The 56,721-nt window shown below is 62.0% G+C and carries 48 protein-coding genes, 1 tRNA gene and 3 pseudogenes (2 of these 52 only partly in view); 27 read left to right on the top strand and 25 right to left on the bottom strand.

Translation table 11 applies throughout. The features are described from left to right. From ACYAS9_RS14650 to ACYAS9_RS14625, 6 genes and pseudogenes are all read left to right on the top strand, one after another. A protein-coding gene (locus tag ACYAS9_RS14650; RefSeq protein ID WP_463569025.1) for an SDR family NAD(P)-dependent oxidoreductase crosses the window boundary here: on the top strand, positions 1-626 show its 3' portion. Its footprint begins 115 nt before the window's first position; 626 of the gene's 741 nt are visible here — the last part of the coding sequence; its start codon lies off the left edge, out of view; its stop codon occupies positions 624-626. Positions 627-658: 32 nt separating this feature from the next. Beyond that, positions 659-1,618, top strand: coding sequence for a PDR/VanB family oxidoreductase (locus ACYAS9_RS14645; RefSeq protein WP_463569024.1), 960 nt, complete (start codon positions 659-661; stop codon positions 1,616-1,618). An 11-nt stretch (positions 1,619-1,629) separates the two neighbouring features. Then, on the top strand, positions 1,630-2,115 hold the full coding sequence (locus ACYAS9_RS14640) for a flavin reductase (RefSeq protein ID WP_463569023.1): 486 nt from the start codon (positions 1,630-1,632) through the stop codon (positions 2,113-2,115). Between the two features lie 241 nt (positions 2,116-2,356). Further along, positions 2,357-3,601, top strand: coding sequence for an OprD family outer membrane porin (locus tag ACYAS9_RS14635; RefSeq protein ID WP_463569022.1), 1,245 nt, complete (start codon positions 2,357-2,359; stop codon positions 3,599-3,601). 133 nt (positions 3,602-3,734) lie between these two features. Further along, positions 3,735-5,030 carry an MFS transporter gene (locus ACYAS9_RS14630; protein ID WP_463569021.1) on the top strand — a complete coding sequence of 432 codons (1,296 nt, stop codon included), beginning with the start codon at positions 3,735-3,737 and terminating at the stop codon, positions 5,028-5,030. Further along, positions 5,017-5,639, top strand: a pseudogene (locus tag ACYAS9_RS14625) (NIPSNAP family protein). Before ACYAS9_RS14630 ends, ACYAS9_RS14625 begins: the two are co-directional and overlap by 14 nt. A gap of 607 nt (positions 5,640-6,246) precedes the next feature. On the opposite strand, the gene ACYAS9_RS14620 reads toward ACYAS9_RS14625, so the two are convergent. The 4 genes from ACYAS9_RS14620 to mdlC form a co-directional block, all read right to left on the bottom strand. After that, positions 6,247-7,137: a LysR family transcriptional regulator gene (locus ACYAS9_RS14620; RefSeq protein WP_463569020.1), complete on the bottom strand. Its 891-nt coding sequence runs from the start codon at positions 7,135-7,137 to the stop codon at positions 6,247-6,249. 69 nt (positions 7,138-7,206) lie between these two features. Further along, positions 7,207-8,286 (bottom strand): enolase C-terminal domain-like protein, encoded by a 1,080-nt coding sequence (locus tag ACYAS9_RS14615; RefSeq protein ID WP_463569019.1) that lies wholly within the window; start codon positions 8,284-8,286, stop codon positions 7,207-7,209. Further along, on the bottom strand, positions 8,283-9,467 hold the full coding sequence (locus ACYAS9_RS14610) for an alpha-hydroxy-acid oxidizing protein (protein ID WP_463569018.1): 1,185 nt from the start codon (positions 9,465-9,467) through the stop codon (positions 8,283-8,285). The genes ACYAS9_RS14615 and ACYAS9_RS14610 overlap by 4 nt, the downstream gene beginning before the upstream one ends. Positions 9,468-9,476: 9 nt before the next feature. Next, the gene (gene mdlC / locus ACYAS9_RS14605) at positions 9,477-11,063 is read right to left on the bottom strand and encodes a benzoylformate decarboxylase (RefSeq protein ID WP_463569017.1); all 1,587 of its coding nucleotides are present in this window, start codon (positions 11,061-11,063) and stop codon (positions 9,477-9,479) included. Positions 11,064-11,344: 281 nt separating this feature from the next. On the opposite strand from mdlC, the gene ACYAS9_RS14600 reads away from it, so the two are divergent. From ACYAS9_RS14600 to ACYAS9_RS14560, 9 genes are all read left to right on the top strand, one after another. Continuing rightward, positions 11,345-12,673 carry an MFS transporter gene (locus ACYAS9_RS14600; protein ID WP_463569016.1) on the top strand — a complete coding sequence of 443 codons (1,329 nt, stop codon included), beginning with the start codon at positions 11,345-11,347 and terminating at the stop codon, positions 12,671-12,673. Then, positions 12,670-13,917: an OprD family porin gene (locus ACYAS9_RS14595; protein ID WP_463569015.1), complete on the top strand. Its 1,248-nt coding sequence runs from the start codon at positions 12,670-12,672 to the stop codon at positions 13,915-13,917. The genes ACYAS9_RS14600 and ACYAS9_RS14595 overlap by 4 nt, the downstream gene beginning before the upstream one ends. 290 nt (positions 13,918-14,207) lie before the next feature. After that, entirely contained in the window at positions 14,208-15,566 is a 1,359-nt protein-coding gene (gene benA / locus ACYAS9_RS14590; RefSeq protein ID WP_463569014.1) for a benzoate 1,2-dioxygenase large subunit, read from the top strand. After that, positions 15,563-16,051, top strand: a complete 489-nt coding sequence (gene benB / locus ACYAS9_RS14585; RefSeq protein ID WP_463569013.1) for a benzoate 1,2-dioxygenase small subunit — start codon at positions 15,563-15,565, stop codon at positions 16,049-16,051. The genes benA and benB overlap by 4 nt, the downstream gene beginning before the upstream one ends. 9 nt (positions 16,052-16,060) lie before the next feature. Continuing rightward, a complete protein-coding gene (benC, locus tag ACYAS9_RS14580) occupies positions 16,061-17,089 on the top strand; it encodes a benzoate 1,2-dioxygenase electron transfer component BenC (protein ID WP_463569012.1) in 1,029 nt (342 codons plus the stop codon). A gap of 16 nt (positions 17,090-17,105) precedes the next feature. Next, positions 17,106-17,867 (top strand): 1,6-dihydroxycyclohexa-2,4-diene-1-carboxylate dehydrogenase, encoded by a 762-nt coding sequence (locus tag ACYAS9_RS14575; RefSeq protein WP_463569011.1) that lies wholly within the window; start codon positions 17,106-17,108, stop codon positions 17,865-17,867. Between the two features lie 203 nt (positions 17,868-18,070). Beyond that, positions 18,071-18,997 (top strand): catechol 1,2-dioxygenase, encoded by a 927-nt coding sequence (gene catA, locus ACYAS9_RS14570; protein ID WP_463569010.1) that lies wholly within the window; start codon positions 18,071-18,073, stop codon positions 18,995-18,997. 89 nt (positions 18,998-19,086) lie between these two features. After that, the gene (locus ACYAS9_RS14565) at positions 19,087-20,004 is read left to right on the top strand and encodes a methyl-accepting chemotaxis protein (protein WP_463569009.1); all 918 of its coding nucleotides are present in this window, start codon (positions 19,087-19,089) and stop codon (positions 20,002-20,004) included. Between the two features lie 269 nt (positions 20,005-20,273). Continuing rightward, a complete protein-coding gene (locus ACYAS9_RS14560) occupies positions 20,274-24,395 on the top strand; it encodes a molybdopterin-dependent oxidoreductase (RefSeq protein ID WP_463569008.1) in 4,122 nt (1,373 codons plus the stop codon). 10 nt (positions 24,396-24,405) lie between these two features. Here the strand turns inward: ACYAS9_RS14560 and ACYAS9_RS14555 are convergent, their stop codons facing one another. From ACYAS9_RS14555 to ACYAS9_RS14525, 7 genes are all read right to left on the bottom strand, one after another. Further along, the gene (locus ACYAS9_RS14555; RefSeq protein ID WP_463569007.1) at positions 24,406-25,020 is read right to left on the bottom strand and encodes an RraA family protein; all 615 of its coding nucleotides are present in this window, start codon (positions 25,018-25,020) and stop codon (positions 24,406-24,408) included. Then, a complete protein-coding gene (locus ACYAS9_RS14550) occupies positions 25,017-25,409 on the bottom strand; it encodes a RidA family protein (protein ID WP_463569006.1) in 393 nt (130 codons plus the stop codon). The genes ACYAS9_RS14555 and ACYAS9_RS14550 overlap by 4 nt, the downstream gene beginning before the upstream one ends. A 17-nt stretch (positions 25,410-25,426) precedes the next feature. Next, positions 25,427-26,755: an MFS transporter gene (locus ACYAS9_RS14545; protein ID WP_463569005.1), complete on the bottom strand. Its 1,329-nt coding sequence runs from the start codon at positions 26,753-26,755 to the stop codon at positions 25,427-25,429. 171 nt (positions 26,756-26,926) lie between these two features. Further along, entirely contained in the window at positions 26,927-28,150 is a 1,224-nt protein-coding gene (locus ACYAS9_RS14540; protein ID WP_463569034.1) for a Zn-dependent hydrolase, read from the bottom strand. A gap of 237 nt (positions 28,151-28,387) precedes the next feature. Further along, on the bottom strand, positions 28,388-29,317 hold the full coding sequence (locus tag ACYAS9_RS14535; protein WP_463569004.1) for a 2-hydroxyacid dehydrogenase: 930 nt from the start codon (positions 29,315-29,317) through the stop codon (positions 28,388-28,390). After that, entirely contained in the window at positions 29,314-30,069 is a 756-nt protein-coding gene (locus ACYAS9_RS14530) for a class II aldolase/adducin family protein (RefSeq protein WP_463569003.1), read from the bottom strand. The genes ACYAS9_RS14535 and ACYAS9_RS14530 overlap by 4 nt, the downstream gene beginning before the upstream one ends. A gap of 12 nt (positions 30,070-30,081) precedes the next feature. After that, positions 30,082-31,377, bottom strand: coding sequence for an MFS transporter (locus ACYAS9_RS14525; RefSeq protein ID WP_463569002.1), 1,296 nt, complete (start codon positions 31,375-31,377; stop codon positions 30,082-30,084). A 150-nt stretch (positions 31,378-31,527) separates the two neighbouring features. On the opposite strand from ACYAS9_RS14525, the gene ACYAS9_RS14520 reads away from it, so the two are divergent. After that, the gene (locus ACYAS9_RS14520; protein ID WP_463569001.1) at positions 31,528-32,499 is read left to right on the top strand and encodes a LysR family transcriptional regulator; all 972 of its coding nucleotides are present in this window, start codon (positions 31,528-31,530) and stop codon (positions 32,497-32,499) included. Between the two features lie 19 nt (positions 32,500-32,518). Here ACYAS9_RS14520 and ACYAS9_RS14515 read toward each other — a convergent pair whose 3' ends face one another. From ACYAS9_RS14515 to ACYAS9_RS14500, 4 genes are all read right to left on the bottom strand, one after another. Beyond that, positions 32,519-33,271 (bottom strand): amino acid ABC transporter ATP-binding protein, encoded by a 753-nt coding sequence (locus ACYAS9_RS14515; protein WP_463569000.1) that lies wholly within the window; start codon positions 33,269-33,271, stop codon positions 32,519-32,521. Next, positions 33,268-34,056: an amino acid ABC transporter permease gene (locus tag ACYAS9_RS14510; RefSeq protein WP_463568999.1), complete on the bottom strand. Its 789-nt coding sequence runs from the start codon at positions 34,054-34,056 to the stop codon at positions 33,268-33,270. Before ACYAS9_RS14510 ends, ACYAS9_RS14515 begins: the two co-directional genes overlap by 4 nt. A gap of 50 nt (positions 34,057-34,106) precedes the next feature. Continuing rightward, a complete protein-coding gene (locus ACYAS9_RS14505) occupies positions 34,107-34,829 on the bottom strand; it encodes an ABC transporter substrate-binding protein (RefSeq protein ID WP_463568998.1) in 723 nt (240 codons plus the stop codon). A gap of 269 nt (positions 34,830-35,098) precedes the next feature. Then, a complete protein-coding gene (locus ACYAS9_RS14500; RefSeq protein WP_463568997.1) occupies positions 35,099-35,521 on the bottom strand; it encodes an Lrp/AsnC family transcriptional regulator in 423 nt (140 codons plus the stop codon). Between the two features lie 180 nt (positions 35,522-35,701). Between ACYAS9_RS14500 and ACYAS9_RS14495 the strand changes: the two genes are divergently transcribed. From ACYAS9_RS14495 to ACYAS9_RS14485, 3 genes are all read left to right on the top strand, one after another. Then, entirely contained in the window at positions 35,702-36,754 is a 1,053-nt protein-coding gene (locus ACYAS9_RS14495; RefSeq protein WP_463568996.1) for an ornithine cyclodeaminase, read from the top strand. Positions 36,755-36,787: 33 nt separating this feature from the next. After that, positions 36,788-37,726, top strand: coding sequence for a citrulline utilization hydrolase CtlX (gene ctlX, locus ACYAS9_RS14490; RefSeq protein ID WP_463568995.1), 939 nt, complete (start codon positions 36,788-36,790; stop codon positions 37,724-37,726). A 278-nt stretch (positions 37,727-38,004) separates the two neighbouring features. After that, positions 38,005-38,988, top strand: coding sequence for a LysR family transcriptional regulator (locus ACYAS9_RS14485; protein WP_463568994.1), 984 nt, complete (start codon positions 38,005-38,007; stop codon positions 38,986-38,988). Between the two features lie 42 nt (positions 38,989-39,030). Here ACYAS9_RS14485 and ACYAS9_RS14480 read toward each other — a convergent pair whose 3' ends face one another. The 7 genes from ACYAS9_RS14480 to ACYAS9_RS14450 all read right to left on the bottom strand — a co-directional run bounded on the left by ACYAS9_RS14480 (position 39,031) and on the right by ACYAS9_RS14450 (position 44,864). Next, a complete protein-coding gene (locus ACYAS9_RS14480; RefSeq protein WP_463568993.1) occupies positions 39,031-40,263 on the bottom strand; it encodes an MSMEG_0569 family flavin-dependent oxidoreductase in 1,233 nt (410 codons plus the stop codon). A 29-nt stretch (positions 40,264-40,292) separates the two neighbouring features. Then, a complete protein-coding gene (locus tag ACYAS9_RS14475) occupies positions 40,293-40,619 on the bottom strand; it encodes an MSMEG_0570 family nitrogen starvation response protein (RefSeq protein ID WP_463568992.1) in 327 nt (108 codons plus the stop codon). 1 nt (position 40,620) lies between these two features. Then, positions 40,621-41,640, bottom strand: coding sequence for a sll0787 family AIR synthase-like protein (locus ACYAS9_RS14470; protein ID WP_463568991.1), 1,020 nt, complete (start codon positions 41,638-41,640; stop codon positions 40,621-40,623). Beyond that, positions 41,637-42,194: an MSMEG_0567/Sll0786 family nitrogen starvation N-acetyltransferase gene (locus ACYAS9_RS14465; RefSeq protein WP_463568990.1), complete on the bottom strand. Its 558-nt coding sequence runs from the start codon at positions 42,192-42,194 to the stop codon at positions 41,637-41,639. Before ACYAS9_RS14465 ends, ACYAS9_RS14470 begins: the two co-directional genes overlap by 4 nt. Before the next feature lie 15 nt (positions 42,195-42,209). After that, entirely contained in the window at positions 42,210-43,346 is a 1,137-nt protein-coding gene (locus tag ACYAS9_RS14460; RefSeq protein WP_463568989.1) for an MSMEG_0568 family radical SAM protein, read from the bottom strand. Next, complete coding sequence (locus tag ACYAS9_RS14455) at positions 43,339-44,292, bottom strand: Nit6803 family nitrilase (protein ID WP_463568988.1); 954 nt, start codon at positions 44,290-44,292, stop codon at positions 43,339-43,341. Before ACYAS9_RS14455 ends, ACYAS9_RS14460 begins: the two co-directional genes overlap by 8 nt. 89 nt (positions 44,293-44,381) lie before the next feature. Then, positions 44,382-44,864, bottom strand: a complete 483-nt coding sequence (locus ACYAS9_RS14450; protein ID WP_459747492.1) for an MSMEG_0572/Sll0783 family nitrogen starvation response protein — start codon at positions 44,862-44,864, stop codon at positions 44,382-44,384. A gap of 239 nt (positions 44,865-45,103) precedes the next feature. On the opposite strand from ACYAS9_RS14450, the gene ACYAS9_RS14445 reads away from it, so the two are divergent. Next, positions 45,104-47,008 (top strand): sigma 54-interacting transcriptional regulator, encoded by a 1,905-nt coding sequence (locus ACYAS9_RS14445; protein WP_463568987.1) that lies wholly within the window; start codon positions 45,104-45,106, stop codon positions 47,006-47,008. 24 nt (positions 47,009-47,032) lie between these two features. Here the strand turns inward: ACYAS9_RS14445 and ACYAS9_RS14440 are convergent, their stop codons facing one another. Beyond that, the gene (locus ACYAS9_RS14440; RefSeq protein ID WP_463569033.1) at positions 47,033-47,761 is read right to left on the bottom strand and encodes a methyl-accepting chemotaxis protein; all 729 of its coding nucleotides are present in this window, start codon (positions 47,759-47,761) and stop codon (positions 47,033-47,035) included. 135 nt (positions 47,762-47,896) lie between these two features. After that, positions 47,897-48,658 (bottom strand): annotated as a pseudogene (locus ACYAS9_RS14435) (MCP four helix bundle domain-containing protein); the annotation flags it as partial. A gap of 584 nt (positions 48,659-49,242) precedes the next feature. On the opposite strand from ACYAS9_RS14435, the gene ACYAS9_RS14430 reads away from it, so the two are divergent. The 3 genes from ACYAS9_RS14430 (at position 49,243) to ACYAS9_RS14420 (ending at position 53,127) form a co-directional block, all read left to right on the top strand. Beyond that, positions 49,243-50,133, top strand: coding sequence for an amidohydrolase family protein (locus ACYAS9_RS14430; protein WP_463568986.1), 891 nt, complete (start codon positions 49,243-49,245; stop codon positions 50,131-50,133). Positions 50,134-50,181: 48 nt separating this feature from the next. Further along, a complete protein-coding gene (locus ACYAS9_RS14425) occupies positions 50,182-51,411 on the top strand; it encodes an MFS transporter (protein ID WP_463568985.1) in 1,230 nt (409 codons plus the stop codon). Between the two features lie 105 nt (positions 51,412-51,516). Next, a complete protein-coding gene (locus ACYAS9_RS14420; protein ID WP_463568984.1) occupies positions 51,517-53,127 on the top strand; it encodes an amidohydrolase family protein in 1,611 nt (536 codons plus the stop codon). Positions 53,128-53,184: 57 nt separating this feature from the next. Here ACYAS9_RS14420 and ACYAS9_RS14415 read toward each other — a convergent pair whose 3' ends face one another. Beyond that, positions 53,185-54,810: an NADP-dependent glyceraldehyde-3-phosphate dehydrogenase gene (locus tag ACYAS9_RS14415; RefSeq protein WP_463568983.1), complete on the bottom strand. Its 1,626-nt coding sequence runs from the start codon at positions 54,808-54,810 to the stop codon at positions 53,185-53,187. Between the two features lie 161 nt (positions 54,811-54,971). Between ACYAS9_RS14415 and ACYAS9_RS14410 the strand changes: the two genes are divergently transcribed. The 4 genes and pseudogenes from ACYAS9_RS14410 to tssA all read left to right on the top strand — a co-directional run. Then, a tRNA-Asn gene (locus ACYAS9_RS14410) sits at positions 54,972-55,047 on the top strand. Positions 55,048-55,102: 55 nt separating this feature from the next. Further along, the gene (locus ACYAS9_RS14405) at positions 55,103-55,615 is read left to right on the top strand and encodes a ParA family protein (protein ID WP_463568982.1); all 513 of its coding nucleotides are present in this window, start codon (positions 55,103-55,105) and stop codon (positions 55,613-55,615) included. After that, a pseudogene (locus tag ACYAS9_RS14400) lies at positions 55,534-55,730 on the top strand (transposase); the annotation flags it as partial. The gene ACYAS9_RS14405 and the pseudogene ACYAS9_RS14400, both read left to right, overlap by 82 nt. Positions 55,731-56,138: 408 nt before the next feature. After that, positions 56,139-56,721, top strand: the beginning of a protein-coding gene (gene tssA / locus ACYAS9_RS14395) for a type VI secretion system protein TssA (RefSeq protein WP_463568981.1). Its footprint extends 977 nt past the window's final position; 583 of the gene's 1,560 nt are visible here — the first part of the coding sequence; it begins with the start codon at positions 56,139-56,141; the stop codon falls past the right edge of the window.

Genomic DNA, 56,721 nt, shown 5'->3' with positions numbered 1-56,721 from the left:
CCATCGCTGCGGCCGGCAAGCTCGACAGCACCGGCGAGCGGGTGTTGGCCGTCCGCCTGGATGTGTCGAGCAAGACCGACTTCGAACAGGCGCTGGCCCAGGTGCTGGCGCGCTTCGGCGCCCTGCACGTGGTGGTCAACAACGCGGCGGTGACCAAGACCACGCCGCTGATGCAGATCAGCCCCGAAGAGTTCGACGCGGTGGTCAGCGTCAACCTGCGCAGCGTGTTTCTCGGCTGCCAGGTGTTCGGCGCCTACCTGGCTGAAACCGGCTACGGACGCATCGTCAATATGGCCTCACTGGCCGGCCAGAACGGCGGCACCGCCACCGGCGCGCACTACGCGGCGAGCAAGGGCGCGATCGTGACCCTGACCAAGGTCTTCGCCAAGGAATTCGCCGCCCGTGGCGTCACGGTCAATGCCATCGCGCCTGGGCCCATCGAGTCGCCGGCGGTGCATGCCGCGGTGCCGGCCGAACGCCTGGCCGGGCTGATCGGCAATATTCCGGTGCAGCGCCTGGGCGATGCGGACTTTCTCGGCGACCTGATCGTGCAACTGGCGCGGCCTGAGGCCTGGTTCACCACCGGGGCGACCTGGGACGTGAACGGCGGCCTGTTCATGCGCTGATCCCGGCGCATAAATCCCAAGGAATTTCAGCCATGAATGAACAACTGTTGAATGTCATCGTCAGCAAGCGCCAGGTCCAGGGCGACGGTGTCGTGGTCCTTGACCTGACCCGCGCCGATGGCGCCGCCTTGCCGCTGTTCGAAGCCGGCGCGCATGTCGATATCCATATCGGTCCGGGCCTGGTGCGCCAGTATTCGCTGTGCAGCGACCCGGCCGATGTCAGCCTGTACCGCCTCGGCGTCCTGCGGGACCCGGCCTCGCGCGGCGGCTCGGTGGGCGTGCACGACACCCTGCTCGAAGGCCAGCCGGTGCAGATCAGCACCCCGCGCAATCTGTTTCCGCTGGTGGCCGGTGCGCGGCGCTCGATCCTGCTCGGTGGCGGCATCGGCATCACGCCGATGATCGCCATGGCCTACGCGCTGCAACAACGCGGCGAGGATTTCGAGCTGCACTATTGCGGCCGCTCCCGCAGCCGCAGCGCGTTTCTGGAGCAGCTTGAAGCGGCGCCGTTCGCCGACAAGGTCATCACCCATTTCGATGACGAAGGCAGCGAGCAGAACCTCGATCTGGTCAAGGTGCTGGGGCAGGGCGAGGGCGGCGTACACATGTACACCTGCGGCCCGTCGGGCTTCATGGACTGGGTCATCAACGGCGCCCGCCAGCAAGGCTACGCCGAGGACCACATTCACAAGGAATACTTCCAGGTCGAAGTCGACGCCAGTGGCGAAAGCTTTGAAGTGGTCGCTGCGCGCAGCGGCAAGACCGTACAGGTCGCCGAGGGCCAGAGCATTCTCGAGGCGCTGGCCGGTGTCGGCATCAAGATCGAAATCTCCTGCGAGCAAGGCGTGTGCGGCACCTGCCTGTGCGATGTGCTCGAAGGCGAACCGGACCATCGCGACGTGTACCTGACCGACGAGGAAAAAGCCGGCAACGACCAGATCCTGGTGTGCTGTTCGCGGGCCAAATCCAAAAAACTCGTGCTGGACATTTGAGGAGAACGACCATGGTCGACGTAACCGATTTTCGCAATGCCATGGCCCTGCTCGGCGGCGCCGTGTCGGTGATCACCACCGACGGCCCTGCCGGACGCTGCGGCTTCACCGCCTCGGCGGTGTGCAGCGTCACCGACTCGCCACCGACGCTGCTGGTGTGCATGAACCGCACCTCCAACTCCAACGCGCAGTTCAAGGCCAACGGCACCGTGTGCGTCAACGTGTTGGCCGGCACCCATCAGGAACTGTCCGGCGCATTCGCCAACAAGGCGCTGAGCATGGAGCAACGTTTCGCCAGCACCGCCTGGACCACGCTGGAAAGCGGCGCGCCGGTGATGCTGGAGGCGCTGGTCAACTTCGATTGCCGCATCGCCCAGGTGCACGAAGTGGGTTCGCACAACATTTTCTACTGCGAGATCCAGAGCATCCGCCAGGGCGGCGCCGATGAAGGCCTGGTGTACTTCAACCGCGCGTATCACCGCCTTGGGACACCGTAAGGACTGCACAGGACCGACGTAGGACCGACTTTAGTCGGGAAGCAGACGACCCCCAATCTGCGTGATGACCTTCGCGGCTAAAGCCGCTCCTACGAGCCGCTCAATTCAATAAGCACAACAGCTTTTTCGCGAGCCTTTGCCATAGAAGCAAGCCGCGAATTTTCCTGCCGAGTTCCGTTTCGTTGATCTGCTCATATCACATAAAAAAACAGCCCTTCGGGGCTATAAGAGGAGCCGTCACATGTTGCACTCGACCATCACCCGTCGTATCGGCATCACCAGTCTTTTGAGTTTAAGCATGGGAGGCATGGGCGTGGCGCACGCCGATGTCTGGCAAGACAGCCACCTGAAAGTGGACATGAAAAACCTCTGGCTGGACCGCAATTACACCGAGAGCGGTGCGGCCACCAGTAAGGTCGGCAACTGGTCGCAGGGTTTCGACCTGCAGTTCGCCTCCGGCTACACCGACACGCCGCTGGCCTTCGGCCTGGACCTGGATGCGCAGTACGCTTATGTGCTGGATTCTGAAGGCAACGACGGCACGCTGCCGTACGACCGCATCAACGGCATCCCGGACGACTACAGCCGTGCCGGCGCGACGCTGAAAATGAAGTACTCGCAGACCGAACTGAAAATCGGCGACATGCGCCCGGAACTGCCGATCGCCTGGCACGACCCGAGCCGCCAGCTCGACACGATTTACCAGGGCGCGGTGATCGAGAGCAAAGAGATTCCCAACCTGACCTTGACCGGCGGGCGCTTCTGGTCGGCCGTGACGCGCGAGTCTTCCGATCACGAGAAATTCTACAAATACGGCTCGACCGACAACCTCGACAGCAAGGGCATCGACTTTGGCGGCGCGACCTACAACCTGTTGCCCAACCTGCAAGCCAGCTACTTCTACGGTGTGATGCACGACATCTACCGCCAGCACTACTACGGCCTGATGCACATGGCTGATCTGGGCAACGGCTACAAGCTGCGCACCGATGTGCGCTGGTTCGATAACCGCGAAGACGGCCAGGCGCTCAATGGCGAAGTCGACAACCGTGCGCTGTCCACAGGGCTGGCGCTGACCAAGGGCGGGCACCGCTTCAGCGTGGTGTACCAGCGCATGTACGGCGACAGCATTTTCCCGACGCCCAACGGCTATATCCCGCAGTTCTACCTGCTCAACTGGGCCAACCAGCCATTCATGCGCCCGCAGGAGCGTTCGGTGGGCGTGGGCTACAGCTACGACTTCGCAGGCCTCGGCATCCCGGGCCTGACCTTCAGCACCCGCTACATCAAGGGCTCCGACATCCTGCGTGCAGGCCTGTCCGACGGTCACGAAAACGAGCGCGATCTGGCGGTGCGCTACGTGGTGCAGAACGGCCCGCTCAAAGGGCTGGGCGTGGAGTGGAAGAACTACCTGGTGCAACAGAACTTCGGCGACGACTTCCAGGAGAACCGCCTCTACACAACCTACACCTGGAAACTTTGGTAACTGAGTGTGGGAGGGAGCTCTGCTCGCGATGGCTGCATTCAAGGCACTGCAAATGTGCCAGCTTTACTGGCCCTTTCGCCAGCAGAGCTGCCTCCCACAAGGTACGCGTCAGATTTGTAATGGAGCAGCTTCCATGACTACACACAGCAATCCCCCGATGCGTCGCATTGTGGTCGCTTCGGTGATCGGCAATGCGCTGGAATGGTATGACTTCTTCCTGTACGGCACCGCCGCCGCGCTGGTGTTCGGACCGTTGTTTTTCCCCGCCGGCACGGACCCGGTGCTCGGTACGCTGGGGGCCTTTGCAGGTTTTGCCGTCGGCTTTGTCGCGCGTCCCGTCGGCGGGATCATTTTCGGCCATGTGGGCGATCGGCACGGACGCAAGCTGGCGCTGGTCATCACCCTGGCGATGATGGGCCTGGCCACCTTTCTCATGGGCTTGTTGCCCACCTATGAACAGGCCGGTTTTCTCGCGCCCTTGTCGCTGGTGCTGTTGCGCCTGGTGCAGGGCGTGGCGGCCGGCGGCGAGTGGGGCGGCGGGGTGCTGATGCTCAGCGAGAACGCGCCGCCGGGCAAGGCCGGTTTCTATGCCTCGTTCAGCCAGTTGGGCGTCAGCGGCGGTTTCGTGCTCTCGGCCGGAGCGTTCTATCTAGTGCAGCTGTTGCCCGCAGACAGCTTCATGAACTGGGGCTGGCGCCTGCCGTTTCTGGCCAGCGTGCTGATCTTCGGCGTCGGCCTGTACATTCGCCGCCGGTTGCCGGAAAGCCGGGCCTTCGAGGAGCAAAAGCAGGCCGCGGCGCATCATCTGCCGGTCATGCAGGTCTTGCGTGAACACCCCAAGGCGGTGCTGCAAGCCATGGGCTTGCGCCTGGCGGAAAACGGCGGGGCGTATATCTTCCTGTCGTTCTCGATGGCCTACGCCAAGTTCACCGGGCTGTCGACGCAGACCGTGCTGATGGGCGTGATGCTGGCGATGGTGCTCGAAGCCTTCAGCATCCTGTTCTGGGGCTGGCTGTCAGACCGTATCGGCCGCCGCGCGGTGTATGCCTTTGGCTCAATCAGCCTGGTGGCGCTGGCCTTTCCGTTTTTCTGGCTGTTCGACACCCACGATCCCGCGCTGGTGTACCTGGCGCTGGTGCTCGGTTTGCCGGTCAGCCATGCGGCCATGATCGGCACCCAGCCGGCGTTGATGGCCGAGCTGTTTCCCACCCATGTGCGTTACACCGGCCTGGCGCTGGGGCATGAAATCGCCTCGATCTTTGCCGGCGGTTTCGCCCCGCTGATCGCCACCGCCTTGTTCGCCACAACGCATTCGGCGTGGCCGGTGTCGGTGATGCTGCTGCTGTTCGGTGCCGTGACCAGCCTGACCGTGTTGACCCTGCCGCGCAGCACGCCGGCCTTGATTGAGAGCAAGCATGCACCTGTATGAATTGATCCGCTTCACCCTGCGCGTGCGCACACCCGCCCAAGCCCTGCCACGTCTCGAAAAAGCCCTGAGCGAGGCGGGCGAGGGCGTCAGCCTGGCCGGTTGCTGGGTCTCGGAAATCGGCCCGCAAAACACAATTGCCGTATTGCGCGGCTTCACCAGCAACGACGCCCGTCAGGCCGAACGCGAACGGGTACTGCTGGCACCCGATGCCTTCGGCATTGGCGAGTTCGTGCTCGATCAGCAGATCGACGATTACCGGTTGTTCCCGTTTCTCGAACCGCTGGCGCCGGGCAAGCACGGGCCGTCTATGAACTGCGTGAGTACAACCTGGTGACCTCGGGCCTGGCGCCGACCCTGGCCGGCTGGCGCAAGGCGGTGACGCCTCGCACCAGGGATGCTTATTCGCAGGTGTATGCCGCGTTCTATGCCACCAGCGGCCGGGTGCCGCGCTATTTGCACATCTGGCCGTACGCCAGCCTGGAACAACGCCTGGACGTGCGCACCCGCGCGGTCCAGGACGGCGTCTGGCCGCCGGAAAACTCAGGCCCGCAGCTCAAGGAAATGAACTCGGTGGTGTACCTGCCGGCAGGGTTTTCGCCGTTGGGGTGATAGCGCGAGATATGCATCGAACAAACGTCACACATCTCGTAGGAGCGAGCGAAGAGCTCGCGAATGCCGGCTATCAGTCACCAGCGATGTTGAAGGTGCCTGGCCCTTTCGCGAGCTCTGCGCTCGCTCCCACGGGATCGGTGGTGGTGCTTAAAGACACGAAATCGTCTCGCGCAGAAACGCGCAAAACCACAGTTGCGCCGAGCTGTCGCCGCTGTGTTCGTGCCAGTGCAGGCTGACATGCGTCGAACAAACGTCACACATCTCGTAGGAGCGAGCGGAGAGCTCGCGAATGCTGGCTATAAGTCACCAACGATGTTGAAGGTGCTGGCCCTTTCGCGAGCTCTGCGCTCGCTCCCACGGGATCGGTGGTGGTGCTTAAAGACACGAAATCGTCTCGCGCAGAAACGCGCAAAACCACAGCTGCGCCGAGCTGTCGCCGCTGTGTTCGTGCCAGTGCAGGCTGACATGCGTCGAACAAACGTCACACATCTCGTAGGAGCGAGCGAAGAGCTCGCGAATGCTGGCTATCAGTCATCAATGATGTTGAAGGTGCCTGGCCCTTTCGCGAGCTCTGCGCTCGCTCCCACGGAATCGGTGGTGGTGCTTAAAGACACGAAATCGTCTCGCGCAGAAACGCGCAAAACCACAGCTGCGCCGAGCTGTCGCCGCTGTGTTCGTGCCAGTGCAGGCTGACTTCGAATTCCGGCACGGTGAAGGGCAGCTCCACGCTCTTCAGGCCGTTCTTTTCGGCGTACACCGTGGCGACCCGTTCGGGCAGGGTGACCAGCAGGTCGCTGGTCGAGATGATTTGCGGCAGCACGCTGAAGTGCGGCACGCGCAGGCTGACCGGGCGTTGTATGCCGGCTTCGCGCAGGCGGTCTTCGACAAAGTGGTGGCCGGTGCCGGCCGAGACCACCACGTGCCGTTCGTTGATGAATTGCTCCATCGACAGCGTGGTGTCGATGCGCGGGTGGTCGGCGCGCAGCATGCACACGTAACGTTCGATGAACATCCGCTCGCATTGGGCCTGCACCGGCAGATAGCTGCGGTTACACACCGCTGCGTCGATCTTGCCGGTCCTCAGCCATTCGTCGAGGCGGTCGATCTCGATCTGGATGATTTCCAGCTCCACCAACGGCGCCTGGGCTTGCAGGCCGCGCAGCACGTGCGGCAGGAAGAACACTTCACCCAAATCCGACAGTGCCAGGCGAAAGCGCCGGGTGGACTGTTGCGGGTCGAACTTGCGGGTCAGCGCCAGCGCACGTTCGATGTCGGTCAGCGATGAGCGAAACGAGCCGTACAACTGCGAAGCCAGCACCGTGGGTTGCATGCCGTCACGGGTGCGCTTGAACAGCGGGTCGCCCCATTGATCGCGCAGCCGCGACAGCGCGTAGCTGACCGACGGCTGGGTCACATGCAGGCGGTCGGCAGCGCCGGTGACGCTGCCGGTTTCGTAGAGGGTGACAAACACCCGGACGAGGTTGAGATCGATCATCGGGAAATAGACCTTATTGGTGCCTGCCTGGAAGCTATATCCATTCGATCTGTTTAACAAACGTGCGCGTTAAACCAGGTACTGCTCGATAGCCTTCTCGCGCCAGATGATGCCGATGCCCGGCAGGTCTGGAATCACCGCGTTGCCATCGACGAATTCCAGGGTCGGCTCGATCACGCTGCCGGCCAGGTCCAGGCGTTCCAGCCAGTGCGCCGTCGGCGTCGCGGCCAGCAGGTGGGCGCTGATTTCCTGGAACAGGTGGCTCGACATCGGTATCCCGAACTGTTGCGCCAGGGCGCTGGCGCGCAGCCAGCCGGTGACGCCGCCGATTTTCATCGCATCCGGCATGGCCAGCCGGCAGGCACCGGCTTGCAAGGCCTTGAACATGTCTTCCGGCCCCAGCCAGTTTTCGCCCATCTGCACCGGCACATCGAGCGCCGCCTGAATGCGCTGGTGGCCGGCATAGTCATGTTGCAGGGTCGGCTCTTCGATCCAGGCCACACCCAGATCCTGCAAGGCCTGGCCACGCTTGATCGCGGCCGCTATATCAAGGCTCTGGTTGTAGTCGACCATGATGCCGAAGTCATCGCCGACCGCGCGGCGAATGCTGCCGACCACTTCAAGGTCCTGGCGCAACGTGGCATAGCCGATCTTGGTCTTGATCGCACGAAAGCCGCATTCGGCAGCGGTGGCGGCGCGTTCGGTGGCCAGTTTTACGCCGTCCAGGCTGTGGCTGTCGTAGCTGGGAATGGGCCGGGCGCTGGCGCCGAGCAAGCGCACCAGCGGCAGGTTGTGCGCCTTGGCCAGCGCATCCCAGGCCGCCATGTCGAGGCCGGCGGCGGCCATGCGCACCAGACCGGTGAAGCCGGCCAGGCAAAAACGCTTGGCCAGCATGGCCTCAAGATCGACCGGCGCCAGCGGCTGGTTGATGATCAACGGCGCCATATCGTCCAGAAGCTGCTTGAGCGATTTCAGCGCCACCGGCGTATAGGCAAACAGGTACGCATGGCCGGTGACGCCGGCGTCGGTATCGAGGTCGATCAGCACCAGCGGCGCGGTGCCCACGGTGCCGACCGCCGTGTGCACCGGGTACGACAGCGCGACGTTGATGGCGCGGGTGCGCAGGCCGGTAATCAGAATATCGCTCATGCCAAGGATCCTTTGACGCGCATCAGCGGCGCGCTTGAATGTGAGGGACGGCCTTCGTCGTGCAGAAAGTCCGCTGACAACGAGGCAATGTCGGGGCAGCCGATCTGCGCCAGGGTTCGGTCGATATCGGCCTTGAGCAGCGTCAGCACTTCATCGACACCGGCCTGGCCACGTGCTGCCAGGCCATACAGCGTGGCGCGGCCGAGCAGCACCGCCTGCGCGCCCAGGGCCAACGCCTTGACGATGTCCGAGCCACGGCGAAAACCGCTGTCGATCAGCACCGGTTTGTCTGTACGCGCCACGGTGTCGGCGAGCACTTCCATGGGCGAGATCGCGCCATCGAGTTGCCGGCCGCCGTGGTTGGAGAGGATCACGCCATCGGCGCCTTCCTGAATGCAACGCTGCGCGTCTTCGCTGCTCAGCAGGCCTTTGACCAGCAGCTTGTGCGGCCATAAATCGCGCAGCCAGCGCAGCGCCCGCCAGTCGAAACTGGCGTCCATCTGCCGGCTCATCAGCGCCGCCTGCATCTCCAGGCTGGACGTTTCGCTGCTGACAAAGTTGGCCAGTTGCGGCATGCCATGGCGCAGCAGGTCCAGCGACCAGCGCGGGTGCAGGCAACCGTCGAGCATGACCTTGGGCGTGTAGCTCATCGGCATCTTGAAGCGGTTGCGCAGGTCGCGCTCGCGATAGCCATTGACCGCCACGTCGGTGGTCAGCACCAGCGTGGTGTAGCCGGCGTTCAAGGCCTTGAGCACCATGCCCTGGGCGATTTCACGGTGGATGACATACAGCTGAAACCACAGCTCGCCATCGCACTGGCGCGCCAGCTCGTCGATGGACAGGTTCGAGGCGGTCGACAGCACGAACGGAATGCCCGCCTTGCCGGCCGCTTTGGCCAGGGCCAGATCGCCGTTGGGCCACAGCGCGCCATTGAGGCCGGTAGGGCCGATCAGCAGCGGCAGGCTTTGCGGCTTGCCCAGTATCTGGGTGTTCAGGCTGCGCTGGCTGACATCGACCAGACGTCTGGGCTTGAAGCGCCAGTTCTGAAACACCGAACGGTTATGGCGCAGGCCGTGTTCATCCTCGGCGGCGCCTTCGAGATAGTCGAAGACCATGCGCGGCAGGCGCTTGCGCGCCAGCTGGCGATAGTCCTCGACGTTCAACAGGGTTTGATCAGTCATGACCCGGCCTTAATCCAGAGGACCCAAAGTGCTGACCTCGATCAGCACCGGCGCCTTGAGCGCCAGCGCCTCGGACAGGGCCGCGGTCAATTGCGCCTGGTCGCCGGCCTTGATCGCGTGCATGCCGTAACCCTTGGCCAAGGCGCAGAAATCGATGCCCGGCACATCCAGCCCCGGCACGTTCTCGGCCTTGAGCACGCCGGCAAACCAGCGCAGGGCGCCGTAGGTGCCGTTATTCATGATCACGAAGATGGCCGGAATCCTGTACTGCACGGCGGTCCACAAGGCGCTGATGCTGTAGTTGGCCGAGCCGTCGCCGATCACCGCAATCACCTGCCGTCCGGGTTCGGCCAGTTGCACACCGACCGCGGCCGGCATCGAAAAACCCAGCCCGCCGGCCGCGCAGAAGTAGTAGCTGCCAGAGTGACGCATGTTCAGGCGTTGCCACATCAGGGCGGTGGTCGAGGTCGACTCATTAAGGTAAATGGCGTTTTCCGGGGCCATCGCATTCAGGGTGTCGAACACCGTTTCCGGGTGCAGTGCGCCGGGGCCTTGCTCGATGGCTTGCGACAGCGGCAGCGCGTTGGGCAGCGGTTGCGCGCGCTCTGTTACCCGTGCGGCCAGGCCTGCAGCCATCAGGCCGATATCGGCGACGATGGCATCGCCCATCGGTGCGCGGGCCGCTTCCAGCGGGTCGCAGGTCACCGCGATCAGGTGCGTGCCGGGCTTGAGGTACTGGCCCGGATCGTACTGGTGATAACGAAACACCGGCGCGCCGAGCACCAGCACCAGATCATGGCCTTCGAGCAATTGCGCAATGGTTGCGATGCCGGCCGGCAACAGCCCGCGAAAGCACGGATGGCGGGTCGGGAACGGACTGCGCGGCGCAGAAGGCGCGACCCACACCGGCGCCTTGAGGCGTTCGGCCAGGGTCACGCAATCGGCGTTGGCATTGGCGGCATCGACATCGGGACCGAGCACGATCACCGGGTTGCCGGCCTCGCTGAGCGCCTTGGCCAGTTGATCGAGCGCGCTGTCATCCAGGCGCACGGCGGTGCTGACCTGACGATCAAACAGATGGTGCGACTGCGGGTCGGCGTCCTGATCCCAGTCGTCATAGGGCACCGACAGATACACCGGCCCGCGCGGCGCCATGCTCGCCATATGAATCGCCCGGCTCATGGCATGCGGCACCTCGCTGGCGCTGGCCGGCTCGTAGCTCCATTTCACTAACGGCCTGGGCAAGCTGGTGGCGTCGACATTGGTCAGCAAGGCCTCGACGCCGATCATCGCCCGGGTCTGCTGGCCGGCGGTGACGATCAGCGGCGAGTGCGAATTCCAGGCATTGCTCAGGGCGCCCATCGCGTTGCCGGTGCCGGCCGCCGAGTGCAGGTTGATGAACGCAGGCTTGCGGCTGGCCTGGGCATAGCCATCGGCAATGCCGACCACCACGGCCTCTTGCAGGGCCAGGATGTAGCGAAAGTCCTCGGGGAAGTCCTTGAGAAAAGGCAGTTCGTTGGAGCCGGGATTGCCGAAGACCGTGTCGATGCCTTGGCGGCGCAACAGCTCGTAGGTGGTCGAATGTACCGAAGCCATGGTGGATTGCTCTCATTATTTGAGGATGAGAGCACCATAGAAGTGGCTTATAAATAGATCAAATAGATAGATTTTGGTGTTATTTATAATCTGTGTTTATAAAGGTGCAGGGTATGAAAATAGAGGGGTCTTATTTTTAATCCAAAAAACTATCTATTTGATCTATTTCTGCCTGCTGCATACCGTGACGTTCACTGCTCCCCACCTGTAATCCGCCCCTCGATTACCTGAGCCGCGCCCATGCGGTTCTTAAAACAACTACAACAACAAGAGTAACTGCCATGCAACGTATCAATGCAGTGGACGTCGTCGACTCCGCGAAACTGAACGGCTTTCATTATCTACTGGTGTTCTGGTGCTCCTTCATCATGATGTTCGATGGCTATGACCTGGTCATCTACGGCTCGGTGTTGCCGCACCTGATGACCGAGTGGAGCCTGAGCGCAGGCCAGGCCGGGATGCTCGGCTCCAGTTCCATGCTCGGCATGATGGTTGGTGCCTTGACCCTCGGCACGGTCGCCGACCGCTTCGGCAGGCGCCCGATCATTCTGTTCTGCGTGGCGCTGTTCAGCCTCGCGGCATTCGCCAATGCCTTCGCCCACGATGCCACCACCTTCGGCCTGTGCCGCTTTCTGACCGGCGTCGGCCTGGGCGGCGTGGTGCCCAACCTGGTGACGATCCTCAAGGAAATGTCGCCGGGCGCGTACCGCAACCGGCTGATCAACCTGATGCTGAGCTTTTTTGCGGTCGGCGGCCTGCTGTCGGCGCTGGCGGGCATGTACCTGATTCCGGCGTTCGGCTGGCACTCGCCGTTCTACATCGCCGGCCTGTCGATCGTGGCCTTGCCGCTGCTGTACAAGACCCTGCCTGAATCGGTGGCGTACCTGGTGCATCGCGATCGCCAGGCCGAAGTTGCCCGCGTGCTGGGCAAGATCAACCACGCGCACACGCCGGTCGGTGAGGTGCACTACCAGCTCGATGCGCAAAACGCCGGCGCCGGCACCTCGCTGGTGGCGCTGTTTCAGGGTGGACGCTCGCTGGCCACGCTCATGCTGTGGCTGTCGTTCGGCATGTGCATGCTGATGGTGTACGGGCTCAACACCTGGCTGCCCAAGTTGATGAGCAGCGGCGGTTATCCGCTGGGCTCCAGCGTGATGTTCCTGTTTGTCATGAACGTGGGCGCCTTGATCGGCCAGTTGGCCAGTGGCGTGATTGCCGATCGCTGGGGCTGCAAACCGACGTTGCTGGTGCTGTTCGCGGTCTCGGCCATTTCCATTTCGTTGCTGGGCATCAAGCCTGACGCGGTCACCCTTTACGCGCTGTTGCTGCTGGCCGGTGGCGCCACGGTGGGTTGCCTGTCGCTGGTGCACACCCTGGCCGCCGACCTGTACCCGGCGAATGCCCGCTCCACCGGCGTCAGCATGGCCGCCGCCGTCGGCCGTTGCGGTGCGGTGGCCGGTCCTCTGCTGGGCGGTTATCTGCTCAGCCTGAGCCTGCCGTTCGCGCAGAACTTCCTGTTGTTCGGCCTGCCCGGCGTGCTGGCGGTCGTTTCGGTGCTGTTGATCACCCAGCGGCATGCTGCCGCCAGCATTGAAGCGGTGAAAGTATGAAGACCGTCAGCCCGATTAAAGTGGCCGGGGCATTGGCAACATTGTCGTTCGCGTACCCGGCATACGCCGATGTGGTGCAGGACAGTCACTTGTCGCTGGGGCTGCGCAACTTTTATGTCGACCGCGATTTCAAGCAGGACAATGCGCCCAGGTCGCGGGTCGGCAGCTGGAGCCAGGGGTTCGATCTGCAGTTCAAGTCCGGCTACACCGAGGGCCCGATCCAGTTCGGCCTCGATGCGGCGGGGCAGTACGCTTACCGGCTCGATGGCGGCGGCGGGCGTGGTCCCGACACCGTGCTGCCGTATGACCTGAGCAAGGGCGAGCAAGCGCGTGATTACGGGCGGGCAGGGCTGACGGCGAAGATCCGGGTATCGAAAACCGAGCTGCGCATCGGCGAGCACCGGCCCACGCTGCCGGTCGCGTTCATGGATGACTCACGGCAACTGGTGACCACCTACGAAGGCGCGACGGTCGAGTCCAGAGAATGGTCGAACCTGACTCTCAACGCCGGGCGCTTCTGGAAAATCGCCAGCCGCGAGTCCAGTAACCGCGAAGATATTTATCTGTTCGGCGACACCCGTGCGCAGAGCAGCGACGGGCTCAACTTTGCCGGTGGTCGCTACGACTTCACCCCGGCCCTGAATGTCTCGTACTACTTTGCGCAGCTGCAAGACATCTACCGGCAACACTACCTGGGCGCCGCCTACACGTTCGATCTGGGCAATGGCTACAGCCTGAAAAACGACGTGCGCTTCTACGACACCCAGGACGAAGGCGCCAGGCGCTCCGGTGATTTCGACAACCGCGCGCTGGGCCTGATGACCGCGCTGAAGAAAAACGGCCACACCTTCACGCTCGCCTGGCAGCGCATGAGTGGCGACGACGCCTTCCCGTTGTTCAACGGCTATGCGCCGCAACCGACGCTGGTGAACTGGTCGACCATCGCCTTCTACAAACCCGGCGAGCGTTCCTGGCAGGCCCGCTATGACTACGACTTTGCCGGAATGGGCGTGCCGGGCCTGAAGTTCATGACCCGCTATATGCGCGGCACCGACATCGACCGCGGCGCCAGCCTGCAAGACAACGTCGAGAGCGAGAGCAACCTGGTTGTCTCATATGTGCTGCAAAGCGGACCGCTCAAGGGCGTGGCCTTCGAGGGACGCAACATCAAGGTCAAGACCCGCTTCGGCGCGGATTTCGACGAGAACCGCCTGATCACGACCTACACCTGGAAGTTCTGGTAAATGGAAAATGTATTGCCCGCACTGGCCCGGTAGGAGCGCGCTCTGCCGGAATGCCGGACCACCGCGACCGGCTGCGTTAGCAGTCGTACATTGTGGCGTCTGATCAATTTTTGCGAGCGCTAGCGCACTCGATCGCGGGCAAGCGCGCTCCTACACACGTCCGGTGAAACCTGGATTGGTGAGTCAACTTTGCGAGATATGGATAGAGGTCTGCACAAACTGGATATTTCCGGCTTTGCACAGACCCCTACCATGGTCTCGCCTGAACAATAACAACGGAGACCCTGGCCATGTCCTTGGGAATTGAGTACCTGAACAGTCTGCTTGAGGAAGATGAAGCGCAGGGCGTCTACCGCTGCAAGCGTGAAATGTTCACCGACCCGCGCCTGTTCGACCTGGAGATGAAGCACATCTTCGAAGGCAACTGGATCTATCTGGCGCACGAAAGCCAGATCCCCAACAAGAACGATTTCCTGACCACGCAAATCGGCCGTCAGCCGATCTTTATCGCGCGCAATAAAGACGGGGTTCTCAACGCCTTTCTCAACGCCTGCAGCCACCGCGGCGCGATGCTGTGCCGGCACAAGACTGGCAACAAGTCATCCTACACCTGCCCATTCCATGGCTGGACCTTCAACAACAGCGGCAAGATGCTCAAGGTCAAAGACCCGAGCGAAGCCGGCTACCCGTCGAGTTTCAACTGCGAAGGCTCGCATGACCTGACCAAAGTCGCGCGGTTCGAGTCCTATCGCGGTTTCCTGTTTGGCAGCCTGAACGCTGACGTATTGCCGCTGGTCGAGCACCTCGGCGAGTCGGCAAAGATCATCGACATGATCGTCGACCAGTCGCCCGAAGGCCTGGAAGTGCTGCGCGGTTCCAGCTCGTACATCTACGAAGGCAACTGGAAGCTGACCGCCGAGAACGGCGCCGACGGCTACCACGTCAGTGCCGTGCACTGGAACTACGCCGCGACCCAGAACCAGCGCAAACTGCGCGAGGCTGGTGAAGAGATCAAGACCATGAGCGCCGGCAGCTGGGGCAAGACCGGCGGCGGTTTCTACTCGTTCGACAAGGGTCACTTGTTGCTGTGGACCCGCTGGGCCAACCCCGAAGACCGTCCGGCCTACGAGCGCCGTGACGAACTCGCCCGTGATTTTGGCCAGGCCCGCGCCGACTGGATGATCCAGAACTCGCGCAACCTGTGCCTGTACCCCAACGTTTATCTGATGGACCAGTTCAGCTCGCAGATTCGCATCGCGCGGCCGATCTCGGTGAACAAGACCGAAATCACCATCTACTGCATCGCGCCCAAAGGTGAAAGTGCCGACGCACGCGCCAAGCGCATTCGTCAGTACGAAGACTTCTTCAACGTCAGCGGCATGGCCACGCCGGATGACCTGGAAGAATTCCGCTCGTGCCAGACCGGCTACGGCGGCGGCACCGGCTGGAATGACATGTCGCGTGGTGCGGCGCACTGGATCGAAGGCGCGGATGCCGCCGCGCAGGAAATCGAACTCAAGCCGCTGCTGTCCGGTGTGCGCACCGAAGACGAAGGCTTGTTCGTGCTGCAACACAAGTACTGGCAGCAGACCATGATCAAGGCGGTAGAAGCCGAGCAGTCGTTGATTCCTGTGGAGGCCGTGCAATGAGCTGCACTTACGAGATCGTCCGCGACTTTCTGTTTCGCGAAGCGCGCTACCTGGATGACGCGCAGTGGGATCAATGGCTGGAGCTGTACGCCAGCGACGCCACCTTCTGGATGCCGGCCTGGGACGACAACGACACCCTGACCGAAGACCCGCAAAGTGAAATTTCGCTGATCTGGTACGGCAACCGTGGCGGCCTGGAAGACCGCGTGTTCCGGATCAAGACCGAGCGCTCCAGCGCGACGATTCCCGACACCCGCACCTCGCACAACCTCAGCAACATCGAGGTGATCGAAGAGGGCGATGGCGTGGCAAAGGTGCGCTTCAACTGGCACACCCTGAGCTTTCGCTACAAGACCGTCGACAGCTACTTCGGCACCAGTTTCTACACCCTCGACATGCGTGGCGAACAACCGCTGATCAAGGCCAAGAAGGTCGTGCTGAAAAACGATTATGTGCGTCAGGTCATCGACGTCTACCACATCTGAAGGTGCACCATGAGCTTTCATATCGCGCTGAATTTCGAGGACGGGGTGACCCGTTTCATCGACGCCACTGCCAGCGAAACCGTCGCTGACGCCGCTTACCGCCAGGGCATCAATATCCCGCTCGACTGCCGCGACGGCGCCTGCGGCACCTGCAAATGTTTCGCCGAGGCCGGCCAGTACGATCTGGGCGATGAATACATCGAAGACGCCCTGACCGAGGAAGAAGCCGAACAAGGCTATGTACTGACCTGCCAGATGCGCGCCGCCAGTGACTGCGTGATCCGCATTCCGGCGTCCTCGCAGGTGTGCAAGACCCAGCAAGCCAGCTTCGACGCCGCGATCAGCGATGTGCGCCAACTGTCTGAAAGCACCATCGCGCTGTCGATCAAGGGCGATGCGCTGGCCAGCCTGGCGTTTTTGCCGGGCCAGTACGTCAACCTGCAAGTGCCGGGCAGCGAGCAGACCCGCGCCTATTCCTTCAGCTCGCTGCAAAAGGGCGGCGAGGTCAGCTTTCTGGTGCGTAACGTGCCGGGCGGTTTGATGAGCAGCTTTTTGACCGGCACTGCCAAGGCCGGCGACGCCATGCGCCTGACCGGGCCGCTGGGCAGCTTCTACCTGCGCGAGATCAAGCGGCCCTTGCTGTTGCTCGCTGGCGGCACCGGGCTGGCGCCGTTTACCGCGATGCTGGAGAGAATCGCCGGCCTTGTGGAGCAGGGGCAGGGCAGCGCCTATCCGGTGCACCTGATCTACGGCGTCACCCACGATTTCGACCTGGTCGAGCTGGAAAAACTCGAAGCCTTTGCTGCACGGATTCCGAACTTTACCTGGCGCGCCTGCGTGGCCAGCCCCGACAGCGGCCATCCGCACAAGGGCTATGTGACCCAGCACATCGAGGCCGGGCACCTCAACGAAGGCGAGGTCGACATCTACCTGTGCGGCCCGCCGCCAATGGTCGAAGCGGTCAGCACCTACATTCGCGACCAGGGCCTGACGCCGAGCAATTTCTACTACGAGAAATTCGCCGCCAGCGCGGCCTGACACTAACGAGGTTGTCATGAGCAAGAGATTTATCGGCAAGGTCGTCGTGGTCACCGGTGCCGCGCAAGGCATCGGCCGTACGCTGGCCGAGCGGCTGGTGCAGGAAGGCGCGCAAGTCGTGGCCGTCGATCGCTCCGAGCTGGTCTTTGAACTGGTTTCCGAGCACGTGCTGGTCCTGACCGCAGACCTGGAGCAATACAGCGATTGCAGCCGGGTCATGGCCGCTGCCGTGGAGCGCTTCGGGCGTCTGGATGTGCTGATCAATAACGTCGGCGGCACGATCTGGGCCAAGCCTTTCGAGCATTACGCCGAACACGAGATCGAGGCCGAGGTGCGCCGTTCGCTGTTCCCGACCCTGTGGTGCTGCCATGCGGCCTTGCCGCACATGCTCGCCCAGGGCAAGGGCGCCATCGTCAACGTCTCGTCCATCGCGACGCGCAGCATCAACCGCGTGCCGTACGGCGCGGCCAAGGGCGGCGTCAATGCGCTGACCGCGTGCCTGGCATTTGAAAATGCCGAGCGCGGCATTCGCGTCAATGCCACCGCGCCCGGCGGCACCGAAGCGCCGCCACGGCGCATTCCGCGCAACAGCGCCGAGCAGAGCGCAGACGAGAAAGTCTGGTATCAGCAGATCATCGACCAGACCCTCGACAGCAGCCAGATGAAGCGCTACGGCACGATCGACGAACAGGTCGGCCCGATCCTGTTCCTGGCCTCGGATGACGCCTCGTACATCACCGGCGTGACCTTGCCGGTCGGCGGTGGCGACTTGGGTTAAGGGCACCTCTAAAAACTACCTGCGTTGCCATCGCTGCGTTAAAAACAGGCTCAGAATGCTCATTGACAACCAGTCAACTCCGCTTCCTCGCCTGTTTTTGTGGGGCCGCCATCGGTATTGCGCTGGCTGCCTCGCCTACGTTTTTAGAGGCACCCTTAATGCTTCAAAAAGCACGCTCAACAAGAACAAGACAGGTGAACAGCATGACCGTGAAGATTTCCCATACGCCAGAACTGCAAAAATTCTTTGAAGAAGCGGCCGGTTTCGGCAACGACGACGGTAGTCCGCGCGTCAAAAGCATCGTCCTGCGCGTGCTGCAGGACCTGGCGAACGTCATCGAAGACCTGGACGTCAGCGAAGACGAATTCTGGAAAACCGTCGACTATTTCAACCGCCTGGGCGGACGCAGCGAGGCCGGCCTGCTGGTTGCAGGGTTGGGCATCGAGCATTTTCTCGACCTGTTGCAGGACGCCAAGGACGAGCAGGCCGGCCTCACCGGCGGCACTCCGCGCACCATCGAAGGCCCGCTGTATGTGGCCGGCGCCCCGATCAGCCAGGGTGAAGCGCGCCTGGACGACGGTTCCGAGGACGGCGTGGCCACGGTGATGTTTCTGCAAGGCCAGGTGCTCGACCCGGACGGCAAGCCATTGGCCGGCGCGACCGTCGATCTGTGGCAGGCCAACACCAAGGGCACGTACTCGTTCTTCGACCCGAGCCAGTCGGAATACAATCTGCGCCGGCGCATTCTCACCGATGAACAGGGCCGCTACCGTGCCCGCTCCATCGTGCCTTCCGGCTACGGCTGCGACCCGCAAGGCCCGACCCAGGAATGCCTGGACTTGCTCGGCCGCCACGGCCAGCGCCCGGCCCACGTACACTTTTTCATCTCGGCGCCGGGCCACCGGCACCTGACCACGCAGATCAACCTGTCGGGCGAGAAATACCTGTGGGACGACTTCGCCTACGCCACCCGCGACGGCCTGGTCGGCGAAGTGCTGTTCCGTGAAGACGGCGCACGCGGCATCGAAGGCCGCTACGCCGAGATGACGTTCGACTTCCAGTTGCAGAAAGCCGTCGAGTTTGACGCCGAGCAGCGCAGTTCCCGGCCACGGGCCTTGCAGGACGCCTGATCACGCCGTCGATTCATGCGTCCCCTCCGGGCCCGCCTTCATTGGCCGGTCCGGTTTTTTGCGTTTGCTGACCCATTCCAATAACAACAATGAGAACAATCATGCACGCCGCCAATACCCGCTTGCGCCTTGCCGCCGTTGTACAAACCCTTGCCGTGCTGGCCTGTGTGCTCGCCGGCCTGTACCCCGGGCATCTCACTCTTTGCCTGAGCCTCAGCGTGCTGGCGCTGATTGCCGCAGGCTGGCTGTATCACTTCGACAAGGTGCAGACGATCGAGGTGCGCGTCGAGGTGCCGGTCGAACCGCTGATTGCGCCGCGCACCACCCTGATCGAAGCCGTTAATGTGCCCGAGCCGGCCGCGCTCGACCCGCGTCTGCACAGCAGCCTGGGCGAGCTGGCCCAGGCGATTCATGCCACTGAACAGGACATGCGCTTGGCCAACCAAATGGCGCGCGAGGCCGGCGGCAAGGTCAACGCCAGCGCGCAGAGCATTCAGGCTTCGGCGAAAATCCTCGGTGAGCTGGACCAGTCCATGGGCCAGCTGGCGCATTCCTTCGATGAACTGGGCGGCCAGTCCGTGCAAATCAGTGCGCTGGTCGGCAGCATTCAGGACATCGCCCGGCAAACCAACCTGCTGGCGTTGAATGCCGCCATCGAGGCGGCCCGCGCCGGTGACCATGGCCGCGGCTTTGCCGTGGTCGCCGATGAAGTGCGCAACCTGTCGCGGCGCGTGACCGACTCCAGCGCGCAGATTCACCAGATCGCCCAGAGCCTGGAACGCACCGCCGATGAAGCCCGCGGCGGCATCGATCAGTTGGGCGCCTCGGCACGCAGCGGCCTGGCGCAGTCCGATGAGGCCCTGCAATCGATGCAAAGCCTGCGCGACGCGGCGGTCGCGCGGATGGAGATCGTCGAGCGGGTCATGGGCCGGCTGGCGGGGCAGCGGCTGTTGACCACGCAGGTTGAAGGGTTACTGGTCGAGATGCCTGTCGGCGCTGCGCGCTGATCTGGTGCGAGCGCTTTGATCGTTCGCTATATAAAAGTGCATATAGCGGTGCGCTAAAGTTGTTCAAGCGCCGTAAATCCCATCCCCCGCGCGCGCCATCCCCATTTGGCCCGTGACTTGCTTGTCACCTTGGCAAAGCAGTCAACGCTGACTGCACACTTACGACAAAGGCGCCGTGTTTCCCCCTGTTTCGGCAGACGGGTGACAGGGCGCTTTTGCGTTTCTGGCCTTCCAGAAACGCACACGTTATTTTTTGGGTGGGGGTGACCATGGCCAGCAACACCGTACGCAGCGTCTGTCCCTATTGTGGTGTGGGGTGCGGCATCGTCATGCAGGTCGAAGACAACGTGGTGGTCAAGGTCGCGGGCGACAAGACCCACCCGACCAACTTCGGTCGCCTGTGCACCAAGGGCAATACCAGTGGCCAGGCCCTCGCCAAGTCCGGGCGCATGGAATATGCCTATTTGCGCCAGGAGCGCAACCGCGATCCGGTGCGCACCGGCGTTGATACAGCAATCAGCGAAACCGCCCGGCGCCTGCGTGAAATCCTTGATGCCGATGGGCCTGATGCCCTGTCGTTTTATGTGTCCGGGCAAATGTCGCTGGAGTCCCAGTACCTGATCAACAAGCTTGCCAAAGGCTTTGTGCGCACCAACAACATCGAGTCCAACTCGCGGTTGTGCATGGCCAGTGCCGGCAGTGGTTACAAGCTTTCATTGGGCTCCGACGGACCGCCGGGGTCTTATCAGGACTTTGACACGTCCGACCTGTTCTTCGTGATCGGCGCCAACATGGCCGACTGTCATCCGATTCTGTTCCTGCGCATGATGGACCGGGTCAAGGCCGGCGCGAAGCTGATCGTGGTCGATCCCCGGCGCAGCGCCACCGCCGACAAGGCGGGGTTGTTCCTGCAAATCAAACCGGGCATGGACCTGGCGCTGCTCAATGGCCTGCTGCACCTGCTGGTGAAAAACGGCCACACCGATCCGGCCTTCATCGCCGCGTTTACCGAGGGCTGGGAGGTCATGCCCGAGTTTCTTGAAGACTATCCGCCAGACAAGGTCGCTGAAATCACCGGCATTCCCGAGGCCGATATTCGCCAGGCCGCCGGATGGATTGGCCAGGCGGGCGAGTGGATGAGTTGCTGGACCATGGGCCTTAACCAGAGCACCCACGGCACCTGGAACACCAATGCGTTGTGCAACCTGCACCTGGCCACCGGTGCGATCTGCCGTCCGGGCAGCGGGCCGTTTTCCCTGACCGGCCAGCCCAACGCCATGGGCGGTCGGGAAATGGGCTACATGGGCCCAGGCCTGCCGGGGCAGCGCTCGGTACTGGTCGAGGCCGACCGGATGTTCATCGAAGACTTGTGGGGCATCGAGCCGGGCAGCCTGACGCAGAAAACCGGTGGCGGCACGGTAGCGATGTTCGAGCAAATGGGCGCTGGCGATATCAAGGCCTGCTGGGTGATCTGCACCAACCCGGTGGCGACCGTGCCCAACCGCCAGAAGGTCATCGAAGGCTTGCAGAAGGCGCAACTGGTCATCACCCAGGATGCGTTTCTCGACACCGAGACCAACCGCTACGCCGACATCCTGTTGCCCGGCGCGCTGTGGGCCGAAGCCGAAGGGGTGATGATCAACTCCGAGCGCAACCTTACCCTGATGCAAAAGGCCGTCGAGCCGCCCGGTGAAACACTGCCCGACTGGCAGATCATCGCCCGGGTAGCCTGTGAAATGGGCTTTGCCGAGGCGTTCACCTATGCCTCGGCAGAGGAGGTTTTTGAAGAGATCAAGCGCGCCTGGAACCCCAAGACCGGTTATGACATTCGCGGTGCAAGCTATGCGCGCCTGCGCGAGCAACCGTTGCAATGGCCCTGCGCGAGCATTGATGCGCCTGATCGAAGCCCGATCCGTTACCTGAACAACGGCATCAGCCAGAAGCTCAAGGTCGAGGCCGACGGAAGCCAGCCGCCAATTGTGTTTGCCACCGAGCGCGGCAAAGGCATCTTCCTGGCGCGGCCGCACATGCAGCCGGCGGAAATGCCCGACAAGGACTTTCCGTTCGTACTCAACACCGGCCGTTTGCAGCATCAGTGGCACACGATGACCAAGACCGGCAAGATCGCCACGCTGAACAAACTCAACCCTGGCCCGTTTGTCGAGATCCACCCGGAAGACGCCGCCAGTTTCGGCATCAAGGACAAGGATCATGTCGAGGTCCGCTCGCTGCGCGGTCGCGCGGTATTGCCGGCGGTGGTGACGGACCGGGTGCGCCAGGGCAACTGCTTTGCGCCGTTTCACTGGAACGATGTGTTCGGTGAAAACCTGGCGATCAACGCGGTGACCAACGACGCGATCGATCCGATTTCGCAGCAGCCCGAATTCAAGTTCTGCGCCGTCGCGCTGCAACGGGTCGAACTGATCGACCATCAGTTTCTCGATGTCCCGGCACCCGCAACCGTTCAGTCGCCCCTTTCTGCCCCATCTTCAGAGGAACTTGCCATGCCCAGCATCGAGGCATTTGCCGAAATCGCCGGTATCAGTAGCGTGCCTGCGCCAGCGTTGAACGATGGCGAACGCCTCTACCTGGCCGGATTTCTCAGCGGCCTCAAATCCAGTGCCGGGCGTGAGATTGCGGGTGTGCCGACGCTGCCGCCCAATGCGCCAATGGCCACCGCAACACGCTTGTGGCTGGACGGCGTACTGGGTGGCTTGTTCAGCCGCACCGGCACCGCTACGGCGCAACTGAGCCACGACGCGCAATTGCCAGCCGCGCCGGTGGCCGAGCATAAACCGGCTTTGACCCTGCTCTGGGCGTCGCAAACCGGCAACGCCGAAGCGCTGGCCGAACGCTTTGCCACGCGCCTGCGTGAGGCGGGCATGGCGGTGGAACTGAGCGCAATGGCGGACTTTGCACCCGGCAAGCTGACCAGTGCGAGCAACCTGGCCTTGATCAGCAGCACCTTCGGCGACGGCGATCCGCCGGACAATGGTGAAGGTTTCTGGAGCGGTTTGAGCCGCATTGATACGCGCCTGGAGTCGTTGCGCTTTGCCGTTCTGGCCTTGGGCGATCCCAATTACGATCAGTTCTGCCAGCACGGCAAGAAGCTCGACCTGCGCTTTCAGGAACTGGGCGCCACACGGCTGCTGGAGCGGGTGGACTGCGACACCGAATTCGAGGCGCCGGCCGAGCGCTGGCTCAATGCGCTGCAAGACGCCTTGAAGCCTGGTCAGCTACAGCCGGTTGCCGCGCCTGCCGTGGTTGCCGAAAAACCGACGGTGGCGATCAGCAAAACCGCGCCGTTCAATGCCCGCTTGCTGACCAACCTGCGCCTCAATAGCCAGAGTGCCCATAAAGACACGCGCATGTTTTCCCTGGACCTGGCCGGTTCCGGGTTGCATTACGAAGCCGGTGATGCGCTGGGCGTCTGGCCGCGCAACTGCCCGGAGCTGGTCGACGAACTGCTTGCACTGACGCACCTCAATGCCGATGCGTGCATCAGCGTCGACAAGGTCGGTGATGTACCGCTGCGTCAGGCCCTGACCGAGCACTACGAAATTGCCCGCCCAAGCAACGAGGCCTTGGCATTCATTGCCCAGCGCAGCAGCAATCCGGCCTTGAAAGCGCTGCTCGGTGATGAGCGCAAGGCTGAACTGAAAGACTGGCTATGGGGCCGGCAACTGGCCGATGTGCTGCACGAGTTCCCGGTCGACTGTTCGGCCACTGAGCTTTTGGGTGCGCTCAAGCGCCTGCAACCGCGGTTGTATTCGATTTCGTCCAGCGCCAAGGCCCACCCGCAGGAGGTGCACCTCACCGTGGCGGCGGTGCGTTATGGCAAGCGCAAGGGTGTTTGCTCGACCTTTCTGGCTGACCGTGCCGAACAGCTGAATGTCCCGGTGTTCCTGCAACCGTCGAAGCATTTCCGCGCCCCGGCCAAGAGCGATCTGCCGATGATCATGATTGGCCCCGGCACCGGCGTGGCACCGTTCCGGGCCTTTCTGCAAGAGCGTCGGGCCCGTGGTGATACCGGCAAGAACTGGTTGTTCTTTGGCGAGCAGCATGCCGCGAGCGACTTCTATTATCGCGACGAGCTGGAAGGCCTGCACAAGGATGGTCTGCTGACCCAGCTGAGCCTGGCGTTTTCCCGCGACCAGCACGAAAAAATCTATGTGCAGGACCGCATCGCCGAACAAGGTGCCGAGCTATGGCGTTGGTTGCAGGAAGGCGCGCAGCTGTACATCTGCGGCGATGCCAGCCGCATGGCCAAGGATGTCGATCAGGCCCTGCGCCAGGTCGCGCAGAGCCACGGCGGGCTCAGCGCGGAAAAAGCCACGGACTACTGGCGTTCGATGAGTGAGCAGAAGCGTTATTTGCGCGATGTGTATTGAGCGGCAGCGCTCACGACAAGCGCAGCACCTGCTCGAGCGGTTCGCCATGCCTGATCCGCGCCAGCAACGACGGCTCGGCGGCATCGCTGGCCAGTGCGCTGTCGATGACCGCCTCGAGCGCTGAGGTCGAGGCGATCAATACGCCGTTGTCATCGCCCAGCACCCAGTCGCCCGGCAGCACCGTCACGCCAGCGCAATGCACCGCGACGTTGTGGGCGCTGCCCGGGTCGCTGCGCAGCTTGGTGGTCAGCAGGCTGGTGCCACGGGCAAACACCGGCAGGCCGGCCTGACGCAGTTCCGCCAGGTCGGTGATCACGCCATCGACGACGATGGCCTGTGCGCCCTGGGCGGTCGCCGCGCAGGCGGTGACGGTGCCGACGCAGGCGTGCCGGTGGTCACCCTGCATGTCGATGACCAGCACCTCGCCGGCTTGCAGGCTGGCCAGTGCCTGATTGACGGCGAGGGCATCGGCGTTGCCGACCCGCAGGGTTCTGGCCCTGCCGATGACCTTGACGCCCTGCAACTGCGCGGCAATCACCGGGCTGACAAAGCCGTGCTCCATGAAGTGCCCCAATGTGGCGAAGCTGACGCGCTGCAGTTTTTGCAGCAGGTTGAGGTCGGTCATGCTTGAGTGCCCTGTGCGCTGATCAGTTCGGCGACGCAGTCGATCTCCAGTGCCACGCCCCACAACGCTACGCAGACCGTGGTCCTGGCCGGTGGCGCGTGGCCCAGCACTTCGCTGTAGACGCGGTTGAACGGCTCCAGTTGCGCAGGATCGGTGAGGTAGCCGTTGACCTTGATCACATGATCGAAATCGGAGCCCGCCGCGAGCAGGATCGCCTCCAGGTTGCGCAAGGTCTGGCGCACCTGGTCTTCGAAGCTTTCAGGCTGCGAGGCGAAATCGCCGCTGGCCGGAATCTGTCCGGCGGTGAACACCAGATGGCCGCTGATCACGGCCTGCGAGTAAGGGCCCACCGGGCCGATGCTGCCGGTCGCTGCATTGATGCGTTTCATGGGGGTTGCTCCTTGGGTCACGGCTTGTTGGCACGGGTCAGATCGCGCTTGAACGTTTCGGTCAGCAACAGCAGGGCAATCAGCGAGATCGCGGCCGAGCCGATCATGTACCAGGCCACCGATGAGCCCTTGCCGGTCCAGGCCAGCAAGGCTGTGGTCACGATCGGCGTGGCGGCGCTGCCCAGCAGGCCGGAGAGCATGTACGACACCGACAGCCCGGAATAACGCACCCCGGTGCCGAACAGTTCGGCGAGGAAGGTGGCGATAGGGCCGTAGTTGGCGGCAAAGGCGGTCATCAGCAGCATGTAGCCGAGAAACACCAGCGGCAGTTCGCGGGTGTCCATCAGCCAGAACATCGGGAACGCCACCAGCGCTTCGGCGACGATGCCGGCGATGATCACCGGCTTGCGCCCGTAGCGGTCGGACAGCGCGCCGAACACCGGCAGCAGGACGATGCACAAGGCGCATGAGGCCAGCACCACACTGAGCATGGTCGGGCGGCTGAAGCCCAGGGTCTGGGTGCCATAGGTCAGGCCGAAGGCGACGATGATGTTGAACGAGGCGCCGGTGGACATGGTGGCGATGCCGCCCAGCAGCACCTGCTTCCAGTACTTGCGAAACATCTCGGCCAGCGGCAGCTTCGCCGGTGCGGCGGTTTTCTTCTCCTGGTTGAACACCGGTGTTTCGTGAATGTTCAGGCGAATGTACAGGCCCACCGCGATCAGCAAGGCGCTGGCCAGAAACGGAATGCGCCAGCCCCAGGCCAGCAGATCTTCGGGCGGCAGCCAGGCGGCAATCGCCAGAAAGGCCAGGTTGGCGATCAGGGTCCCGGCCGGAACGCCGATCTGCACCCACGAGCCATACAGCCCACGTTGATGCGCCGGTGCATGCTCGACCGCCATCAACACCGCGCCGCCCCATTCACCGCCCAGCGCCAGGCCCTGAATGATGCGCAGGGTCAGCAGCAGGATCGGTGCCCAGATGCCGATGGCGGCATAGTCCGGCAACAGGCCGATGGCAAAGGTGGCGGCGCCCATGACCAGCAGCGAAATCAACAGCATCGACTTGCGTCCCAGCTTGTCGCCGAAGTGACCGAACAGCGCCGCACCGACAATGCGCGCACCGTAGGCCGACGCGAACGTGCCGAACGCCAGCAAGGTGCCGACCAGCGCATCGAAGGCCGGAAAGAAGATCTTGTTGAAGACCAGTGCCGACGCCGTGGCGAAGACGAACAGGTCATACCATTCCACGGTGGTGCCGATGACGCTGGCGACGGCGACTTTTTTCATGTTGACCGGGGCCTGGTTGACCGAAGCCGGGTCTTGTATGCACGCAGTACTGTTCATGCCTTATGTCTCCAAAATGAGCGGTGCTCAACGGATGGTGTTTTTGTGGGCAGCAGGGAGGTGCAAGCGCCCGCGTGCGGGCACTTCAATCAGTCATTGTTAGAACCGGCACTTAACGTGCCTTTGTTGGCGCAGCCTCAGCGCATGAGGAGCCTCAGCGCATGGGAAGCCTTAGCGCATCAGCCGCTCGGCGACGGCGTTGAGCAGCACGTCGCAGCCCATGCGCGCGTCGTCCGGCAACACGTCTTCGGCTTCGTTGTGGCTCAGGCCGCCGACGCACGGAATGAAAATCATGGTGGTGGGGCAATGGCGGGCCAGCAGGATCGCGTCGTGGCCGGCACCGCTGACGATGTCCTGATGCGCATAGCCCAGCGCCTCGACCGCACGGCGCACCGCCGCCACGCATTCGGGATCGAACGGTGTGGCCGGGCTCAGCCAGTGGCGGGTGATTGAAAGGTGCAGGCCACGACGCTCGGCCACACGCTGGAAATGCTCATGCACCTGCTGCTCCATGAGCGCGATCTGCGAGTCGTCAGGGTGGCGCAGGTCAACGGTGAACGTCACGTTGCCGGCAATGGTGTTGCGTGACGACTTGGCAATGTCCAGCTGGCCGATGGTCACCAGTCCCTTGGGGCTGAAGCCGCCAGCCATGGCTTCGAGTTGCGCGGCCATTTCAGCGACGCCGAACAGGGCATCCTTGCGCAGTGCCATCGGCGTGGTGCCGGCGTGCGCACTCATGCCCTTGACCTGCACGTCCAGCCAGCAGATGGCCTGGCCACCGGTCACGACACCGACCGGCAGGCCGTTGTCTTCCAGAATCGGACCTTGTTCGATGTGCGCCTCGAAATAGGCATCGAAAGGCCGCTTGAAGGCCTGCTCACCGACATGACCGGTGCTGTCCAGGGCCTGGGCGACGCTGATGCCGCCTGCATCCCGTGCATCCAGCGCCGTCTGCAACTCCAGCGATCCGGTGAACACGGCCGAGCCGAACATGGCCGGGGTAAAGCGTGCGCCTTCTTCGTTGGTCCACACGGCAATCTCGATCGGGCGCGGGCTCTTGAGGCCTTGCTCGTTGAGGCTGCGCACCACTTCCAGGCCGCACAACACGCCATAGATGCCATCGAAGCGACCGCCCTTGGGCTGGGTGTCCAGATGGCTGCCCATCACCACCGGCGGCAGGCTGTCATCAAGCCCCGGAAGACGGGCGAACAGGTTGCCGATGGCATCGAATGCCAGGCTCATGCCGGCCTCGCGGCACCAGCCCATGAACAGCTCGCGGCCAGCCTTGTCTTCGGCCGACAACGCCAGCCGGCAATTGCCGCCCTTGGCGGTGGCGCCAACCTGAGCCATGTCCATCAGGCTGCTCCACAGGCGTTCGCCGTTGCAGTTCAACAGGTTCATGCAATACCTCCTACATATCAGTGCCAATCAGTAACAGCCACGCCCCTGTAGGAGCGCGCTTGCCCGCGACCGGCTGCGTTAGCAGTCGTAAATTTCCAGCGTTTCGCAGATCTCACAGCCGTAAACTTTCAGCGTTTCGCAGATCTCACAGTCGTAAACTTTCAGCGTTTCGCAGATCTTGCGAGCGCTAGCGCACTCGGTCGCGGGCAAGCGCGCTCCTACACACGGGGGTCAGTAACCCAGGGTCGGGTCAACCCGGTTGTTCAGTTCAAGGCCTGCGAGCAGGCGACGGGTGTTTTCTGCGACCTGGCGGGCGATGCAGGCATGCGAGGCGGCCGAGGCCATGTGCGGGGTAATCACCACGCCGGGCATTTGCCACAGCGGGTGATCGGCCGGCAGCGGCTCGTGCTCGAAGACATCCAGCACCGCGCCGCGCAACCGGCCTTCGGCGAGCGCGCTGTGCAGGTCATCGATCAGCAGGTGAGCGCCACGCCCGCCATTGACGATGGCCGCCCCTGGCGCCAGGTGCGCGAAGGTGCGGCGGTTGAGGATGCCGCGTGTGGCATCGGTCAGGGGCAACAGGTTGACCAGCAGGTCCAGGCCATCGAGAAACCCCTCGAAACCGGCCTCGCCGTGATGACAGGCCACGCCGTGCAGCGTCCGCGCGCCACGGGCCCAGCCGCGAACGTCGTAGCCGGCACCGGCCAGGTCTTCGGCGATGGCCGCGCCCAGTGAGCCCAGGCCCATGACCCCGACCCTGAACGCCGCGGCCGGGCGTTGCGGGTGCCGCTGCCACAGGTTACGCCGCTGTTGCGCGGTGACCCGGTCAAAGTCGCGGTGGTAATGCAGCACGCACCAGCGAATGTATTCGGTCATGCCGCGCCGGTGATCGGGGTCGACCACACGGCACGTCGGCACGTTCGGGCCACTGCTGTCAGTGCCGAGATGATCGACACCGGCGGCCACCGAATGCACCAGGCGCAGGCGCGGCAAGCGTGCCAGGCTGCCGGCCGGCGGATACCAGCAGGCAGCGACTTCGGCTTCGACGGCGGCCGGGTCATCGGCCAGCACCACGTGCAGCGCAGGCGCGTGTTCGGCGAAGGCAGCCTGCAATTGGCCCAGCAACAGCGTGTCGCGACTGAGCAGAACGAGAGTGGTCATGAGCAGTACGACTCGCGCTGGTCTTCGATCAGGGTGAGGGCCGCCTCCCAGCTCAACTGGATGATTTCTTCGGCCTCATCGCGGTCGAACTGCTGCGCGGTCAGGCTGCACACCTCAGGGCTTGGGTAAACCAGTGTGCCGCCACCGGCCAGCGCCTGGATCTGGGCCTGGCAGGCACGTTCGAGAAAGTGGATCTCGTGAAAGGCCTGGGCCACGCCATTGCCGGCCGCCAGCAGGCCGTGGTTACGCAGGATCATGGCCTTGTGCGGGCCAAGGTCGGCGACCAGACGCTCGCGCTCATCCAGTGACAGGGCGATGCCTTCATAGGTGTGGTAGGCCAGCTTGCCGTAGAACTTCAGCGCATGCTGGCTGATCGGCAACAGGCCTTGCTCTTGCGCGGCGACGGCCATGCCGGCGGCGGTGTGGGTGTGGATCACGCAGGTCAGGTCAGGGCGGGCCATGTGAATGGCCGAATGAATCACAAAGCCTGCGGCGTTGACCCGGCTGCGCGCCGGATCGCCCTCGACCAGCCGGCCGTGTTCATCGATGAGCACCAGGTCGCTGGCTTTCATGCGATCGAAGGCCACGCCGTAGCGGTTGATCAGAAAGTGATGCTCATCACCCGGTACGCGCAAGGTGATGTGCGTGTCGATCAGGTCGGTCATGCGAAAGTAGGCGATCAACCGGTACAGGGCCGCCAGTTCACAGCGTGCCTGCCATTGCAGCGGGTTGAGAATTTCGGGCTTCAACATAAAAACTCCTGTTTAAAAGGCCGCGCGGGGCTGGGCCAGGGTGTCCTGGCGCAGACGGGCAAGGCCGCACACGCCAAACAGTGACAGGCCCGCCAGCACGCTGAAGAACAGGGCCAGTGGCAACCACTGGCCGGCGAATCGGGAGGCCAGCAGCGTGCCGATGATCGGTGTGGTGCCGCCGGCGATGGCGCAGATCAACTGGTAGGCCAGAGAGATGCCGCTGTAGCGCAAATGCGTCGGGAACGCCTGGGCCATGTAGCCGGCAATCACCGCATAAAGGCCGGACAGGGTGACCACCGCCATGGCGATACCCAGCGTCATGAGCACCAGGTTCTGGGTGCCGACCAGCAGGAACATGGGGTAGGGCATGGCCATCGACAGCAAGGCCGCCAGCATCAGGAAGCGGCCCTCGCCGATGCGCTCGGCCAGCAGGGCACTCAAGGGCTGCGAGATGAATTGAATGAGGGTGACCACAAACAGGCAGTCCAGAATCGTCGCCCGCGAGATGCCCTGGTACTGGGTCACGTAAGTGATCATGAAGGTGTTGGTGAAAAAGAACCCGGCCGAACCGATGGTCACCGCACACGCCGCAAAGAAAATCTGCCGCCAGCAGGTTTTCACCACCTCAAGCACCGGATAGCGGGACGTCGTGCCCGATTCGCTGACCTGCTTGAACTCGGGCGACTCTTCGACGCCGAAGCGAATCGCCAGGCCGATCAGCATCAACACGCCGCTGGCCAGAAACGGCAGGCGCCAGCCCCATTCGGCAAACTGCTCAGGTTCCAGCGAAGTGACCAGGCGAAAGGCGATCAGCGCCAGCAGCAGGCCGGCCGGGCTGCCCAGTTGCGCAAACGAGGCATAGAAGGTCTTGCGCTTTGCCGGCGCATGTTCGCTGGCCATCAGCACCGCTCCGCCCCATTCGCCGCCTACCGAAATGCCCTGCACGATGCGCAGGATCACCAGGCCGATCGGCGCCCAGATGCCGACACTGGCATAACCGGGCAGCAAGCCGATGCCGGTGGTGGCCAGGCCCATCAACACCATGGTGAACAGCAGCATTTTCTTGCGGCCCAGGCGATCGCCCAGATGGCCGAAGACCATGCCTGCCAACGGCCGGGCGATAAAGCCGACGGCAAAGGTGCCGAAGGCGGCGAGGGTGCTCAGCGCCGGGTTGTCACTGGGAAAAAACACCTGGCCAAGAATCAGCGCCGCGGCCGTGGCGTAGATATAGAAATCATAGAATTCGATGGTGGTACCGACGAAGGCAGCGGCGGCCGCACGGCGTGGTTGTGTCGATGTAGTACGCATACAAGGCCCTTGGCTTTTGTCTTTCTGGCAGGGTTCTAAAGCTGTCACGGTGCGCTCTGTGGCGCTTGCAGGCTTTATCCCTTAACCTCGATGTTTAATCAATTTGCTAATACTTATTCTAATTATTAGGCCTGCTACTAATGGTGCCGCATGAGTGATCAAGACCTACCGCCCACGGGGCAAGACTGGCAGGGCAGACGCTTTCTCAATGACCGGCTGGACTGGAACCTGCTGCGAACCTTTCTGGCGATTGGCCAGGAAAAAAGCATCAGCCGGGCGGCCGCGCGCTTGTTCATCACCCAGTCGGCCGTCAGCCAGTCGCTCAAGCGCCTGGAGGAACAACTGGAATGCACGCTGATCCTGCGCCGGGGGCCGCGTTTCGATATGTCGCCGGCAGGCGAAGAAGTGTTGCGCATCGCCGAGGAGATCTACGGCAATGTCTCGCGGCTGGCGGCCACGGTGAAAAATCCCGAGGACGACATCGTCGGCAAGGTGCGCATGCTGACCATCAGCCAGGTGCAATCGGCGCTGTACGATGATTTTCTGGTGCAGTTTCACCGTGATCATCCACGTGTCGAACTGGAAATCGAGGTCATGCGCAGCTCCGATATCCAGAGCTCGCTCAACCAGAAGACCGCGACCGTCGGCCTGGGCTTGTGCCGTTTTCCGCAGGCCCGCCTGGAGCAGCGGCGCCTGTTGCGCCAGCGCTATGCGTTCTTCTGTGGCAAGCGCCACCGATTGTTTGGTCAGCGGCGTTTGCCGCTCGAGGCGTTGCAGGGGGAGAATTTCGTCAGCTTTACCAGCGACCAGATTGGCGGCAACCTTTCGCCGCTGACCGTGTTCAGGGACCAGCAGGGCTTCACCGGCAAGATCGTGGCGTCGTCATCGAGCTTTGAAGAGATTCGCCGGCTGATCATTGCCGGCTACGGCATCGGTTGTCTGCCCGAGCACCTGGTGGATATCGACCTGCACAACGGCCTGATCTGGCGCTTGCCGCCGGCGGACGGTGTGGTCGATGTCGATGTGTTCCTGATGTGGAACCGCGAGCAGCGCATGAACCGCGCCGAGCGTATTTTTCTCGAGTCGTTCCAGCGCGCGCTGGAGCCGATGCCGGCGCCGTAAAGCGCCGGCATCGAGGCGGTCACTGATTGAGCACGCGACTCAGGAACGAGTTGATGCGCGGGTTCTCATGGTCGCGCTGGAAAAACGCCTCGGGCGAGGCGTCGAAGGCGATCCGGCCCTGATCGAAGAACATCACCCGGTCGGCCACCTCCCGGGCAAAGCCCATTTCGTGGGTGACCACGATCATGGTCATGCCCGACGACGCCAGCTCGCGCATGACATCCAGCACTTCCTTGACCATCTCCGGGTCCAGCGCCGAGGTCGGCTCATCGAACAGCATCACCCGCGGCTGCATGGCCAGGGCGCGGGCAATGGCCACCCGCTGTTGCTGCCCGCCAGACAGTGAGTACGGGTGCTTGTGCGCGTGATCCTGCAGGCCGACCCGGCGCAGCAATTCCATGGCCCGCTCGTTGGCTTCCGGGCGGCGCATGCCGCGCATGCGCCGGGGGGCGAGGGTGATGTTGTCGAGTACGCTGAGGTGGCTGAACAGGTTGAATTGCTGGAACACCATGCCGACATCCTGGCGCAGTCGATCAAGGCGCTTGTTGTTGTCGTCGACTTCGGTGCCATCGATGATGATCTGCCCCTTGTCATGGCGTTCCAGGCGATTGAGCGTGCGCAGCAGGGTACTTTTGCCGGAACCCGACGCACCGACAATCACCGTCACTTCACCGGCGCGGAACTCGGTGCAGACGTTCTGCAAAACATGGTGGGTGCCGAAATACTTGTGCAGGTTGCGCACTTCGATCAACACATTGCTGGTGGCAGTCATGATTGGCGACCCTCGACATCCATACGTTTTTCCACGGCACTGGAAATCTGCGTGAGCAGTGTGGTGAGCAGCAGATAGATCAGGGCTGTCGTCATCAATGCCGGCAGCGGTTCGAAGGTCGCCGCCTGCAAGCGGTTGCCGACGTTGGTCAGCTCCACCACACCGATGGCGTAGGCCAGCGACGAGTCCTTGAGCAAGGCAATGAAGTTGTTCACCAGTGGCGGCAGGGAAATCTTGAAGGCCTGCGGGAACACCACGTCGAAGAAGGTGTAGCCGCGCGAAAGGCCGAGCGAGCGCGAGGCCTCGGTCTGCCCGCGTGGCACCGCGAGTAGGCCGGCGCGGATCGATTCGGCGTTGTAGGCGCCGGCATTGAAGGCCAGCGCCACGCAGGCCGAGGTGAAGTCATCCAGCACCAGCCAGGGCAGCAGCACCGGCAACGCCAGGAACACGAACAGGATCTGCACCAGCAGCGGGGTGCCGCGAATGATCCAGATATAGAACCCGGCCAGGTAGCGCGCCGGCGCAAAGCCGGACAGTTTTCCCAGGGCCGCCATCAGCCCCAGCAGGATGCCGAATACCGCGGCCACCAGGGTCATCTTGAGGGTGGTGCGGGTGCCGTCGGCAAACATGGCCGCATTCGAGGCGATGGGCTCCGGTACATACGAAAGCGGAATCGCGATCAGCCACATGGCGAGCATCAGGAGCGTCACCCCCGATGCAATGGCCAGGGTGCTCCGCTGTTGGCGTGACCAGGATTTTGGCCAGCTCGAGAAGAGGAAAGTCATGGTGTTATCGCTCTTGTTCAGACAAAAAGGACCGTGTGATGGCCGCTCGTTCAGCGGCAGCGCACGTCTTCACCGAAGTAGCGTCTGGAAATGGCTTCATAGGTGCCGTCGCTCATGATCTCGGCCAGTGCCTTGTTGTAGGCCTCGGCAAGACCGGTGTTGTCTTTGCTCACGGCACCGGCGATTTTCTCGACAAACAACAGGTCGCCCAGTTGCAGCCTGGCGTTGGGCGCCGCCTTGATCGCGGCCAGCGCGACGAACTTGTCGGTGACCCAGGCCTCGGCGCGGCCGGTGGCCAGCGCGGTGCGCGCATCGCGGTCCTGCGGGTAGTTCTTGATTTCCCTGGGCTGGGTCAGGTTGCGCACGTTGTCGGCGTAGGTTGACCCGGTCTGAATGGCAATCAGCTTGCCATTCAGGTCGGCGATGCTGCGAATGGCCGGGTCACGCGAGACGATCGAGCCACCGGAGCAATAGTGCGGCGCCAGGAAGGTCACCGCCTTGGCACGCTCCTCGGTCATGCCGTGCGAGGACAGCACCATGTCCCATCGGTCCTGCTGCAAGCCGGCGAGCAGGGAGTCGAAACCGAGGGTCTTCCATTCCACTTCAAGGCCCATGCGCTTGACGACCGCGTCACCGATCTCGATTTCAAAGCCTGACAGTTTACGCCCCTCGAAATAGTTGAAAGGCGGGAACTCGCCGCCGGTGGCAATCAGGATCTTTCCGCTGTGGCGAACTTCTTCATAAGGGCGTGCCTGGGCAATAGCGGACAGCATAAGTGCGCCTGCAATTAACGAGCACGCAGTCAGTTTGAGAGTCAATGCCTTCTTCCTTTTATTAGTCGTTATGACGGTGACGTGAAACACGTGTTCGGCGTGCCGGGCACTTGTTTCACGCAATCTGGCAGTGGGTAAGCGATGCAGTTGTACTGTTCTTATTAATGCGGTTTGAGCGGGTCGTTAAAGTTTGCCATCACCCTGTGCCAACCAGAACATGGCAGAGTGCGCAAATCGGCCGGTTTTTCTGGCACTTTGCTCATGGGGGCTTACATTTTGTAGGTCGACAGCAAAATACTGGTCTCGGTATTGGTGATGTTCTGGATCGAACGAATGGAGTGCAGGGCCTTGTCGAAGGCTTCCAGGGTGTCGGCGCGTAATTCGGCCATCAGGTCCCAGCGGCCGTTGGTGGTGTGAATGGCCACCACCTGCGGGTGCCCGCGCAACGCCCGCTTGACCTCGGCGGCGTGGTGGCCGCTGATGCCGATGCTGGTGATTGCGCGAATGCCGTGGTCCTGGGAATCGGGCCGCAGGCGCACGGTGTAACCGGCAATGATGCCGTCCTCTTCAAGGCGCGCCATGCGGTTCTGGACGGTAGCGCGGGCCACCCGCAGTTTCTTCGCCAGCGTGACCACCGGCAGGCGCGCGTTATCGCGTAGCAGCGAGACAAGGGCGCGGTCAATGTCGTCCATAAAAGTACCTGGTTGTTCAAAGTGCCAATAAGACTGATCAATATGATCAGGATAAGGATTAAATTGTCAGGATGCTCACTTCATTCTGGCCGCCCGCGCGCTCACACTTTCTGCCTGATGACGACGCACGGCAGTTTTCTGTTTCATGCGTCAATTCCTTAAAGTGATCCGGAGGTTTAGATGACGTGCTTTATTGATGTGCCGACCATGTCCAGGCTGGTTGAAAGTATTGGTGTGGGCACCTTTATCGGTGAACTGGCCGCGGCGATTCGCAGTGACTTCATGCGCTGGCCAGAGTTTGAAAAGTCGGCCCGCGTCGCCAATCATTCCGACGTGGGCGTTATTGAACTGATGCCGGTCTCCAATAACAGCCGCTATGCGTTCAAGTACGTTAATGGCCACCCCGGCAACACCGCACGTAACCTGCACACGGTCATGGCCTTTGGTGTATTGGCCGATGTCGACACCGGTTACCCGGTGCTGCTGTCGGAATTGACCGTGGCCACGGCGCTGCGTACGGCGGCCACCTCGCTGATGGCTGCACAGGCGCTGGCACGGCCCGGTTCGCGGCGCATGGCGCTGATCGGCAACGGCGCGCAGAGCGAGTTTCAGGCCCTGGCATTTCACAAGCATCTGGGCATTGAAGAAATCGTCGCCTACGATATCGATCCGGCGGCCACCGACAAGCTGATCCGCAACCTGGCCGAATTCAGCGAGCTGAAGATCATTCGCGCCCAGTCGATTGCCGAGGCCGTGCGCGGCGCTGACATCGTCACCACGGTGACGGCCGACAAGGCCTACGCCACCATTCTGACCCCCGACATGATCGAGCCGGGCATGCACATCAATGGTGTCGGCGGCGACTGCCCCGGCAAGACCGAGCTGCATGCCGATGTGCTGCGCAATGCGCGGGTATTTGTCGAGTACGAGCCGCAGACCCGTATCGAAGGCGATATTCAGCAACTGGAGGCCGATTCTCCGGTGGTCGATTTGTGGCGCGTGCTGTGTGGCACTGCCGAAGGCCGACAGAGCGACAGCCAGGTGACGGTGTTCGATTCGGTCGGCTTTGCACTCGAAGACTATTCGGTACTGCGCTATGTCAACGACCAGGCCGAACAGCGCGGCATGGGCGTGAAAGTGGATCTGGTGCCGTGGGTCGATGACGATCCCAAGGACCTGTTCCGCCACACCCGCAGCGGTTCTGCCAAACGACGCATTCGTCGCGTGGCTTGAGTGCCCCTTTATAACGACAAGGTCCATTTGCCCATGCCCGTTCATACCCGTTCCATCCAGGCCCCCGCAGCGGTGGTCATGATCCGCCCGCATGCGTTTACCCCCAACCCGGAAACCGCTGCTGACAACGCGTTCCAGAGCCGCGTGGACAAGCAGCTCGCCCAATCGGTCGCCCAGGCGGCCTACAACGAGGTCACGGCGGCGGTTGGTCGCCTTGAGGCCGAGGGCGTGCGTGTTCACCTGTTCGAGGATCTCGGCGAACAAGACACCCCGGATTCGGTGTTCCCCAATAACTGGTTCTCCACCCATCCCGGCGGGCATATCGCGATTTATTCGATGTACTCGCCGAGCCGTCGCCGCGAGCGCCGCGCCGATGTCATCGAAATGCTCAAGCGTGATTACCGGGTCCAGGATGTGATCGACTATTCGGGCCTGGAGGCCGACGGGCTGTTTCTGGAAGGCACCGGCGCCATGGTCTTCGACCACCTTTCCAGAGTGGCCTACACCGCGCGCTCCAACCGCGCCGACCCGTTGGCCCTGGAGCGATTCAGCACCCATTTCAATTTCGAACCGATGGTTTTCGATACCGCCGATGAAGCCGGCCAGCCGGTCTATCACACCAACGTGCTGATGTGCGTGGCCACCGATTTTGCCCTGGTCGGATTTGGCACGTTCAGCCATGCACCGCGGGCCGAAGAAGTGCGCCGGCGCTTGCAGGAATCCGGGCGTGAAGTCATCGATCTGGATAACGCACAGATCAAACAGTTTGCCGGCAATGCCATCGAACTGTCCGGTCGTGACGGGCGCATTCTGGCCCTCTCGCAGCGAGCCTATGACAGCCTCGACGCCGAACAACGCACCCGCATCGAACGCAGTGCGCGGCTGGTGCCGCTGAGCGTGCCGACGATAGAAATGGCCGGTGGGTCGGTTCGTTGCATGATCGCCGGTATTCATTTGTCTGCACGTGATTGAAAAACACTGCATGTAGGACACCTCTAAACACTACCTGCGTTGTCATCGCTGCGTTAAAAACAGGCTCAAAATGCTCATTTACAATCCGTAAAGTCGAACGCGACTCCGACCGTTTTTCGCCTGTTTTTGTGGGGCCGCCATCGGTATTGCGCTGACTGCCTCGCCTACGTTTTCAGAGGCGTCCTTAGGCACCGTGTTGCGTGGCTGCCGGATTTAGCGCTGCAGACTTGGAATCAGTCAATTTTCCAATTCTAATGTCCGGTATTAGGGGAGCTAATATGGACAACGAGTCGCAGCCTCATGCCGCGCCCGGCAGCCTGCGTAATACGGCGCAGCGCTTTCTCAACGATCGGCTCGACTGGAGCCTGTTGCGCACGTTTTTATTCATTGGCCAGGAACGCAGCCTGAGCAAGGCTGCGGCGCGTTTGTACATCACCCAGTCGGCGGTCAGTCAGGCGCTGCGCCGTCTCGAAGAGCAGCTCGATTGTGTGCTGGTGCTGCGCCACGGCCAGCGCTTCGAGCTGACCGATGCCGGCGAGGAAATCCTGCGCATTGCCGCCGATATCTACGGCAATGTGTCGCGCATTGGCGCGGCCCTGGGCGAGCATGGCGACAGTGTGGTGGGCAAGGTACGCTTGCTGAGCATCAGCCGTGTCGAGTTCGCCGCCTACGATGACTTTCTGATCGATTTTCACCGGCGCTACCCGCGTGTCGACATCGAAGTGGCGGTGATGGGCAGCGCCGATATTCTCAATGCCCTGCAACAACGCACCGCCACCGTGGGCCTGGGCCTGTGCCGCAGGCTGCCACCCAAGCTGGCGCGCAGGCTGCTGGTGCCGCAGCGCTATGCTTTTTTCTGCGGCAGGCTGCACCGCTTTTTCGGGGTGAGCGACTTGTCGGTGGCTGATCTGCGTGACGAAAACGTGGTCAGTTTCACCAGTGACCTGCTGGGTGGCAACCTGTCGCCGCTGGCGATCTATCGTGACCAGCACGGGCTTGAAGGGCGCGTGGTCGCGGTGTCCTCCAGTGTCGATGAAGTGCGCCGGCTGGTGCGTGCCGGCTACGGCATCGGTTGCCTGCCCGAGCACCTGATGGTCGAGGATGTTCAGCGCGGCATCCTCTGGCGCCTGCCGCCTGAAGAGGGCGTTGCAGACATCGATATTCATCTGCTGTGGAACCGCGAGCAGAAGATGACGGCGGCAGAAGCGGCGTTCTTGCACGGGTTGCAGGCAATCACGCAAGCGGCGCCGGCGCAGGCATGAAAGGCCGGGCGCCCGGCCGCTTCAGGTCAACAGCGCAAGGGTTCAGACGCCCTGGCGAAGCGCCGCCAGGTGTTGCACCACATGCTCGGCATCACGGGCAATCCCGGAAAAACGCCCCGAGCCCCAGGTGTGCAGCCACGGCAGGCCGAGAAAATACAGACCCTTTGATGCCGTGATGCCTCGCGTGTGCCCCGGATAGCTGCGGCCGTTGAACACCGGCACATCGACCCAGCTGAAGTCCGGCTGAAAGCCGATGCACCAGATGATGCTGGTGATGCCGGTGTTGGCCAGGTCCAGCTCGGTGGCGGCATTCTCTGGTTGCCACAGCGGTTCGTAGGCCTTGCCTTCAGGGGCGTCGATGCCGTGCTCGGCAATATATTTGTCGATGCTGGCGTTGATCCGGTTGTACACCGCGTCAGCCGCATCGAGGTTGGCAGCCAGGTCGGCAGAGAAGTGCAGCGTGGTGCCTTGCAGGCTGTTCAGGCGCCCGAACAGTTGCATGCCTTCCAGGGCAAAGCGGCGCAGGTCGATGTCGCGCCCGCCGTCGCGGCCGGTCACGTAGTGGTTGGTGTTGTCGCGCACGCCTTCGCGCAGCGGGTGGCTGTCGACGCCAATGTCGTAGTAGCCCATGTCGGCCAGCCAGTCGACCACATCGCGGCCACGGTGAAAGCGTGCGCAGCGCGGCGCATCGCCCACCGCCAGATAAACTTTGCGCCCGGCCAGGTGCAGGTCTTCGGCAATCTGCGCCCCGGATTGCCCGGAACCGACCACCAGCACCGCGCCTTCGGGCAGCGTGTGCGGGTTGCGGTATTGCTCGGAGTGCAACTGGGTGATGCCGGCTGGCAAGCGTTCGGCCAGGCGTGGAATGATCGGTGTGTGATAACCACCGCTGGCGACGATCACCTGGTCGGCAGTGAAATCGCCCAGCGAGGTGTTGAGCACATAGCCGCCTTCGCTGCGTGCGACCAGGCGCTGCACGGCGCAGCCCTCGCGCACCGGGGCGTTGACCTGGGCGATGAAGCCGTCCAGATAACGGATGATCTGCTCCTTTTTCATGAAACCGTGCGGCGCGTCGCCGGCATACGGATAACCGGGCAGCGCGCACTGCCAGTTGGGCGTGACCAGGCAAAAGGCATCCCAGCGCTGGTGCCGCCAGGTGTGGGTCAGGCTGTGTTTTTCCAGCACCAGGTGGTCGATGTCGTGCTGTTGCAGATAGTGGCTGGCCGACAGACCGGCCTGGCCGCCGCCAACGATGATTGCGCTGTAGTGGATCATGCTGATGTCCTTGTGAACCTTGAAATGGATCAGATCTCGCCGAAGCCCGAGTAATGGACCTTGCCGGTGCCGTGTGCCTTGATTTCCAGGACTTCGACCTGTGCCTGCGGGTCGGGAAAGCGCCGGGCGATCAGGCGGATGCCGCTCAGGCTGTCCATCGCCGAGCTGCAATAGAAACCCTTGACCTGCCTGACCCGTTCGGAGGCGGCATCAAGCCCGCTTTCGGCACGCTGTAGAAACTCGGCGACGCTGTAGGTGTGGCCTTCTTCAAGGTGTTCGAAGATGGCGGTGGACGGTGAGTAGGCGTTGCTTTCCTGGCCATCCGGCCAGCGCAGGCGAACATTGACGGCGGGCATATCAAGCTTCCTCGGGGGTAGAAAAAGGCGGGTAACTGAAGCCGGTAAAGGCTGTTTGCGACAGGTCCCAGAAGGGCGCCTGTTCATGGCCCAGGCTGACGGTCAGGCAGGCGCTGTCATTGACCTTGCCGATGCAGGCGCAGGCCAGGCCTTCGAAGGCGAACGCGGCTTGCACGGTGGCGAAATCCTCAGCCGCCAGGGTCAGCACAAAGCCGTAGCTGGGGAACACTTGCAGCCAGCGCTCCAGGGGCGTTTGTACCGGCCGGGGCAGGGCGAGCAGGTCGATGGCGGCGCCGTGGCCGGTGGGTTCCAGCAGCATCAGCAAGGTGCCGAGAATCCCGGCATTGCTGATGTCCTTGGCGGCGTGCAACAGGCCGGCTTCGGCCAGCCGCGGGATGACTTCGAGCTTGTCGCGCAGGCGCTGCGGGGCCTCGTTTTCGAAGGCTTTCCAGTAAGGCGCGTCGCCATGCCACTGGCCGTCCAGATCCACGGCCATGGCGATGATCTGTCCGGGGGCGACGTGCAGGGTCGAGAGCAAGGTGCGCGCCCAGCCGGTGATGGCCACGGCCAGCGCAGCCGGGTTGCCGGGCGCCTGGCTGGTGTGCCCGCCGGCCATGATCAGGCCATAGGCGGCGCAGGCAGCGTGGATGCCGGCCAACACCTCGGCGGCGGCTGCGCTGTCGTGGTGCCAATAGGCATTGACGATGGCGGTGGCGCGGCCGCCCATGGCGGTGATGTCGCTGACATTGGCCATCACCGCCGACCAGCCGGCAAACCACGGCGCCTGTTCGACAAAGGCCGGAATCATGCCTTCGATCGCCAGCAACTGGTATTGGTCGCCACAGCGAATGGCGGCGGTGTCGTCGCCGGGCAAGGCGTACACGTCGTCGCGGCTGCCGGCCGGTGTCGCCAGCACGTTGGCGGGTTGCTGGATGGCCAGCTTGGCGCGCATGGCCGGTGTGTCGCGCAGCCTGTCGAGCAGTGCGGGCAGCCGATCAGGGACCACACAGGGCAGGTTCATGCCGGCTTGCCTGTGGGGCGCAGCAGGGCGGTCTGCCGGGCCTGCAAGGGATAGCGCGCCAGTTGCGCCTGCATCAGGCAGTGCGGTTGGCCGTGCAGGTTCAAGGTGTCTAGCGTGTCCCAGTGCAAGCGCTGGAAATAACGCTCGTTGGCCTGCTGCACGGTGGCCAGAAATTGCTGGCAACCCAGCTCGATGGCTCGCGACACCGCTTCATTGACCAGCGCCTGGCCGATCAGCGCGTGGCGCCGGTACAGGCTGTCGACGCACAATCGCCCGCCGTACCACACACCCGGTTCGGTCTGGTAGATGCGCACCGCACCGACCACCTGTTCGGGCATGCCGCAGTGGTGGGCGATGGCGACGATCGGGATGGCCTGAAAGTCCTTCTCGTCGCGGTCCTGGGCCAGCAACTGCTGCTCTTCGCAGAACACTTCGCGGCGCAGGGCGTAGTAGTGCTGGCGCTCCCAGGCCTGGTCGGCCGGCTTGACCAGCAAGTCGCCGGCCAGGAATGTCGGGTAGCTATCTTCGATCAAGGCAAAGGGGTGTTCGGCCATGGTGTGAGGCTCCCGCTATTCGTGATGTTTCAGGGCTGAGCAGGCACCGCACTTGGCGCAGCCGGCGCTGATGTTGTCCGAGTGCAGGCCGTGCCGACGCAGGCTGGCGCCGATGCGCGGGTACAGGCGCTGCATGAATGCGCTGTCGGGTTTGGGGTGTTGCGCCAGCGGCGTGCCGTCGATGGGCACGAACGGCACCACGAAGGGGTACACACCGGCGGCGGCCAGGCGCTCGCTGATGTGGGCGATGGCGTCTTCGCTGTCGCCCAGCCCGGCCAGAATGTAGGTGCTTACCTGACCCCGGCCGAACACCTGTACGGCGGCGTCGAAGGCACTGAAATAGCGGCTGAGCGGCACCTCGGCCTTACCCGGCATGATGCGCTGGCGCACGCTGTCGGTGACCGCCTCCAGGTGCATGCCCAGCGAAACCACGCCGCTGTCCTTGAGGCGCTGGAACCACGCATCGTCGTCCGGTGGCTCGCATTGCGCCTGGATCGGCAGGTCGACGGCGGCGGTCACGGCGGCAGCCGACTCACACAGCACGGCAGCGCCCCGGTCGCGGGTCTGCGGCGTGCCGGTGGTCATGACCATGTGTTTGACGCCATCGAGCTCGACCGCCGCCCTGGCCACCTGCGCCAGTTGCGCCGGGCGCTTGCGGGCAATGGTCTTGCCGCTGGCCAGTGACTGGCCGATGGCGCAGAACTGGCACGACGTGGCCGCCTCGTTCATGCGGATGCAGTGTTGCAGGATGGTCGTGGCCAGCACGTCCTTGCTGTGCAGGGTGGCGATTTTCCAGTAGGGCGTGCCGTCTTCGGTGTGCAACGCATAGAAGTTGGGCACCCCCGGCAGTTGCACCTGGCCGACTTGCAGCCCGTCGCGAAAAATCAGCGCCTGGCTGCCCAGGGCATCGGGTACGGCGCTGTATGGCGAGTCCAGCGAGGCGCGGTTGAGCATTGGCACCATGGCGGTGTGTTCGCCCAGGCTCAGCGCCTTGTGGTCCGAGGGACCGGCGCCGCCCTTGCGCGACAGGCCATCGGCGCCTTGCCAGCGCACGCCATGGCATTGCAGTTCAGCCAGCAGGTCGCTGCCCAGGTGCTTGACCGGGATCAGCCCGGCGGGCGCGCTCAAGGGTGTCGCGAAGGCGTTATTCATGGACGGCTTCCTCGAAGGTGTCACGACGTTCGTGGACATGCGCAGTGCTGCGCCGGTCGATCAACAGGCTGAGCAGTTCGGGGCGGCTGTAGTGGCCGACCGAGTCCATCATGCGTTTGCGTTTGTCGATCAGCGCCAGATCGAGGTCGGCGATGACCACGCCTTCGCCTTCGGTGCGCTGGCCGAGCACCTTGCCTTCCGGCGAGATGATCGCGGTGAAGCAGCCACCGGATATGGGCTCCAGCGCGCAGCCGGTGTCGGCCATGATCTGTGCCTGCTGCTCGGCATCCAGCCAGGCGGTGGCGTTGACCACGAAGCAGCCGCTTTCCAGCGCGTGGTGGCGAATGCTGACTTCGATCTGTTCGGCAAACACCTGGCCGACCAGCGAGCCTGGAAACATCGCCGCGTGGATTTGCTCGCCGTCGGCCATCAGCGCATAGCGGGCCAGCGGGTTGTAATGCTCCCAGCAGGCCAGCGCACCGATGCGCCCGACGGCGCTGTCGGTGGCGCGCAACCCGGAGCCGTCGCCCTGGCCCCAGACCATGCGCTCGTGATAAGTGGGGGTGATTTTGCGTCGATGCTGAATCAGCGTGCCGTCGGCATCGAACAGTAACTGGGCGTTATAGATCGTGCCGCCGTCGCGCTCGTTGACGCCGATGCAGGCGACGATTGCGGCTTCGCGGCAGGCCTCGCCGATCTGGCGGGTGATGCCGGAGGGCACGGTCACCGACTCTTCAAGCAGCAGCAGGTGTTGCCTGCCCATCGCGAACGGTGGCTGCACGAAGGAAAAATACGGGTAGTAGGGCACCACGGTTTCCGGGAACACCGCGAACTGCACGCCTTCGCGGCCCAGTTCGAGCAGTGTGCGGCACAGCTTGTCGACCGTGTCCTGGCGGGAGTACAACACCGGGCTGAACTGGACGGCGGCGGCGCGGATGGACGGCATGGTGCGGCTTCCTGTGGCTGATACGGTAAAGGCTGGCGTGAAGGCCTGCGCATGGCGGCAGGCCTTCACGGCGTTGGCTGGCGGCGGTTTTATGCGGTCCAGGTGTCGATGATCAGCGCGCCCTCGCGGCGCATCAGCAGGCGCAGGTCCATCACGTCCAGCGGGTTGATCGGGCGGATGCCTTCGATCAGCGCTTTCTCGGTCTGGCCGTACAGGGCCTGCAAGGCAAAACGGCAGGCGTAGACTTCGCCGCCCTCGGACATGAAGGCCTTGATCTGGTTATTCACCGCCAGATGACCGGGGAAAGCTTCGGCGCCCAGGGTCGGAAAGCCGCGTTGCACACCCAGTTGCACGCCAGGCCCGTACAGCAGGATTTTGGTTTCGAAGCCCTTTCGCAGCAGGCGCTTGGCCTGGAGCAGATTGACCAGGCCGATGGAGCCTTCGAAGGCGATGGTGTGGAAGGTCAGGAGCGCTTTTTCGCCAGGTTCGGCCTTGACGTCCTCGAAGACTTTTTCTTCGTAATTGACCAGAAAGTCGCCGTCTTGATAGTGGGCAATGTCCACGTTAGGCATGTCTGCATCTCCAGTGATCGTGCGGTGGTCGGGGCCGTGATCGGCGTCCCGGTTGCAAGGTCACTAGAGCGAAGCGCGTGCCAGCTTGCCGATGAACTGTTTATTCGTGCCTATCTGATTGATCGGAAACAGGTTTTAAATCTGATCCGGTTTTGCCGGTGGTTTCTGATGCTGTCGCAACTCTACGAACTCCCGTAGAAATACGATTATTCGTAGCGCAATCGACGAGATCTCGTGATATGGCCGATGAAGACTTTCTCAGTGGCTGGGCTGATCTGGCCTATTCCTCGCGGCACATGGTGTTCGAACACTGTGCCGAAGCCATTGCCTTGCTCGATCCTTACAGCGATCGCTTCAAGGATCTGAACATCGCCACCTGCCGTTTACTCGGTTATCCGCGCCAGCAATTGCTCAATGTGCCGGTGAGCAAACTGTTCGGTCATCAGATGGCCGACCTGATCGTGTTCAGCCAGGCGGTGCTGGAAAAGGGCAAGGGCTGGACCGACGAGCTGAGCTGCAACTGCAAGAGCGGCGAGCGCATGGAGCTGGAAATCACCGCCACCGCACTGAGCATCAAGGGCCGGTTGCAGATCATCGTGGTGCTGCGCGAGCAGAGCCGGCAGCGCTACCAGCGCGACCAGTCGGACACCGAGCGAACCATGCGCGGCGGGCTGATCGAGTGGCGCAATATCCTCAACCTGTTCAAGGAGTCCGAGCGCGACAACCAGTTGCTGCTCAGCGCGGTGGGCGACGGCATCTACAGCATCGACAACGAAGGCCTGGCGACCTTCGTCAACCCGGCCGGCGCGCGCATGCTCGGCTGGGAGCCTGAGCAGATGATCGGCAAGAACATTCACCGCATCCATCACCACAGCCATGCCGATGGCTCGCATTATCCGGTCGAGGACTGCCCGATTTACCGCGCAGTACACGATGGCGTGGTGCACGAAGGCCGCCAGGAAGTGTTCTGGCGCCGCGATGGCAGCTGCTTTCCGGTGGAATTCACCAGCACCCCGGTGATCGCCGACAGTCGTCTGGTCGGCGCGGTGGTGGTGTTTCGCGACATCACCGAACGGCGCAGCACCGAGCAGCAATTGCACAACGCCCTGGAAGAACTGCGCCAGCTCAAGGAGCGTCTTGAAGAGCAGAACGCTTACTTGCAGGAAGAAATCCACATTGAGCACAGCTACCGCGAGATCGTCGGGCAGAGCGAGCCGATCCTCAAGATCATCAAGCAGATCGACGTGGTGGCGCCCACCGACGCCAGTGTGTTGATTCATGGCGAGTCCGGCACCGGCAAGGAGCTGATTGCGCGGGCGATTCATCAGGCCAGCAAGCGCAGCGCTCATCCGTTGATCCGGGTCAACTGCGCGGCGATCCCGGCCGAACTGTTCGAGAGCGAATTCTTTGGCCATATTCGCGGCGCCTTTACCGGCGCGGTCCGTGACCGGGTCGGGCGTTTCGAACTGGCCGATGGCGGCACGCTGTTTCTCGACGAAATCGGTGAAATTCCGCTGGACCTGCAAAGCAAACTGCTGCGCGTGTTGCAGGAAGGGCAGTTCGAGCGGGTAGGTGAAGAGCGCACCCGCAAGGTCGATGTGCGCATCGTCGCCGCGACCAATCGCAACCTGCGTGAAGAGGTGCAGGCCCGGCACTTTCGTGAGGACCTGTACTTTCGCCTTAACGTCTTTCCGTTGCAGTCGCCGGCACTGCGCGACCGCCCGCAAGACATCGCGCCCCTGGCGATGCACTTCATCAAACAGATCGGCCAGCGCCTGAACCTGCCCGGCAAACGCTTGCGCCAGGTCGATCTGGAGCGCCTGCAACGCTACTCATGGCCGGGCAATATTCGTGAATTGCAGAACGTCATCGAGCGGGCGCTGATCACCTCGCAGGACATCAATTTGAAGATCGACTTGCCGGACGATACGGCGCGTTTGCCGGCGGTGCAGGCCGGTGAGTCTGTGGCCGCCTCGATTCTGACCGATGAGCAGATGCGTGTGTTCGAGCGCGAGAATACCTTGGCCGCCTTGCGTGCCTGCCAGGGAAAACTGTTTGGCAAGGACGGGGCGGCGCAGTTGTTGGGAGTGAAGCCGACCACGCTGGCGTCGCGCCTCAAACGCCTGGGTATTGACCAGGGCTGAAGCGCGAGTGGACGGCCTGCAACATCACGCGGTGAAGCGTTGCGTCTGGTCCTTCAGGCGGCTGGCCATGATTGCCAGTTCCTGGCTGGCCGACATGCTCTGCTGGGCGCCATTGACCACCTCGGAAATACTGGTGTTGAGGCGGGTGATGTTCTGGCTGATTTCATTGGCGACACTGGTCTGCTCCTCGGTCGCGGTCGAAATCTGCTCGTTGCCGGCAGCGATGGTTTCAACCGCGCGGGTGATGTAGTTGAGCGCATCACCGGCGTCATTGGCTTGCTGCACACACGCGTTGACCTGTTCACGCGACTGATGCACCGCCTCTACGGCGCCGCGTGCACCGGCCTGCAACGAGTCGATCATGACCCTGATTGACTCGGTCGCTTCCTGCGTACTGCTGGCCAGGGCGCGGACTTCATCAGCCACCACTGCAAAGCCGCGACCGGCTTCACCGGCGCGCGCCGCTTCGATGGCGGCGTTCAGCGCCAACAGGTTGGTTTTGGCAGCAATGCTTTGAATTACGCCGAGCACCTTGCTGATTTCCGCACTTTGGCTGTGCAGCGAATCGATGACCTCGCCGGCCTTGCCGACCGACACGGAGACATCCTGGATAGAGCGCACGCTGGCATGCACCAGGCCGCTGCCTTGACGCGCCTGCTGGTTGGCGTCCGAGGCGCTGCCTGCGGCGGCCAGTGCATTGTTGGCCACTTCCTGAACGGCCATGCTCATCTCATGCACCGCGGTGGCGACCATATGGGTCTGATCGCCTTGTTGGGTGGCGGTGCTGCTGACTTGCGTGCTGATCGCGTTCATTTCTTCAGAGGCCACTGCCAGCTGCGACGCGGTCTGAACCAGGTGCAGGATCAGGGTCTGTTGATGCTCGACAAGCGCATTGAACGCCCGCGCGGTTTCGGACACTTCGTCGTTACCCAACACTTCTGCGCGCAGTGTTAGGTTCGAGGTTTCCTGCACGCGTGTAATGACGCTGCGCAATTGCGATAACGGCCGCAGGATGGACAGGCCGATGACGATGGCTGCCAGCAACACCAGAATCAGCGCTGCGGCGCCAATCAGCAGGAAAGTGGCGCGCATCGACTCATAGTGTTCGGCCGAGGCCGTATACAGAGTGGCGCCTTCGTTGAGTTGCAACTCGATAAGCCCCGACAGCTGCGACTGCAACGGGTCGAACGTGCCATAGAGCCGCTGGTTGAACACGGTGGCCTCTGCCGTGCGTAACTGCCCCGCGTCGGCTTCCTGAAGCAACTGGCCGACCAGTACATTGACCTGGCTCAGGGCCTGATCCAGTTCGCTGACCCGGCGCTTTTCTTCTTCGGTCAGGCGGGTGGCGGTGTATTGCTTCCAGGCCTGCGAGCCCTTTTGCCGCGCCGCATCGAACTCCTGATGCAACCTGGCGGCGTCGAACAGGCCGGACCGGTATTTATGCAGCGTGTCGACCATGATGACGGCATAACTGTCGGAAACGGTTTTTAACTGGCTGACCGGTTTCATGCGATCGGTGAATAAATGGTCCAGGTTGTTATTGAGGCGGCTGGCGTTAAATACGGCCATGGCAATGACTGCCAATAGCACCAGCAGCGGCAGGATCGCCAGGGTCAGCAGGCGGGTACGAATCGTTGTTTTTGTCAGCACGGTAAAACACTCTCGTCAGGTCGGGAACAGAGGTCATCCGTGGCCTGTACGCGCTCGACGTAACGAACGCACCACGGAGTCTCTGTGGGGTAAAACAGATGTGCATTCCCTGCTGAGCGGATGTGCTCTTCAATCGGTTGCCTGTTACCCGTGCCTGTTAATGGGCCAGGCCGGTCTTCAACTGATCGAGTGTCTCCAGGTGATGGAAAACTTTAGTCTTATTAAACTGTTATCGGCTTTTCGGGCAGGAACTTGAGGCATTACCGCTTATTGGCAGCGTACTTGGTGGTGTGTTGAGCGCACTTCAAGTGTTGGCATTATTGGATCCGGATTACGCTCTTTTGTGTAACTTAAGTTGGGGGTTATTAAACAATGGCCGGTGTATCGCTAGGCGGTTTGTTTTTATGGCTTGAGCGGCCACAAGGAGGGAGCGTCAAGGGGAGGGCAGAGGTTTGCGGTGAGGGGATTGACATTCGCGGGAGAGAAATTCACCATGCACTCACTTGTTGGACAACCAACAACCAACAACTACAAGAATCGCCCCTGCCGTGAGAGACGATCAGGGTTTGCCAGGAGATGCATACATGTCTCGCCTTACTCAAAGCGCTCAGCCGCCTCCCGATTGCGCCGCTCCCATACTGCCGGTGAGTACACCGTCCTTTGCGCTGCCCGCCGGATCCTGCGACACCCATGCGCATGTCATTTCGGCCGATTGCACGCGTTATCCGCTGGTGGCGGACCGCAGCTATACGCCGGCGCCGGCACCCGAAGAGGCTTATCTGCAGATGCTCGATGGCCTGGGGATGCAGCGCGGTGTGCTGGTGCAGCCGAGCGTCTACGGGACCGATAACCGCTACATGCTCGAGGTGCTGGGGCGCCATCGCGACAGCTTGCGCGGGGTGGCGGTGGTCGACGATCAGGTCAGCGATGAAGCGCTTGAAGCCATGCATGCCAACGGCGTGCGTGGCGTGCGCATCAACGTGTTGTTTCGCGGCGGCGTGAATCTTGAGTTGATGGAGCGCCTGGCAAGCCGGATCGCCGGACTGGGTTGGCATATGCAGTTCCTGATCGATGTACGAGATCTGGCTGAACTGCAAGGGCGCATGCTCAGGCTGCCGTGCCCGGTGGTCATCGATCACCTGGGGCACTTCCCCGCACATCTGGGTGTTCAGGAGCCAGGCTTTGCGCTGTTGCGCCGCAACGTGGCCGAGCATGGCTGGTGGGTCAAGCTGTCGGGGATCTACCGGCTCAGTGATTCAGCGCCTGACTATGCCGACACCGATGCACTGGCACGTGCATTGATTCAGGCCGCCCCGCAACGAATGGTGTGGGGCAGCGACTGGCCGCATGTGGCGCTGGCGCGCACTCCCGAAACGGGCTCGTTACTTGATCGCCTGCCGGTATGGGTACCTGGCGAGCGTGAGCGGCAACAGATACTGGTCGATAACCCGGCCACTCTTTACAACTTTCAATAACAAAAGCTGCAGCCACGTTATGACGTGCTGACTGCGCGGAGAATAATAATGAGTTGGTTCAGTGAACTGAGTACGGTTGAAAAACGCACGTTTTATTCGGCCTTCGGTGGATGGGCCCTGGATGCCCTGGACTTCATGGTGTTTACCTTTGTCATCGCTTCCCTGATGACCTTGTGGAACATCGATAAAGGCGCTGTCGGGTTGTTGAGTACTGTCACCTTGCTGTTCTCGGCGATTGGCGGATGGGGGGCAGGGATTCTGGCCGACCGTTACGGGCGGGTGCGTTTGTTGCAGATCAGTATTCTCTGGTTCTCGATCTGTACGGTGCTGATCGGTTTTGCGCAGAACTTCGAGCAGTTGTTCGTGCTGCGGGCCTTGCAGGGGCTGGGATTTGGCGGCGAGTGGGCCGTGGGTTCGGTGTTGATCGGCGAGATGGTGCGTGCTCAACATCGCGGTAAAGCGGTGGGTATCGTGCAAAGCGGCTGGGCAGTGGGCTGGGGCGGGGCGGCGTTGCTGTACACGCTGGCTTTCAGCTTTTTGCCTGAAGACTATGCATGGCGCTCGCTGTTCTGGATCGGTGTCGTGCCGGCGCTGCTGGTGTTGTACATCCGCAAGTACGTGCCGGAGCCCGAAGTGTTCCAGCACACTAAAAAGCATCAACTTGAATCGGGCATGAACGTGCCGTTCTGGCACATTTTCTCGCCATCGCTGTTGCGCATTACTTTGCTGTCGGCGTTGCTGTGCATGGGCGTGCAGGGCGGTTACTACGCCATTACCACGTGGCTGCCGACCTATTTGAAACTTGAAAAGGGTCTTTCGGTGTTTGGCACCGGCAGTTACCTGATGGTGGTCATTCTCGGCTCGTTCTTCGGTTATGTCTGCGGCGCGTTCTTGGCCGACCGCCTGGGGCGTCGGCCGAATTTCATCATTTTCGCAGTACTGTCGGCCATCAGCGTGTTCTGCTACATGCAACTGGAACTGACCAATACGCAAATGTTGATCCTGGGCTTTCCGTTGGGCTTTACCGCATCGGGTATCTACAGTGGCATGGGCGCCTTCCTGACCGAGCTGTATCCGTCGGCCGTCAGGGCCAATGGCCAGGCGTTCTCCTATAACTTTGGCCGCGCCGTGGGCGCACTGTTTCCAGGGCTGGTGGGGTATATCAGTGCCAAGTACAGCCTGGGTACGGCCATCGCAATGTTTGCCGGCGGCGCTTATTGCCTGGTCTTGGTGGTCACCTGCTTCCTGCCGGAAACCAAGGGCAAGCAGTTGCACTGACAACGCGGCACTTTGTTAAAGTAACGCCCACGCATCGTACGATCCGTGGGCGTTTGGCGTTTCAGGTTTCGTAGCGGGCGCCCCGACTTTCGATGACTGAGCAACATGACTATAAAAGCGATTGGCCGACGCGACCATTTTACGATTGAAATCTCCCGTTATCTGGAAGGCGAGATACGCGAAGGACGGTTACGTCCCGGCGACCGTATCCCGTCCGAGACGCGCTTGGCCGAGTCCTTTGCCGTCAGTCGCAACGTCGTGCGCGAGGCCGTCGCCCGGCTCAAGTCGTCAGGTCTGATCGTCAGTCGCCAGGGGCTGGGCGCTTTTGTCGCTACGCAAACCAGCCAGAGCAGCTTTCGTATCGAGCCCCAGGAACTGGCCGACACCGCCAAGCTGCGCCAGCTCTACGAGCTGCGCTTGGATCTTGAAGTGGCGGCGGCCAGTATGGCGGCCCGACGACGCTCGCTGAGCCAGCTGGCCAGGATCGCCGAGTCTCTGGAAACCCTGCGCGCCGGTATCCACAATGCCGAGGCGATCGTCGCGCACAGTCTTGAGTTCAAGCGGGCCATTGCCGACGCCACCGGCAACGAGTATTTCCGCAACTTCATCATTTTCCTGTGTGGTCACGTGTTCGAGGCGGCTTCGCTGGAGCGCCGGCTGGTCAGCTCGAAAGACCTCGGTGAGGTGCTGCTGGCCGAGCATCAGGCCATCTTCGAGGCCATCAAGCTCGGTGATCCCGATCTCGCCCGCCGAGCGACCTGGCAGCAGATCATCAACTCCGCCGAGCGCAACGGCCTGCGAGGTTTGCAAGGCTGGGAAATTACCCGCATGAGTTCACTGGGCGAGACCTACGCCCCGCCTTGTCCCGGACCTGACCCGGCCCCGCGCAAGCCACTGCGTGCCCTGCCAAAAAATGCATGCGACTGCCACTTTCATGTGTTCGGCGATGAAAGCGGCCAACCCTTCACGCCGCACCGCTCGTATACGCCTGCGCCGGCTTCGCTCAAGGCTTTTCAGAAGGTTCAGAAAACCCTTGGGTTAAGCCGCGGCGTTATTGTTCAGCCCAGCGTCTACGGGGCCGACAACAGCACCACCCTGCAGGCCCTCAAGGAGGGCGGTAATAAATTACGTGGCGTGGTGGTGATCGATGCCGACGCCGGCATGGACGAACTGCAAGCGATGCACGATCTGGGGGTGCGTGGCGTTCGGGTGAACCTGATCTTCAAGAGTGGTGTTGAAGTCTCGGATGTGGCCGCACTGGCCAAAAAAGTCGCCGTGCTGGGCTGGCACCTTCAATTGCTGATCGACATTACCGAATTTGCCGACCTGTACGAGACGGTTGTGAGTTTGCCGGTGGATGTGGTCATCGATCACATGGGCCATATGCCCACCAGCAGCGGGCTTGATCATCCAGGTTTCGTGGACCTCTTGCGGCTATTGGGGGAGGGCCGCGCCTGGGTGAAACTCTCGGGTGCCTATCGCTTCACCGCCAGCAAAGACTATCCCTACGATGACGTGACGCCTTATGCCAGGGCGCTCATCGCAGCGAATCCTGCGCAAGTGCTGTGGGCCAGTGACTGGCCGCACCCGTGCATACCGGTGCCTATGCCCAACGATGCCGACCTGCTGGATATGTTGTTCGGCTGGGCCGATAACGACGACGCGCTGATCAGCCGGATTCTGGTTGATAACCCTGCGCGGTTGTATGGGTTCTGAGTGATGCCGGTGTGTACAGCCCTGCGCCTGATATCGGGCGCAGGGCTGCAGTGGACTTCAGAAAATATAATCAGTCGTCAAAAAGCTCGACTCGCGATTACGAATGATGTCGCTGATCAGGGTTTTATTGCCCTCCTGGAACTTGGTCGCCACCAGCGTGCGGATCGAAAATACCCGCAGCGCATCGTGAACCGACAGAGTGCCTTCGGCGGAGTTCTTGCGCCCGTTGAACGGGAACTGGTCCGGGCCGCGCTGGCACTGGGCATTGATATTGATGCGCCCGACCTGATTGGCAAAGGCATCCACCAGCCGGCCGACCTGCGTCGAGTCGGTGCCGAAAATGCTCAGTTGCTGGCCGAAGTCGGAGTCCAGCACGTAGTCGATCACCGTTTGCACATCACGATAAGCCACCACCGGCACTACAGGGCCGAACTGCTCCTCGTGGTAAACACGCATGTCTGCCGTCACCGGGTACAGCACGGCGGGGTAAAAGAAGCTTTCCAGCACCTCACCGCCGCCTTCGTTGATCACCGTGGCGCCTTTTTCCACCGCATCGGCAACCAGGCCTTGCAGGTAACCGGTCTTGCCCGGTTCTGGCAGCGGCGTCAGCGACACGCCCGGTTCCCACGGCATACCGGGCTTGAGCTGCGCCAGTCGGGCCTTGAATTTTTCCAGGAACGCATCGACCACATCTTCATGCACGAAGAGGATTTTCAGCGCCGTACAGCGCTGGCCATTGAACGACAGGGCGCCGGTGACCGACTCGTTGACGGCGTTATCCAGATCGACCTCCGGCAGCACGATGCCGGGGTTTTTTGCATCCAGACCCAGTGCGGCACGCAGGCGGTGCGGGCGCGGGTGCAGCTTTTTCAGGTCGCTGGCGGCCTTGTTGGTGCCGATGAAGGCGAATACGTCGATCTTGCCGGTGGCCATCAGCGCGCTGACGGTCTCGCGGCCACGGCCGTAAATCACGTTGATCACGCCGGCCGGGAAGCTGTCGCGGAAGGCCTCAAGCAGCGGCCGGATCAGCAGCACGCCGAACTTGGCCGGCTTGAACACCACGGTGTTGCCCATGATCAGTGCCGGAATCAGCGTGGTGAAGGTTTCGTTGAGCGGGTAGTTATAAGGCCCCATGCATAAGGTTACGCCCAGCGGCACACGGCGAATCTGGCCCAGCGTGTCTTGTTCAAGCTCGAAACGGCTGGAGCGTCGGTCCAGTTCCTTGAGGGCATTGATGGTGTCGACGATGTAGTCGCACGTGCGGTCGAACTCCTTTTCAGAGTCCTTGAGGTTCTTGCCAATTTCCCACATCAACAGCCGCACCACCGGCTCGCGCTGTTCGCGCATGCGCTTGAGGAAGGCTTCGACATGCCGAATGCGATCAACCACTCGCAGCGTCGGCCAGGCACCCTGGCCACGGTCATAGGCACGCACTGCCGCATCCAGCGCGGTCATTGCGGTATCGGCGTCCATCAGCGGCGTACTGCCGAGAATCACCGGCTCCAGCGTCTCGCCGCTGCGCAGGCTGATCGGGCTGCGCACCGGCGCCAACGCGCCTGGCCAGGACTGCAGAGTGCCATCGACCAGATACTCGCGCTGCTCGATGGCAGGGCCTGGACGCCAGATTTCAGGAATCTGCTCGGCATTCGGGAATAGGGATTCAAGACGGTTGCCCTGCGGCATGAGCTCACCTCACTGTGATTGGCTGGAAAGACTGTTTCAACACACTACGCCTGCCGGGGAGAGCGATGAACCCCCGATGTTGTTGAATCGCATGATTTTTTTCAGGTTTTTTTTGTTGGGGTGCTTGACTACCTTATTTAAATCAGTAAGATAGCCCTCATTCCGCGATAGCTCAGTTGGTAGAGCAAGTGACTGTTAATCACTGGGTCCCTGGTTCGAGTCCAGGTCGTGGAGCCAAATTTTTCAGATGTAAATCAAGGTCTTGCGTCGCTCTCGCCGAAAATGAGACCAAATGACAGTTTGTAAGTCATTTGGTCCTCGGAACGAGAATCGACCAAGACCTTTTTTATGTCTGCTTACAAATCCTGCCTCCTGCCTTGACGATTCAGCGCCGTCTCTAATCAATCGATTTAGAGGCGTGCATCATGAAAACCGTATCCATCGTTTCAACCAAGGCGGGCCGGGTAAAACCACGGTCACCGCCAATCTGGGCGTGTTCTGCGCCGACTCAAACATTCGAACCCTGCTGATCGACCTCGACACCCAGCCGTCGCTGTCATCGTTTTACCGTCTCGACCATGAAGCCACGGGCGGCACCTATGAGCTGATTGCGCACAATGAAACGCGCTTCGAGCAGATCATCAGCCGCACCTGCATCCCCAATCTGTCGCTGATTCTGTCCAGTGACCCCTTCAACCAGCTCAGCATGACGATCTCACCAGTAAAAGCACCCCGCGAAAGCGTAGCTTTGATCGTTCAAAGTATCGGCAGCGGAACATCATTGAGCGGATGTCTGGCTGGCTAAAGAGAGCTGAAGAATCGGCACTCGTTACGACAAGCTAGCGAGAAGCTTTGCAGCCATGGTCATCCTGGCCTGTCGCCTACACGGCATACGGCAATACTTTTCTTGCAAAAGCTAAGGTCCTTTGTCGGCTGTACAATAATTAACGTTTTATCACATGAAATGATCGTCCAGCAGCAATGGCTAGATCACTGTTGTTGAGTTTTAACACGTGCTGATAACGACGTGTAGGCAAATACCCTGAAGTAAAGATCCATCGGCAGTAGCACTGTTGAAAATTCCTACAAGTTTTGACGGCTGCGGGGTGTTGAACCTAAATGAAATATATGTTCTCGCTGGATTAAGTTGGTTTATAATGGCGTGTTAGTGTGAATTATTTGGTTTTTATTTATCTTAAGTTATTGTTTTTGCTAGGCTTTTTGTTTTGTGAAATAATGAGTTACGTATGCTTTGTTTTGATTTTTAATGATCGATATATCCTGCGCAGCGCTGCTTTTGTCCTCCGCTAGTTGCTGTTGGGTTATCGATGTATTATTTCAAGAAGCTCTCCGATCATTACCTTGAAGTTGCCCTTTGCCCTAGCGCTCATGAGCAGTTCGTGGGCGATGACGTGCGCTTTTCCAGTGAATACGAAGCGCTCGAACAGGAACTGGGCAAGGGCCATTCCCTGCATGTAAGCAGTCCTGTCGACTGGCTCAAGGTACTGCAAGGCAGCGAAGCACTGTTGCGCAGCCAGTCCAAGGATTTGCGCGTAGCCGCCTGGATGAGCTGGGCGTTGTATCAGCGTGAGTCCTTCGCAGGCCTGGTGGCCGGGCTGGGCGTGATCCTGCATTTGTGCAGCCGTCATTGGGCCGCACTGCATCCGCTCAAGACCCGCACGCGAGTGGCGGCGATTACCTGGTTGTTGTCGCGCATGGACCTGGTGCTTAACGAAAGCATCGCCATCAAGGAGCAGCTCGCTCTGTTCCGTCGTCTGCTGCAACAGCTTGAAGCCCTGGACAAGGTGTTCAGTGAACACCTGGGCGATGACGCGCCCTTGTTGCTGCCGCTGTGCCGGCGGCTGGGCAACATGATTCGGCGTGCCCATGACGACCAGCCGCAACCCGGCG

The sequence above is a fragment of the Pseudomonas sp. HP_08 genome (assembly GCF_055284095.1).
The sequence above is the reverse complement of the archived record's forward strand: the minus strand, read 5'-3'. Positions and strand labels throughout refer to the sequence as shown.

What these genes read in the sequence shown, in the direction of transcription:
- ACYAS9_RS14535 (WP_463569004.1), bottom strand. Translation starts at nt 29,317, where the DNA reads ATGACCACTCTCGTTCTGCTCAGTCGCGACACGCTGTTGCTGGGCCAA.
- ACYAS9_RS14530 (WP_463569003.1), bottom strand. Translation starts at nt 30,069, where the DNA reads ATGTTGAAGCCCGAAATTCTCAACCCGCTGCAATGGCAGGCACGCTGT.
- ACYAS9_RS14475 (WP_463568992.1), bottom strand. Translation starts at nt 40,619, where the DNA reads ATGCCCGCCGTCAATGTTCGCCTGCGCTGGCCGGATGGCCAGGAAAGC.
- ACYAS9_RS14545 (WP_463569005.1), bottom strand. Translation starts at nt 26,755, where the DNA reads ATGAACAGTACTGCGTGCATACAAGACCCGGCTTCGGTCAACCAGGCC.
- ACYAS9_RS14430 (WP_463568986.1), top strand. Translation starts at nt 49,243, where the DNA reads ATGTCTCGCCTTACTCAAAGCGCTCAGCCGCCTCCCGATTGCGCCGCT.
- ACYAS9_RS14500 (WP_463568997.1), bottom strand. Translation starts at nt 35,521, where the DNA reads ATGGACGACATTGACCGCGCCCTTGTCTCGCTGCTACGCGATAACGCG.
- ACYAS9_RS14615 (WP_463569019.1), bottom strand. Translation starts at nt 8,286, where the DNA reads ATGAGCGATATTCTGATTACCGGCCTGCGCACCCGCGCCATCAACGTC.
- ACYAS9_RS14610 (WP_463569018.1), bottom strand. Translation starts at nt 9,467, where the DNA reads ATGACTGATCAAACCCTGTTGAACGTCGAGGACTATCGCCAGCTGGCG.
- ACYAS9_RS14485 (WP_463568994.1), top strand. Translation starts at nt 38,005, where the DNA reads ATGGACAACGAGTCGCAGCCTCATGCCGCGCCCGGCAGCCTGCGTAAT.
- ACYAS9_RS14425 (WP_463568985.1), top strand. Translation starts at nt 50,182, where the DNA reads ATGAGTTGGTTCAGTGAACTGAGTACGGTTGAAAAACGCACGTTTTAT.
- ACYAS9_RS14450 (WP_459747492.1), bottom strand. Translation starts at nt 44,864, where the DNA reads ATGCCTAACGTGGACATTGCCCACTATCAAGACGGCGACTTTCTGGTC.
- ACYAS9_RS14565 (WP_463569009.1), top strand. Translation starts at nt 19,087, where the DNA reads ATGAGAACAATCATGCACGCCGCCAATACCCGCTTGCGCCTTGCCGCC.
- ACYAS9_RS14515 (WP_463569000.1), bottom strand. Translation starts at nt 33,271, where the DNA reads ATGACTGCCACCAGCAATGTGTTGATCGAAGTGCGCAACCTGCACAAG.
- ACYAS9_RS14495 (WP_463568996.1), top strand. Translation starts at nt 35,702, where the DNA reads ATGACGTGCTTTATTGATGTGCCGACCATGTCCAGGCTGGTTGAAAGT.
- ACYAS9_RS14480 (WP_463568993.1), bottom strand. Translation starts at nt 40,263, where the DNA reads ATGATCCACTACAGCGCAATCATCGTTGGCGGCGGCCAGGCCGGTCTG.
- ACYAS9_RS14445 (WP_463568987.1), top strand. Translation starts at nt 45,104, where the DNA reads ATGGCCGATGAAGACTTTCTCAGTGGCTGGGCTGATCTGGCCTATTCC.
- ACYAS9_RS14620 (WP_463569020.1), bottom strand. Translation starts at nt 7,137, where the DNA reads ATGATCGATCTCAACCTCGTCCGGGTGTTTGTCACCCTCTACGAAACC.
- ctlX (WP_463568995.1), top strand. Translation starts at nt 36,788, where the DNA reads ATGCCCGTTCATACCCGTTCCATCCAGGCCCCCGCAGCGGTGGTCATG.
- ACYAS9_RS14635 (WP_463569022.1), top strand. Translation starts at nt 2,357, where the DNA reads ATGTTGCACTCGACCATCACCCGTCGTATCGGCATCACCAGTCTTTTG.
- ACYAS9_RS14645 (WP_463569024.1), top strand. Translation starts at nt 659, where the DNA reads ATGAATGAACAACTGTTGAATGTCATCGTCAGCAAGCGCCAGGTCCAG.
- ACYAS9_RS14455 (WP_463568988.1), bottom strand. Translation starts at nt 44,292, where the DNA reads ATGCCGTCCATCCGCGCCGCCGCCGTCCAGTTCAGCCCGGTGTTGTAC.
- ACYAS9_RS14405 (WP_463568982.1), top strand. Translation starts at nt 55,103, where the DNA reads ATGACAGTTTGTAAGTCATTTGGTCCTCGGAACGAGAATCGACCAAGA.
- benA (WP_463569014.1), top strand. Translation starts at nt 14,208, where the DNA reads ATGTCCTTGGGAATTGAGTACCTGAACAGTCTGCTTGAGGAAGATGAA.
- ACYAS9_RS14510 (WP_463568999.1), bottom strand. Translation starts at nt 34,056, where the DNA reads ATGACTTTCCTCTTCTCGAGCTGGCCAAAATCCTGGTCACGCCAACAG.
- ACYAS9_RS14440 (WP_463569033.1), bottom strand. Translation starts at nt 47,761, where the DNA reads ATGGTCGCCACCGCGGTGCATGAGATGAGCATGGCCGTTCAGGAAGTG.
- ACYAS9_RS14555 (WP_463569007.1), bottom strand. Translation starts at nt 25,020, where the DNA reads ATGACCGACCTCAACCTGCTGCAAAAACTGCAGCGCGTCAGCTTCGCC.
- ACYAS9_RS14640 (WP_463569023.1), top strand. Translation starts at nt 1,630, where the DNA reads ATGGTCGACGTAACCGATTTTCGCAATGCCATGGCCCTGCTCGGCGGC.
- ACYAS9_RS14595 (WP_463569015.1), top strand. Translation starts at nt 12,670, where the DNA reads ATGAAGACCGTCAGCCCGATTAAAGTGGCCGGGGCATTGGCAACATTG.
- ACYAS9_RS14575 (WP_463569011.1), top strand. Translation starts at nt 17,106, where the DNA reads ATGAGCAAGAGATTTATCGGCAAGGTCGTCGTGGTCACCGGTGCCGCG.
- benC (WP_463569012.1), top strand. Translation starts at nt 16,061, where the DNA reads ATGAGCTTTCATATCGCGCTGAATTTCGAGGACGGGGTGACCCGTTTC.
- ACYAS9_RS14560 (WP_463569008.1), top strand. Translation starts at nt 20,274, where the DNA reads ATGGCCAGCAACACCGTACGCAGCGTCTGTCCCTATTGTGGTGTGGGG.
- ACYAS9_RS14415 (WP_463568983.1), bottom strand. Translation starts at nt 54,810, where the DNA reads ATGCCGCAGGGCAACCGTCTTGAATCCCTATTCCCGAATGCCGAGCAG.
- ACYAS9_RS14505 (WP_463568998.1), bottom strand. Translation starts at nt 34,829, where the DNA reads ATGCTGTCCGCTATTGCCCAGGCACGCCCTTATGAAGAAGTTCGCCAC.
- ACYAS9_RS14600 (WP_463569016.1), top strand. Translation starts at nt 11,345, where the DNA reads ATGCAACGTATCAATGCAGTGGACGTCGTCGACTCCGCGAAACTGAAC.
- ACYAS9_RS14630 (WP_463569021.1), top strand. Translation starts at nt 3,735, where the DNA reads ATGACTACACACAGCAATCCCCCGATGCGTCGCATTGTGGTCGCTTCG.
- ACYAS9_RS14420 (WP_463568984.1), top strand. Translation starts at nt 51,517, where the DNA reads ATGACTATAAAAGCGATTGGCCGACGCGACCATTTTACGATTGAAATC.
- ACYAS9_RS14550 (WP_463569006.1), bottom strand. Translation starts at nt 25,409, where the DNA reads ATGAAACGCATCAATGCAGCGACCGGCAGCATCGGCCCGGTGGGCCCT.
- ACYAS9_RS14470 (WP_463568991.1), bottom strand. Translation starts at nt 41,640, where the DNA reads ATGAACCTGCCCTGTGTGGTCCCTGATCGGCTGCCCGCACTGCTCGAC.
- benB (WP_463569013.1), top strand. Translation starts at nt 15,563, where the DNA reads ATGAGCTGCACTTACGAGATCGTCCGCGACTTTCTGTTTCGCGAAGCG.
- mdlC (WP_463569017.1), bottom strand. Translation starts at nt 11,063, where the DNA reads ATGGCTTCGGTACATTCGACCACCTACGAGCTGTTGCGCCGCCAAGGC.
- ACYAS9_RS14525 (WP_463569002.1), bottom strand. Translation starts at nt 31,377, where the DNA reads ATGCGTACTACATCGACACAACCACGCCGTGCGGCCGCCGCTGCCTTC.
- ACYAS9_RS14460 (WP_463568989.1), bottom strand. Translation starts at nt 43,346, where the DNA reads ATGAATAACGCCTTCGCGACACCCTTGAGCGCGCCCGCCGGGCTGATC.
- catA (WP_463569010.1), top strand. Translation starts at nt 18,071, where the DNA reads ATGACCGTGAAGATTTCCCATACGCCAGAACTGCAAAAATTCTTTGAA.
- ACYAS9_RS14465 (WP_463568990.1), bottom strand. Translation starts at nt 42,194, where the DNA reads ATGGCCGAACACCCCTTTGCCTTGATCGAAGATAGCTACCCGACATTC.
- ACYAS9_RS14520 (WP_463569001.1), top strand. Translation starts at nt 31,528, where the DNA reads ATGAGTGATCAAGACCTACCGCCCACGGGGCAAGACTGGCAGGGCAGA.